Source organism: Listeria goaensis (assembly GCF_900186125.1).
GTDB classification, from domain to species: Bacteria; Bacillota; Bacilli; order Lactobacillales; family Listeriaceae; genus Listeria; species Listeria goaensis.
Window position 1 is genome coordinate 57,335 of sequence record NZ_FYBQ01000010.1, and the last position, 56,012, is coordinate 113,346.

Genomic DNA, 56,012 nt, shown 5'->3' on the forward strand with positions numbered 1-56,012 from the left:
ATTCGGGTTTGTCGGAATTCCAATTGGGTGGCTGATTGCTAGAATTCCGGGGATTAAAAATATTCATATTGATCCGGAAACGATTCAAAAACGCTTTGGTATTTTCGGTGAGCCAATGATGATGGGCCTCATTCTCGGGATTGCGATTGGACTTCTTGCTGGCTATGACGTCGGCGCTACAGCGCAACTTGGGATGTCAATGGGCGCCGTGATGTTCCTCATGCCACGGATGGTTAAAATTTTGATGGAAGGCTTAATTCCGATTTCCGAATCGGCGCGTGATTTTATGAAATCTCGTTTTAAAGGGCGCGAACTTTATATTGGGCTTGACGCGGCGCTCTCAATTGGGCACCCGGCCAACATTTCAACTGGTTTAATTCTCGTACCGATTACACTTTTCCTAGCGGTTATTATTCCGGGGAATAAGGTGTTGCCTTTTGGTGACTTGGCCACAATTCCATTTTACGTATCGTTCGTTGTAGCTAGTCGAAAAGGGAACATTTTACACTCCGTTTTAGCCGGAACAGTGGTTATCGCTCTTGCGCTTCTGATGGCGACGGACTTTGGGCCTGTGCATACGGAAATGATGAGCGGTGTATATGAGTTCCCTAAAGGAGCATCTGAGGTGAGTACGCTTGATATGGGTGGTAACTTCTTTAACTGGATTATCTTGAAATTCTCCCAAATGTGGGCGGCAATTTTCTAAGAAATATGTAACCGAGGTGACGGATTATGAGAGCAGCTGTGCTCTATCAGAACAATGAAATAAAGGCGGAAGAAATTGAAGAAGCTGTTTGTCATGCGGATGAAGTTCGCGTTAAGGTGATGGCGGCTGGGATTTGCGGTTCGGATATTCATAAGATGCAAACGAGATGGAAATATCCGCTGCCAGCTGTCATGGGACATGAGTTTTCGGGTGTGATTACGGAAGTTGGTCGTGACGTGACGAATGTTGCTGTCGGCGACCGTGTGGCGGGTATTCCGCTTGAACCATGCGGCAAATGTACGTACTGCAAATCAGGCGAGTTTTCCTTATGTGACAATTATCGCATGATTGGTTCACACTTTTACGGCGCTTTTGCGGAAAATACCGTTTTGAGGGCGGAAAATGTCATTAAAATTCATGACCTCGATTTTGAGGAGGCGGCAATGCTAGAACCGCTTGCGGTTTCGATGCACGGGGTACTAGGCATTCGGCCGAAAGTCGGCGATACGGTGTTAGTTTTTGGTGTTGGGACGATTGGGATTTTGACGGTGCAATGCTTGAATTTGACGGGTGTAAAGGACATCATTGCGGTGGACATTAGCGACAAGAAACTGGAAGATGCGCGTCAGTTCGGATGCACGCACACAATTAACCCCCTAAAGGAAGATTTGTTGGCGCGCGTTTTAGAGCTAACAAATGGTTTAGGTGTTGATATTGCGATGGAATGCGCGGGTTCGAAGGTGACGCAGGAGCAGTGTTTGCTTGTGACGAGGAAGAAGGGCAAGATTGGTTACCAAGGAATTGCTTATGCGGACGTGCTCTTGCGTGAGGAAGCGTTTGAAAATATTTTCCGGCGCGAGTTGACGCTAAAGGGTTTTTGGAATTCGTATTCGGCGCCGTTTCCAGGGAAAGAGTGGCAGAATTCGATTGAGTTTGTGCGGCAAGGGAAGATTAAATTGAAACCGCTTATCTCGCATCGCTATGCTGTTCAAAATACGGCAGCCGCCTTTGAAATGATTTTAGGTCGCAAGGAAGATTACAACAAAGTGCTGATTTTACCACAGAAGGAAGTGTTATAAATGAAAGCGGTAGTGAAAACAGAACCTGGTTATGACAAAATGGAACTCCGAGATGTGCCTGTTCCAGAGGTTTACGGCGACCGTGTCACAATTAAAGTTGCGTATACGGGGATTTGCGGATCGGATATTCATACGTTTAAAGGGGAGTACAAAAATCCGACAACGCCAGTGACGCTCGGCCACGAATTTTCAGGTGAGGTGGTTGCGGTTGGTCCTTTGGTTACGAAATTCAAAATTGGTGACCGGGTGACGAGTGAAACGACGTTCGAAACTTGTGGCGAGTGCGTTTATTGCAAAGAGCGTGATTACAATTTATGTAGCAACCGAAAAGGAATTGGAACGCAAGCTAACGGCAGTTTTGCGGAGTATGTGTTGTCGCGCGAGGAGAGCTGTCATTTGCTCGCAGATAGCATTTCATACGAGGCAGCGGCGCTAACGGAACCACTTGCTTGTTGTGTGCATGCGGCTTTGGAAAAAACGGAAGTGGGTGCGCGTGACACAGTCCTCATTTTTGGACCGGGACCGATTGGACTCCTACTTGCGCAAGTTGCGGTGGCACAAGGTGCGACAGTCATCATGGCGGGGATTACAAAAGATAAGGCGCGACTTCTTCTGGCACTTAAACTAGGCGTAGACAAGGTTGTCGATACGCTAACCGATGATTTAGAGGATATCGTTCTAAGCATGACAGACGGCTACGGTGCGGATAAAGTGTTTGACTGCTCTGGCGCGGTCCCAGCGGTTAATCAAGGCCTTCCGTTAACAAAGAAAAAAGGCGATTTCGTTCAAGTTGGCTTATTTGCTGAAAAGAAAAATGCAATTGATGAGGAAGCAATTATTCAACGTGAAATAGCTTATATTGGCAGTCGTTCACAGAAACCAAGTTCGTGGATTCTCGCGCTTGATTTACTCGCTAAAGGTCAAATTAACGCAGACGAAATGATTACAAAAGTCTATGATTTAGACGACTGGCGCGCGGGTTTTGAAGCAGTGATGGCTGGAAATGAAATCAAAGTATTAGTGAAATCAAATTAAGTAACCATAAGGAGGATGACTGTTTTGCAACCTTTTACAAAAAAAGGACAACTTTTACAAAACCAAGCTGGCGGGCTGGGGAATTGTAAGCAGTCATCCTTCTGATTATTATAGCACAGAAGGTGGATTAGGATGAAAATAACAATTGGTTGTGACCACGGCGGTCTTCGTCTGAAGGAGACCATTGTGCAGCATTTAAAAGAACGCTATGAAGTAACGGATATTGGGACGTACAGCACGGAAAGCGTCGATTTCCCGTCTTATGCAGAGGAAGTTGCGCGCAGCGTCACAAATAAAGAAGCGGATTTAGGCATTTTAGTTTGCGGGACGGGCATCGGTATGAGTATTGCGGCAAACAAAGTGCCGGGCATTCGAGCGGCGGTCGTTTCAGACTGTTTTTCGGCGCAAGCGACGCGCGAACATAACGATAGCAATGTGTTGTGTTTAGGGGAGCGGGTGCTAGGCGAGGGGCTCGCGCTTCGAATCGTGGATACTTGGCTTTCCGCCGAGTTTAGCGGCGGTCGGCATTCAAAACGGCTTGCTTTAGTCGAAAATATCGAAAGAAGTGAGGGGTTACGGTGAGGCAAATTGCGGCATCGATTATGTGTGCGGACCAATTTCATTTGGCAGATGAGCTTAGGCGCCTAGAAGCAGCGGACATTCAGCTTTTGCATTGTGATGTTATGGACGGCGTGTATGTGAACAATTTGGCACTCGGACCGGAATATTTGACGGCGCTTCGTGCGGCAACGTCCATTCCGCTTGATATTCATTTGGCGACGGTAACGCCACTTAAATATGTGGATATGTTTCAAGTTGCAAAGCCGGAATACATGTCATTCCACGTGGAGGCTGCGAGTGATGCGATGGAGGTCATTCGGAGGATTAAATCGTACAACATTAAACCTTCGATTGCGCTCAATCCCGAAACGCCCGTTGAGGCCATTTTCCCGTATTTGGATCACGTGAATATGGTTCTCATGATGACGGTAAATCCAGGCTTTGCGGGGCAGGAATTTAACAAGAACGTCCTAACTAAAATCGCTATTTTAAAAGAAAAAATAAAAGATAATCCGTATGCTCCGCTTATAGAAGTCGACGGGAATATTAACGGCCATACGGTGGGGCTCATGCGGGACGCGCTTCCAGATGTCTTTGTGCTTGGGACGTCGGCGCTTTTTCATCAAAATGATACGTATGATTATGCGACGCGGTCTTTAAAAATTTGGTCGGAAATTGATTAGGAGGGAAAAATGATGATGCAACTCACATTAGAGGGAGGTGAGCGCGCATGACGCTTCTAGCTCCGTCGCTCCTTGCGGCGAATTATATGCAGCTGGGCGAATCGATTCGCGAAGCCGAAATTGCTGGCGCGGACTATTTGCACATTGACGTCATGGACGGCCATTTTGTGCCCAATTTGACGTTTGGGATTGATATGGTGGGGGCAATTGCTGGCGTGGCGAACATTCCGCTCGATGTGCATTTGATGCTCGCGAATCCAGATTTGTATATCGAAAAATTTGCGGAAGCAGGGGCAAAAATTATTTCGGTGCATATCGAAGCTTGTCCGCATATTCATCGTGTCATTCACCAAATTAAAGAAGCGGGCTGCCAGGCGGGTGTCGTTTTAAATCCGGGTACGCCAGCCGAAAGTTTAGTGAGCGTTTTAGCGGAAGTGGATCTAGTGCTACAAATGACGGTCAATCCAGGCTTTGGCGGACAACGTTTTATTCCAGGAACGCTCCGCAATATGACTTTTTTAGACCAATATCGAAAAGAAAACGATTTAAATTACCTAATTGAGGTCGATGGTGGTATCAATCAGGAAACGGCGGATTTATGCAAGGCGGCGGGTGTCGATATTCTTGTCGCAGGCTCGTATTTCTTCCAGAGTGCGGATAAAAAAGTGACGGCAGATTTTTTGAAAAAATGAGTTTTTCTCCAAGCTGAAATCCCTTCTATCAGAAGGGATTTTTCATGTATAATGAGAAGATGAAGGGAGCGGTTAGAATGATGCATTACCAAAACTTAAACGGCGTCTCCGTTGAAACGATTTACGCGACATTTTTAGATGCTTTTTCAGATTATGCGCTTCCGATGAAGCCGAGTCTGGATGCCTTTCAGAAGATGCTTGTCGGCAAGGGATTTCATGCGGATATTTCCGTTGGCGCCTTTTGTGGCACCGACCTGGTCGGGTTTATTTTAAATGCTGAACGCGAAAACAACTTTTATAACCTCGGGACGGGTGTGAAAGTGGCATTTCGGGCGCAAAAAATCGCTTCTAAGATGCTTGACGCAAGTATTCGAACGCTAAAGGAGCGCGGTGCAGCGGCGTATGTCCTCGAGGTTTTGCAGGAAAATCGAAAGGCTTTCGCGCTTTATGAGCAAAAAGGCTTTCAAGTCGCGAGGCATTTTTTATGCTTCCGCCTAGACGCCCCACAAGTTCAGCCACAACTGTCAACTCATGTCACGACAGAAGCAGTAGACCAAGTCGCAAATTTTGAAACCACGCTTGAATTCCCGCCGTCATGGCAGAACAATCAGCACGCAATTTTAGCTTTGCGCGGTGACTTCCAGTGTTTTGCGTACCGAAAAGGGGAGGAAGTGCTTGGGTACGCCGTCATAAATCCGACCAGCCAGTCGCTTGTTCAGATGGGGGCGCAAACGAAAAAAGCCGGCGCGGCCTTACTTGCGCATATCTTGGCGCTGTTCGCTTTTGAAACGCTAAGCACGATTAATGTGGATGCTAGAAATGAGTCGCTTATCCAATTGCTTACGGAAGTTGGGTTTGTGAGAACGTTCGAGCAATACGAGATGCTTTTTAACCCTTGATAGGTTCTTATTCGCGCTCAGGCGGTAATTCCGTTATACTGAAAGAAGGGAAAATTGAACATGATTTTTTGAGAAAGTAGGGGTTTTTTATGAAGTGGGATCAACTTTTAAATGACAAAAGGCGCCGGGAATCTTCTGTGACGCGCACGAAAAGCACCGATATTCGTAGTGCTTTCGAAAATGACTATCAACGAATTGTAATGAGTGCGTCTTTTCGACGTTTGCAAGATAAAACACAAATTTTCCCGCTAGAAAAAAGCGATTTTGTGCGGACGCGGCTGACGCATTCGATGGAAGTGGCAACGATTGCGAAATCAATGGGTAACATGGCATCTCATACAATTTTAACGGAAAAATTAGATGATGCATTTACGCGTGAACACGCTGAAAATATGGCTGATATTCTATCTTGCGCTGGATTGCTTCATGACATGGGAAATCCGCCGTTTGGCCATTTTGGCGAAGAATCGATTCGTGAATGGTTTAGGGAAAACATGGCGGAGCTTGAATACGACGGTCAAGTTTTAACAGACATTTTAAACGAGCAAATGCAACAAGACTTTTATAATTTTGAAGGGAATGCGCAAGTTTTACGCGTAGTTTCAAAGTTGCATTATTTGTTTGATGAGTACGGACTCAATTTGACTCACGCCACACTGAACTCGATTATTAAATATCCGGTTTCATCTTTAAAAATAAATAAGAAACAAATTCGGAGTAAGAAATTGGGCTATTTTTATGCCGATGAAGCGATTTTTCACGAAGTGACAGAGGCTACTGGTGCGGGGAATAGTCGCCATCCGCTGACATTCTTGCTTGAAGTCGCCGACGACATCGCCTATTTAAACGCGGATTTAGAAGATGGTGTGAAAAAAGGGACCATCACGATTCCGCAAATTTTGCGCGGCTTTGAAGAGGTTCCAGAACACAATTGGGTAACGTCCGCTTGCTTTAATGAGCTAAAGAAAAAAGCCGATCGTTATGCGGGACAAGAAGACGGATTTATTGCGCAGCAGTGGCTTGCGTCTAACGTCCGCGGGCATTTAATCAACCGTTCGCTTGAGAAGTTTTATGAAAATTACGCGGCAATTATGGCGGGAACGTTTCAAGATTCACTTCTCGACGTGTCCGAGGCGTTTGAACTTGTACAAGTGTTGCAAAACCTTTCCGCTACATATATTTACACGAATCAAGGCGTTGTCGAGTCCGAAATTGCCGGCAACAAAATCATCACATCGCTACTAGACAGCTACATTCCGGCAGTGCTTTATTACGACAGCCCAATGCCTGAAAAAATTACCGCCAAGGATAAGCGTCTGCTATCGCTCATTTCAGACAACTACATCGGGTGTTATCGCAAAAACGCTACCGGGCAAGACGAAACGGTCAAACTTTACCTGCGCTTACTTCTTATCACCGACTTCATATGCGGCATGACAGACAGCTATGCGAAAGATTTATACCAAGAATTAAATGGCTTACGCTAAACAAAAAGGAGAGAACCATTTTGAAAAAACTTTTAACCACAGCTTTAATTTACTGTATTTTAGGACTAACTTCGGGCGTTTATTACCGCGAAATTACGAAATTCAATGATTTTACCGGCGATACACAACTTTCCGTCCTACATACGCACCTTTTAATGCTCGGCATGTTCACATTCATCATCGTCCTCTTACTCGAAAAAAACTTCCACATCATGCAAAGCAAAAAATTTAACATCTTCTACTACACCTACAACGCGGGGCTGCTCCTAACCGTCGGCTTAATGACGTTTCACGGAACGATGACCGTCATCGGGAAGGAAACTGGCGCCGCCGTGTCAGGCATTGCAGGATTGGGACATATTCTGCTCGCAGTCGGTCTGATTGCACTCTTCCTAGTGATGTATGAAAGATTGCGCGTGGAGAAGTAAAATTGCAGCTGAAATTAAGTAACTTCCTAAAACGGAATTTACCTAATTTCAGTTTTTTGTCTATTAAATTGTCTAAATAAAGAGAAAAGTTCATAAAATAGGCACAAAAAAGACAGCGCTTCCATGATATAATAAAACCAGAGATATAACAGTTAAGAAAGTAGTTTCAATTTATTTGTGATTATATTCACAAATAAATTTTAAAAATAATTAAAGAGAATGGAAGGAGATGTTTGGAATGATGAGAAAAATTGAGTGGCTAAGAATGAAGAAGATTATGGGAGCATTTCTTGTAGTGCTAATGAGCGTAGTAATGTTTGCTCAACCAGCAAGTGTTGATGCAGCTCTATATTTAAAGATATATAGAGTAGACGATTTGCAAAAAGTAAACGGGATATGGCAAATAAGATGCAACTCTCTAGTTCCAGTTGGATTTGACTGGACTGATAATGGTATTGGGGTTGGAGATGTAGATGAAGTATATTTAAACGGGGATAGAACACTAGACCAAATTTTAAGCAAAGGTAGTTATTTTACTTTTAACACCTCGAATCTTATAAGTGCATCATCTGCTATGAAAGGTACAGGAGGATACTACTGGACGCAATTTAATATGAAATATAGTGGGAAATTTTGGCTGAGAACATCAGGTTATTATGAGTTGTTCTATACAACACATTTAATATACTGACATATTATCTAAATCAAAAACCGCAAATCACTTAGAAAGTGTATTTGCGGTTTTTGATTTATTTACACATTCTCCCTCAAAACCTTCTCCATGCTCCTCCCCTTCGCAAGCTCGTCTACCAGTTTATCCAAATAGCGAATTTTTTGCATCAAAGGGTCTTCGATTTCCTCCACGCGAACGCCGCAAATGCTTCCTTTAATGAGCGCCACCTTTGGATTCATTTCGGGTGCTTTTTCAAAAAAAGTTTCAAAGTCAACCTGCTCCGCAATTTGTTTATCTAAAGCCGCCTGGTCGTACCCTGTTAACCAGCAAATTGTTGTGTCTAATTCTTCTTTTGTGCGATCTTTGCGTTCAATTTTCGTCACATAGAGCGGATAAACGCTCGCAAAACTCGTTGTGAAAATACGGTGTTTTGTCATTTGAAATTCCTCGCTTTCCTTTAGTCAAACGTTATTTTAAGTGTAACAGATATTCTTTTTTGGGGATACAATTCGCTATGTAATTATACATTGAAAGACGGAAGACCTATTCATATGCTGCGGTTTTCTAGCTAAAATAAAAGTAAAACTTCTTGTTCAGACTTCGTGACAAAAGAAGTTATATGCGCAATTGAAAGCGTTTTTATTTGCGTGTAAGCTAAATTTAAAGAGTTGGTGGGGGATAAAGTTGAAATTAGATAGACGTTGCATAGATATACTCGATTTACTGTTAACTCGTGATGATTATGAGAAAGTGAAGGAACTTGCACTCGTTTTTAAAACTTCTGAACGCAATATTCGCTATAGTTTGGAAAAAATTGATGCCTTTTTGGTGGAACTAAATGGGGAAAAGCTGAGCAGGCACCCTAAAAAAGGCGTTATGATTGAAAATCGCAACAAAATTAGCGGAAGTTTTAAAAAATTCAAGCAGCAAATGACACCAGAAAAATATAAATATGATGCTGAAGAAATGGAACAATTTTTATTACTCAAACTACTTTTAGAGGAAAAGCCCGTTTCCGTGCAATATTTTCAGGACATCCTATTTATTTCTAGGTCAACGGTGCTCAATCATTTGCGCGCGATTGACGGCGATGTGTTTCTAAATGACATGGCGCTTGTGCACAAAACGCGCATCGGATATCAAATTGCTGGTGATGTTGTTTTGAAGTGTACACTTTTTGCTAGAAAGCTGCTTAAATTCATGAATATGCGCGAATTTTATCAGTTTCTCGAATCAGAACAAAGTTTATCCAAAAAAGGAGAGCTCTTTTTTTATAATCTTTTTGATCTTTCTCTTTTGGAAGAAACGGTGTCGGAAGTGGATGCAATTACGCAAAATTTAAGAAGGACTGTGGATGACCAGCTCTACCTTACCATTTTGGTCATGCTTCTTAAAATGCGCGGAGTATCTAAGGATTTTCGTTATGATACGTGGGAAAATAACGGGAGTGTGTATGATAAAGGGCTGGAAACGGTTATTAACACGGTGAAGCAGTTTAAAGATGCCGGTCAGGTTGAGCATGTCATTGGATTTGCCAAGCGCCTTTGCATCAAAATGGGTGAGCTTTACCATACCGATTTTTTGACAGACAATCAGGCGTTTTTTAACCAAATTACGTCGCATATTAGTTTAATGATTAGACGAATTCGTGGTGGCATTAGCGTAGAAAATCCAATTTTTTCAGATTTTATGCGCGACAACAAAGAAATTTTTCTAGCAACTAAGCGGATTTGCGAAGAACTAGAAGATGAATTTGAGTTTTCTACAAGCGCGCAAGAAGTTTCGTTTTTAGCCATTTATTTTGCTTCTGAACTTGAACGAAGCCTTGCTGTAGAACGAAATCGTCCAACGTTATTAATTGTTTGTGCAGAAGGGATGGCTGTATCGAATATGCTTCAAGTTCAGCTAAATCAGCTGTTTGAGTTTTCGGCTATTTCGACAACCTCCCTTCGAAAATTCAACCAAAAAATGTTGGAGCAGTTCGATTATGTCATTACAACCGTTAAAATTCCCGATATCACATCGAAAAAAATGATTCGCATCCATAGTTATTTGCAAAAAGAAGATATGCAACTGTTGCAAGAGCATTTCCAAATGAAACTCGTAACAAACAGAAAACAAGCGATTGATAAGTTTAGCGAAATCATGAATATCATTAGTGAAAACACGCAAATTATCAATCTTAGCAAGCTAGAACTGGATTTGTTAGACGTATTAACTAAACAGCCTAAAAAAGAACATGTTGAACTACCTGAAATCGAGTTCAAAGAGCAGCTTATCGTCACTAAAAAGCATGTGAATACGTGGCAACAAGCCATCAGGCTCGGAACAGAAGTTTTATTCCAAAAAGGTTGTATTGAAAAACGTTATACGGAGAAAATCATCCAGCATTTAAAGGCGTTCGGTCCGTATATGGTCATTGCTCCCGGAATTGTTTTAGCGCATGCGAGTCCAAAAGACGGCGTTTTAAAAGACAGCATGGCAGTGACCGTTTTAGAAGAGGGAATTTCCTTTTTTGATCGCTACGGCGAGCCCGTTCGTTTGATTTTTACGCTTGCCTTTGAATCGAAGGAAGCAAGACGTTTAGTCGAGCAGCTGATGAAAGTAGTGCTAAACGAAGAACAAGTTAGCCGAATTCTTTCAGCCAAAAGCCACAAAGATATTTATAGTTATGTGAAATCTGCAATTTATGAATGAGAGAAGGTAGTTTTATGAAAACAGAAGAAATCGCATTTTCATTAATTTCACTTGCTGGAGATTCCTTTTCGCAGCTTGTTGAAGCATTACAATGTGCAAAAGCTGGCAAAAAAAGTGAAATGGAAGAAAAGTTAGCGGGAGCTGAACGATTGATGAATGAAGCACATAAAGTGCAAACAGAATTGATGGTAGAAGAAATCCGCGGGGATAAAACGGAATTTTCCGTCTTGCTTGTACATGCACAAGACACTCTAATGAACACGATTTTAGCTTCTACGCTAATCCGTGAAATGATTGATATGTATATCGAATTAAAAGGAAATCAGGAGGCGACACAAGATGAATTTTGATAGACTACACGTTTTATTAGTTTGTAACTTAGGAGCTTCAACAGGTGTGATGGTCACAAAAATGAAAGAAATTGCAGCGGGAAGCGAGAAGCTGAAAAATACAGACATTCGCATTGAAGCGCATCCTGCTGGCGAGCTACGCGAATATATTGAAGACTTTGATGTTGTCATGGTAGGTCCGCAAATTAAACATCAATTTAAAATGTTGAAAGAAATTGCGGATGCAGCGGGGAAACCCATTCAAGTCATTGACACGAAAGATTATGGCACAGTAAATGGCGCGAATATTTTAAAAGACGCCATCATTCTTAAAACAAGCCATTAAAATTTAGGAGGAAAAGTCATGAGTACGAATAAGACATCAATCATGGAGCGCTTTATTGCATTCATGGAAAAGTATTTTGAACCAATTGCTGCCAAAATTGAAAAACAACGACATATCCAGTCCATCAAAAATGGTATGATTGCCCTTATTTCAGTCCTTATCATTGGCTCATTTTCACTGATTATCTCCGCTATCGGAAATATGTTTCCAGAAGGCACTGCCATTAAAACGTTCTTCGTTGATAATGCCGAAATGTTAAATTTACCTTTCCAATTCACATTCGGTTTGCTATCACTTTATGCGGCCGTTACGATTTCATATAATCACGCCAAACAATTAAAAGTGCCTATTTTACATAGCATTCTAGGCGCTGTAATGACGACCATAGTTTTAAACACGAAGTTTATTGATGGAAAACTAAGCACGGAATATTTAGACTCACGCGGCTTGTTCATCGCAATTTTTGGTTCGCTTCTTGCCGTTGAAACGATTCACTTTTTTATTAAAAAGAAAGTCACGATTCGAATTAAAGGCTTACCAGACGGGATTGCTCAAACGTTTGAAGCCATCGTGCCGCTCGTTGTTATCCTCTTTTTATCCGTAGTCATTAGCATTTTAATGCAAACGGTTACAAAAGGACAAATTATTCCAGAAGCATTTACAACTATGCTTGCGCCAGCAATTAATAGCATCGACACGCCGTACGCAGTCTTTTTAATTTGCTTCTTCGAAATGCTATTTTGGTTCATCGGCTTAAACGGATATGCCATTTTAGTCGGCTTCGTTATGCCATTTATGACACAATACTTGGGCGCGAATGCGGCGGCTTATGCTGCAGGCGAACCAATTCCGCATGTTTTTGCCCCCAATTTTTGGGACTATTTCATGGGCTTCTCCGGTTCTGGGATTACCGGTGCGCTCGTGTTACTCGCGCTATTTAGTCGCTCGAAAGAACTAAAAGCCGTCGGGAAAGCTTCCGTTGTGCCAGCCGTCTTTACAATTTCTGAGCCAGTCGTGTTCGGGTTGCCAATCTGTTACAACCCATACTTATTCATTCCGTTTGTTCTCGGAACGCCGATTATTGCGGTAGGACAGTGGTTTGTCTTCCACTTAGGTTGGGTTCGCCCTCCAATTGCAAACGTAGGCGGAACGCCGATTCCACTCGCACAATATTTAGCGACGATGGACTGGCGCGCCATCATTTTAATCGTTTTCGTACTGGCCGCGGCGACCTTGATGTACTATCCGTTCTTCAAAATGTATGAAAGAAGCCTCGTCAAGCAGGAGTCGGTCGTTTCAGAACGGCAAGCTGCACACGAAGCGTTAGACCTTGATTTTTAGGAGGAAAAAAGATGTTAAAAAAATTTGATGACGACAAGGCGGTAGCAATCGCTATCAGCAACCAAATTGAGTCCCTCTTACAAGAAAAGCCAGATGCGCTTATTTGTATCGCGGGAGGCGACACGCCGCTCAAAACGATGGCGGAACTTGTGCGCCGCAATAAAAACGGCCAAATTGATTTCAGCAAGGCGTATTTTGTCGGCTTAGATGAGTGGGTTGGGCTCGGCCGTGAAACAAAAGGTAGTTGCCGCCAGACGCTCTATGATTATTTTTATGACCAATTGGAAAATATAAATCCTGACCATGTTTGCTTTTTTGACGGAAAAGCGAAAAATTTGGCGGTCGAATGCAAACGAATCGATCATTTTATTGACGAAAGAGGTGGCATTGATTTCATTTTGCTTGGAATCGGCATGAACGGCCATATTGGCTTCAATGAACCAGGCGTGCCAGTCGATGTGAACGCCCACGTGGTCGAACTTGATGACGTCACGAAAAAAGTGATGAGCAAGTATTTTGATCAAGATTTGCCGCTTACAAATGGAATTTCACTCAGCATGAAGCAAATTAAACAGGCGAAAGAGATTATTGTAGCCGCAACCGGCAGTAAAAAAGCGGAAATCGTCGAATTAACAATGAATAGCGAACCAACCGCAAATATTCCAGCTACTTTACTTAAAAACGCAACAAGTACTCAGTTTTTCGTAGATCAGGAAGCGGGCGCACGCGTTTAGACTTGCAAACTAATTTTAATCAAAAAAGAAACAGGTGGCGATAAAATTGAAACAAATTCGAGTAAACGGAAAAAAAGATGGAAGAAACATTTTAATCCCATGTGCAAACCTTGTCATGGGCGCAGGCGACTTCTTGCGAGCAGACAACATGGACGTGGCGGCGCAAATTTTAGACCGCTACTTCGAATGCGGTGGCAACATTTTTGATACCGCAAGACATTACCGTCATAGTGAAAACGCCATTGGCATCTGGATGGAAGAACGCAAAAACCGCGACCGAGTCATTATCCAAACGAAAGGCTGCCACCCAGTGCGTGGCGCGCTAGACGTGCCTCGGGTGACACCAGCTGCCATTCATGAGGACATTTCAACGAGTTTAGAGATGCTTCGAACCGACCATGTGGAACTTTTTGCGCTTCACCGCGATGATGAAACTGTCCCAGTTGGGCCGCTCATGGAGGCGCTCCACAAAGAAGTAGAAGATGGCCGCGTCTATGCGATTGGCGTTTCCAATTGGGAGCTAGCGCGAATCATTGAGGCGAACGAATATGCGCAAACGCACGGTTTGACCCCACTTAGCTTTAACAGCCCCAATTTAAGCTTGCCAAAAGTCAATCGTCCGCGCTGGGAAGACTGCGTTTCGGCAGACGACACGATGATAAAATGGCACGAGCAAACTGATTTGCCGCTCTTTTCTTGGTCAAGTCAGGCAGGTGGCTTCTTTTCAGGTAGGTTCACGAGAGATAATTTGGAAGACACCGAAATGGTCGAAGTGTATTACAGCGAAAAGAACTGGGAACGTTACAGCCGAGCGGAAAAACTGGCACAAGAAAAAGGCGTGACACCAATTCAAATTTCACTCGCCTACGTTTTGCATCAATCATTCCCAACAGCCGCAGTTATCGGCCCAGAAACGACGAGCGAGCTGAATTCTTCCATCGAAGCCGCTGATATTCACTTAACGCAACTGGAGGTCGACTGGCTTGACCTAAGGAGGGACAACCGATGAGCTTCCACGACAAGATTGCCATTCAACTTTACTCCGTTCGGAAAGAAATGGAAGCAGATTTGGAAGGAACACTGCGCCGTGTGAGCGAACTCGGCATCAAACATGTTCAGCTTGACGGCATGCGTAATAACCCGCCACTTGAAGTTGCGAGATTGCTGAAAAAGTACGACTTAAATGTTGTTGGCATGCACATTAAACACGATCGTTTCTTCGACGATTTGGACGGCATTATTTACGAAGCTTGCCTATTCGATTGTAAAATAATTTATGATAAATACATCGAAGAAGAAGACCAAAATGAAGTAGGGTACAGGAAAACAAAGCGGGCTTTGCTAGACGTGGCGTATAAACTGGCGCCGCTAGGATTCCGAGTCGGCCTCCACAACCCCGAATACGATTTTAAATCGGAAATTGATGGCCGAATGATGATGGATTTCATTACCGACCCCGAAGCGGGCGTTTCAATCTACGCAGAACCAGACACATATTGGATTTCGGCGTCTGATGTGGACCCGGTCGAATATATCAAACGCTACTCCGGGCGCGCCCCAATTGTTCACATGAAAGATTATATCCCGGGTTTTGAAATAACCGATATGGATCATAACTTAACGGAAATCGGTTCTGGCGCTGTCGATTTTAAAAGCATCATCGAATGGGGCGAACAAAACGGCGTTGAGTTTTACTGCATCGAACAAGATCGTAGCAAGCTAGACATGTTCGAAAGCTTAGCAACTAGCATCAAAGCCTTAAAAGCGATTCAGCTTTAAATAGAAACACGCGCAACCCCCTCTTTTGAATAAATACAAGTGGATATCTAAAGAGACTTTTTTTATCATTTGTGTTTAGATGAACAAGACTTGTAAACAGTCATAACATCATTAGAAAAGAGGGATTAAGATGAAAAGATTTATTAAAAAAGCTATTTTAACGACAATTATTGCTCTAGCTTTGATGCAAGTAACAGGGACACAAGTAAGGGCATCTGCAATTGGGTAGAGGAGACGGGGGATATCCTTAGTGATTTGGATAGTTATTTAGATAACTACTCTGTAGAAACAGCAGAAGAAAATGGGGTGGAAAATGCCAATAGTGAAACTATTCGAAATGATATCAATGAACTCAAAGAAGAACTTGCTAACTTAAGTGAAGAAGAACAAGAAAAGCTAGCATATTATTTCAGTGATCCAGAGGCAATGCAAGCTGCAATCGAAGATGATGCTAATGAGGATGTAATTATTGAATCAGAAGATGTGTTTGAGTCAACAAAACCTTTATTAAAAGCTGGAGTAACTAAAACTCGTAATGCTACACATAGCTATTCGATGAAATTTTTCGGCATTACTATGACTAAATATGTGGTTTCAGTTAAGTATACAACTAGTGGAGGGACGGTTAAATCTATAGTATCTTCCTCGGGCTACGTGGATAAGAATTATAACCCAACTGTTAAAACAAGCCGTATCGAAAAAAATGCTTGGATTGCAAACAATCGAGCAAAAACGACATCACGTTTTAAATATAGTTTAGTTCATAAGGAGTACGGGGTTGAGTTAGGGACTATAACAGTACATGTAGAAGGAACCTCAGGTGGTGGTAAGTATAACGGATATGCTAAGATTAGTTGAATAGTAAGTTTTTTGTAATTAAAAACACGCACTCTCCAATGGCTGGTCAGTGCGTGTTTTATTGCTGTTAACTTGAAATCTAGTGTACAGGGCTGCAGCGGGTGTAGCCTATCTATATTTTATAGTTTCGGCTTTGCGCATAGTGATTACTATAACTTAGATATTGGTCAATTAATTTTACCTTTTGATAGAAAAAAAGTTATGGCACCAATTAACATTAGTACAATGATGACAGTTGATAATACAATACTTATAATGGAAATGATTTTTGTACTCTTATTAATAGTGTTTGGATTAGTCCGCACTGCGTTTCTGCTAATTATTAATGTAGGGATTGCAATGATTAGTCCAAATGGTATAAATAAAGAAATAATAGAAAAAAACATGGTCCAAAGTTCTTTTCTTTTTTGTGTTAAAGCCATCTTGAGCCTCCAATGTATGTTATGTCTAAGCCTATTTTACTTTCTTTCAATTTCTTTGGCAAGATACAGAAGGAACTCACGTAAAGCACTTGACATGAAACCCGTCAAGTGTTACTATATTCAAGGTGCCTCACCTATAGAGGTCTTGAAATAATGAATGTTGTAGTACGCATCTACAGCAGTTTTATTTTTTCGAAAAAATGAACCACCTGGATGTGTGGAACTACTAAACCGAGAAAGGAGGAACCTATCCAATGCCTACTATTAACCAATTAGTTCGCAAACCGCGTCAATCTAAATCTAAGAAATCTGACTCTCCAGCACTTAACAAAGGGCTTAACACTTTCAAGCGTGAACTTACTAACGTGAATTCACCGCAAAAACGTGGTGTTTGTACTCGTGTTGGTACAATGACTCCAAAGAAACCTAACTCCGCGCTTCGTAAATATGCTCGTGTGCGCTTAAGTAACGGTATCGAAGTAACGGCTTATATCCCAGGTATCGGACACAACTTACAAGAGCACAGTGTTGTTCTTATTCGTGGTGGACGTGTAAAAGATTTACCAGGGGTACGTTATCATATCGTGCGTGGTGCTCTTGACACTGCTGGTGTTGAAAATAGAGGACAAAGTCGTTCTAAATACGGAACGAAAAAACCTAAAGCAAGTAAATAATTTTTTAAAATTCTATCCTTATGAAAGGAGGATATCCAATGCCTCGTAAAGGTCCTGTTGCTAAACGTGACGTGTTGCCAGATCCTATTTATAATTCGAAATTGGTAACTCGCTTAATTAATAAAATGATGGTTGATGGTAAACGTGGAAAATCCCAAGCAATTTTATACGCTGCTTTTGACATCATTAAAGAAGAAACTGGTAATGATCCGATGGAAGTTTTTGATCAAGCGATTAAAAACATCATGCCAGTTCTTGAAGTAAAAGCTCGTCGTGTCGGTGGTGCAAACTATCAAGTTCCAATCGAAGTGCGTCCAGATCGTCGTACTACTCTTGGTCTTCGTTGGTTAGTAAACTATGCACGTCTTCGTGGTGAAAGAACGATGGAACTTCGTCTTGCGCGCGAAATCATGGATGCTGCTAATAATACGGGTTCTTCTGTTAAGAAACGTGAAGATACTCATAAAATGGCAGATGCAAACAGAGCATTCGCTCATTATCGTTGGTAATATTAAGTTTTATCAGCATAAATTAAACTCGAAAAGGCTAATCGCCTAAAAAACGTTTTATGGAAGGAGAAAGAAAACATGGCAAGAGAGTTCTCCTTAGAAAAGACTCGTAATATTGGTATTATGGCGCACATTGATGCGGGTAAAACTACTACTACTGAGCGTATTCTTTTCTATACAGGGCGTATTCACAAAATTGGTGAAACGCATGAAGGTGCCTCCCAAATGGACTGGATGGAGCAAGAGCAAGAACGTGGTATCACTATCACTTCTGCTGCGACAACAGCACAATGGAATGGTTACCGCGTAAATATCATCGATACACCGGGACACGTAGACTTCACAGTTGAAGTTGAACGTTCACTTCGTGTACTTGATGGCGCTGTTGCGGTTCTAGATGCACAATCTGGTGTAGAACCACAAACAGAAACTGTTTGGCGTCAAGCTACTACTTACGGGGTTCCTCGTGTAGTATTCGTCAACAAAATGGATAAAATTGGTGCAGATTTCTTATATTCTGTAGGCACTTTACATGATCGTCTTGATGCAAATGCACATCCAATTCAATTACCAATCGGTGCTGAAGATACTTTCACTGGTATCATTGATTTAATTGAAATGAATGCACTATTTTATGAAGACGATTTAGGTAACGATCCTCATATTAAAGAAATTCCTGAAGATATGAAAGATCTTGCTGAAGAATATCATGGTAAACTAATCGAGGCAGTTGCTGAACTTGATGAAGAACTTATGATGAAATATCTTGAAGGTGAAGAAATTACGAAAGATGAGCTTAAAGCAGCGATCCGTAAAGGAACACTTGCAGTTGAGTTTTATCCAGTAGTATGTGGTACAGCATTTAAAAACAAAGGTGTTCAACCAATGCTTGATGCTGTTATCGATTACCTTCCAGCACCAACTGACGTTCCTTCTATCAAAGGTGTTTTACCTGATGGTGAAGAATCTGAACGTCATGCAAGTGATGAGGAACCATTCTCTTCTCTAGCATTTAAAGTTATGACTGACCCTTATGTAGGTCGTTTAACTTTCTTCCGCGTTTACTCTGGTACTTTGAACTCTGGTTCTTACGTACAAAACTCAACTAAAGGTAAACGTGAACGTGTAGGTCGTATCCTACAAATGCACGCCAATCACCGTGAGGAAATCGATATCGTTTACTCTGGTGACATCGCTGCAGCTGTAGGTCTTAAAGATACTACAACTGGGGACACTCTATGTGATGAAAAGAACCAAATTATCTTAGAATCTATGGAATTCCCAGAACCAGTTATCTCGGTTGCGATTGAGCCTAAATCAAAAGCTGACCAAGATAAAATGGGTCAAGCTCTTGCTAAATTAGCAGAGGAAGATCCAACTTTCCGTACTGAAACAAATACGGAAACTGGACAAACTATCATCTCCGGTATGGGTGAGCTTCACTTAGATATCCTTGTTGACCGTATGAAACGTGAATTCAAGGTTGAGGCTAACGTAGGTGCGCCTCAAGTATCTTACCGTGAAACATTCCGCACATCAGCACAAGTCGAAGGTAAATTCGTTCGTCAATCTGGTGGTCGTGGTCAATATGGTCACGTTTGGATTGAATTCGCTCCTAACGAAGAAGGTAAAGGTTTTGAATTTGAAAATGCAATTGTCGGTGGGGTTGTTCCACGTGAATACATTCCAGCTGTCCAAGCAGGTCTTGAAGGCGCACTAGATAATGGTGTACTTGCAGGCTATCCGTTAATTGATATCAAAGCAAAACTATATGATGGATCTTACCATGACGTTGACTCCAACGAAATGGCATTTAAAGTAGCTGCAAGCATGGCGCTTCGTAATGCTGCTAAAAAATGTGATCCAGTTATTTTAGAACCAATCATGTCTGTTGAAGTTGTTATCCCAGAAGAATATCTTGGTGATATCATGGGTAACATCACAAGCCGTCGTGGACGTGTAGATGGTATGGAAGCTCGCGGAAACGCTCAAGTTGTTCGTGCTTTCGTTCCACTTGCTGAAATGTTCGGTTATGCAACTGACTTACGTTCTGCAACTCAAGGTCGCGGTACTTACACAATGCAATTTGACCACTACGAAGAAGTTCCTAAATCTATTGCAGAAGACATTATCAAGAAAAACGGTGGAAATAAAGACGAAGATTAATCTCTTCTGATTTAACGCAATGAATTGCATTTTTGCTCGATTTCTTGTATAACATTAGTTAGAAGTATCTACTAAATGAATTTCATTTAGTGACTTAAATATCATTTTTTCAAACATTGAGGAGGATTTTATAAAATGGCAAAAGAAAAATTTGACCGCTCTAAACCCCATGTTAACGTTGGTACAATTGGACACGTCGATCATGGTAAAACTACTTTAACAGCAGCTATCACTACTGTTTTATCTAAAAAAGGTTTTGCACAAGCTTCTGCATATGACCAAATTGATGGTGCTCCAGAAGAACGCGAACGTGGAATCACAATCTCTACAGCACACGTAGAGTACGAAACTGAAAACCGTCACTATGCACACGTTGACTGCCCAGGACATGCTGACTATGTTAAAAACATGATCACTGGTGCTGCACAAATGGACGGTGGGATCTTAGTAGTATCTGCTGCTGATGGCCCAATGCCACAAACTCGTGAGCACATCTTACTTTCTCGTCAAGTAGGTGTTCCTTACATCGTTGTATTCTTAAACAAATGCGACATGGTTGATGATGAAGAATTATTAGAATTAGTTGAAATGGAAGTTCGTGATCTATTATCTGAATACGAATTCCCTGGTGACGATATTCCTGTAATTAAAGGTTCTGCTCTTAAAGCTCTTGAAGGTGACGCAGCTTGGGAAGAAAAAATCTACGAATTAATGGATGCAGTAGATTCTTATATCCCAACTCCAGAACGTGATAAAGCTAAACCATTCATGATGCCAGTTGAGGATGTATTCTCTATCACTGGTCGTGGTACAGTTGCAACTGGACGTGTTGAGCGTGGTGAAGTTCGTGTTGGTGATGAAATCGAAATCATCGGTATCGAAACTGAAACTTCCAAAACAACTGTTACAGGTGTAGAAATGTTCCGTAAGCTTCTTGATTATGCAGAAGCTGGCGATAACATTGGTGCATTGCTTCGTGGTGTTGCGCGTGAAGATATCCAACGTGGTCAAGTATTAGCTAAACCAGGTTCGATTACTCCACACACGAACTTCAAAGCTGAAACTTATGTTTTATCTAAAGAAGAAGGTGGACGTCATACTCCATTCTTCAATAACTACCGTCCACAATTCTATTTCCGTACAACTGACGTAACTGGTATCGTTACTTTACCAGAAGGTACTGAAATGGTTATGCCTGGCGATAACGTAGAATTAACTGTTGAACTAATCGCGCCAATCGCGATTGAAGACGGTACTAAATTCTCTATCCGTGAAGGTGGACGTACTGTAGGAGCTGGCGTTGTTTCCAGCATTCAAAAATAATTAACAATAACTTAAAACCAGCGGGACAATAGTTCCGCTGGTTTTTTTACGTCTAAAATTGGTATACTTATTATGGATGCAAGATAAAGGAGTGTAGCGAATTGGCAAATGAATTAAGTTATGTAGATGAATTAACACAACTGCTTTCCGAAAACTATGAACGGATTCGGAAAAGTAAAGTAAACTTTGTAGATAAACGAATTCGTTTTTTAATCGCAAGACTTTTTACGGGGAAAAATGAGTTAGTCGATGCAGAACGATTTTTTGCCGCGGACCGCGCGATAAAATCTGAATTAGGCTTTTTTACCGCCCTGAATGGAAATGTTCGGGCGTCGCTAGCGGGGCTTTTAGTAGCCGATGGAACCGATGATAGGTCGGATGTGTTGCGCCTCATTCAGCATTACCGCGAACTGGTTGAGGTGAAATTTGGCAGGTCAGAGTTCACCTATTTTGCGGCATATTTACTTTTGAAACAGGAGAATGCGGATAGTGTAGCGACAGCAAAACGGGCGAAGGAAATTTATACATGCCTCAAAAAATTTCATCCTTTTTTAACCGGACCAGAAGATGCAACGGCAAGTGTGATGCTAGCATCGCTTGATACCTCGCTCTCGGCGCAAGAAATTGCTGACATTGTAGAGTTTTATTTCCAAGAGTTTGCGGACTTGGATTTCCATAAAAACAATGGCTTGCAGGCGCTTGCGGCAACAGCAGCCCTACTTTATGGTAAAAAGGATCGCATATTTGTGACGCGTGTCAGAACGCTTTTAAATGAGCTGGACAAAAAAGGGATTAAAGTGAAGGAACTATACTATAATACCATTGGAATTTTAGCGTATGTAAATGACGGGGCTAAACTGGATGCGCACTTTTTCGAACTCGTTTCAGAGCTTAGCCAAGTTTCGGGATTAAAGTTTTTCGGAAAAACATTTTATACGGCACTTGCGCTTAGTCTGTATACTGAAGAAGTGACTGGAAAAATGAACCAAGCGCAAATTGAAAATTTAATGGTCAGTGTGCACGTCTTAATTGCCATTGAGCAAGCAAGTGCAGCGGCCGCAGCCGCGGCGGCTAGCGCTGCAGCAGCAAATAGTTCGAGTAATTAAATTAAACCCGTTGTCATAAGTCTAGTATACGTTTTCTACAAACAAAACCTGTTCAATACTGAACAGGTTTTGTTGTGTCCTACTTTGGGAACTAATAGGAGGTGGCGCAATCACTGAATAAAGGAGGACTTTAGATGAAAAAGCTTTTTTATGTTGCGATTCTTATTTTACTTATAGGAATTGTTCTACCATTTCGTGCGCAAGCGGCGGTAGATTATGGGTCGCAATTTTTTACAAATGTGAGCTTAGAAAATGTTTCAGGCAAAGAAAGCTCAGAATTCCGCAAAACGGATAAGGTGAAAGTGGTGTATGACTTTAAGGTGAACCAGCAAGTGCATACGGGGGATCAAATGACGATCGCGCTGCCGGAACAGCTGACTATGGTAAGTTATGCGCCGTTTCAATTGAAGGATTCAGAGGGGAATGTGGTTGCGCTAGCGGAGACGAACTCTACAACGGGAATGATAACACTAACGTTTACTAATTTTGTTGAAACGCATCAAAATATTCAAGGAAGTATGTTTTTTTGGGCGAAATTCAATGTTGAAAAAATCCAATTGGGTAGCGAGAATCAGCTGACCTTCCCAGTTCAAAACGAGGCTGTCGTGAAATCCGTTTTAGTCAAAGATACAACAAGTGGTGGCAGTAGTGAGGGGACTTCTGTCATTTACAAGCAAGGACGCATCGACACGAAGCAGCCGGACCGAATCAATTGGACGGTGACAGTTAATAATGCGCTGCTTGACATTGAGAACGGCTATGTAATCGATACGATTGGCCCGGGACATGAGCTAATCAACCCTGTACAAGTACGTTATCGCGATGAAAATAAAAAAGTAGTGGCAACATATACGCAGACAGTAAACGTGCAAAACCGAGCTTTCCGCATTGATGTCGGGTCGCTCAGCAAGCAATCGGTTGTCATCACGTATCAAACGAAGGTGAACGGCGGCCAGACAAGTTATAAAAACAATGCAACGTTATACGGCGATAACATTAAAATTTACTCCCGAAACTCAACCGTGAATGATTATAGTAACGGCGGGAAAGGCGGGGGCGAAGCAACACCGCCACCAACGTCTACCCCAGAACCAAAGCCAGAAGTAACACCAACACCTAACATGGAAGAAGCCACAACCGAACCACCAACTACTACTGTGGAGAAAAACGGTGAAAAGATTTACTACTATGAAGTAAAAAAAGGCGACACGCTAAAAAGTATCGCAACTTCCTTTAAAACGACGCCAAAACAACTAATGATGTGGAACAATTTGCCGAGCGAAAACGTTTACGTTGGGCAAAAATTAATTGTGCGCATCGAAAACCAAACCACCATTTCGCTGCCACATACAGGAGATAGCGCAGGCCTTCTCATAAGCCTATCCGGATTATTAATGCTCGGAACTGGCGGGCTTCTGCTAAGACGGAAATAACCAATTGAATATAAGAAAATCGAGCAGAAAAGGCAATTTCTGCTCGATTTTTATTCATCTGATGAAGCTGTCACCATCTAAAATGGCCTGTGACGAAGAGGCATAATGATTAATCATTTCCCAGTCCACTCATCATTCGACCGTTTCGGTGCGCCACTTGTGCTGATAACGTACTTCTTCAGGAAACTATTTGGCGCGCTTTGCCATAGTTTTAACCCGTCCGATTTTGGCGGTGCAACACCAGCAAAATAAGAGAGATTGTTTAGCGCCATCGTATCGGCCATCGCCTCTTTTTCTTGCTCAGAATAGCTGTCAAAATCGTCGCTCGTTGCGAGGTCCTCCATCGCTTTTCCGTAACCATTTAAATAAAACTGATCATAATCTTTTTGGTTGAAAGAAAGGAATTTATCGCTCGTCAGATTATTTTGTTTGGCGTATTCCTCTAAATTAACTTTCCCCGTTTGATAATTAAAAAGAGCCTTTTCTCCCGAATAAGTGATTTTTCCGTACTTATGTGGGTAGACAGAAAGCGCGTTTGTTGTAATATCTGTGAGTTTGCCGTCAGTCGCGATGTTTTGAGTATGAATGTGCCCGCTTAGTGCAAATGTGAAATTCGCTTTCTTGAACGCATTTTGGACGTCCTCTGCATAATTAATCGTATAACCTTGTTGCAGAATTTCGCTATGATTCATTAAATTGTGGTGCATCACCGGAACGATTTTTACATTATTCGCCTTCGCTAAATCAGCACACTCTTTAATCCATTCAAGCGTCCCCGTCGTTAAGCCGCCATCAGTTTGCGGTGAGCCAAGCTGCATATTGCTCTTATAATGGTTCGTATCAAGCATAAGTAGCCAGACATCTTTTGAAGCAGGCGCCAAATAACTAAGAGAAAATTTATCCTTTAAAACCGCCTCTTTTAGGCCGAAATTCTCGTAAATTTTTGCGAATTCCTCGGGTGTGATGCTGTCCGTTTTGTACTGCTTATCCGCTTTGAAACTCCGTGCCCACGGATTATTAATGTCGTGATTGCCTGGAATGACGTAAACATCGGTACCAGATTTCTCAACTTTTTCAAGCTTCTTCGCCAAGTTCTCATGGCTTTTCCGTTCCCCGTTATTCGTTAAGTCGCCACTCAAAATCAAAATATCCGCCTGGTCTTTTGACACATCAGCCAAAAAGGCATCGGTCATTTCATCGCTCACTTGAAGCGCCTTGCCATCACCAGAAGCTACATACGTTTTGAAAGCCTCGCCAAAATCGGTTAATTCAGGCGCCAAATAATGAACGTCCGTTGCGACCCGAATGGAAATATCCGTCTTATCTTTCACCGGCTTAATCGTTTCTGTTGCTTCGCCAGATGAACATGCAGAAAGGTAGGCGCATGTAAAAAGTAAAATAAAAAGAAGACTGAAACGTTTCATGCTAATTCCTCCTTTGAAAAACAATTCACAAACACATGTGTGCAGAAAAAATTAAATTTTCCGCGTTAAAATTTCGCTCGTCAAACGCTCAAGCGTCGTTTTATAGGCCCCGTCTGGCAATTTCGAAATTTCTTTTTGCGCTTTTTTCGTGTATTTTTGCGCTAAATCAAACGCTTTTTCAACACCCTCATGTTTTTCGATTAATTCGAGAAGCGCCTTCAAATCGTCATCAGTCATCGCTTCTTTTTTAGAGAGCAAAGGTTCAAACTCATTTTTTTGTCCGCGCATCGCATAAATAAGCGGGAGCGAATAAACACCTTGCAAAACATCGTTTAAAACCGGTTTCCCAAGCCCCGAGTCAGTACTCGTATAATCCAGAACATCATCAATAATTTGGAAAGCCATCCCCAAATAGTGCCCAATATTCCAAGCTTTTATCGCCATTTTTCGTGGAGCCTTACTCGCTGTCGCACCAGAATAACAGCTAAGCGCAAAAAGTTGCGCCGTTTTCCCAGAAATCCGCGATAAATACTCCTTCACCGACACATCAAGATTATAGCGCATTCGCATTTGATCCAGCTCGCCCATCAAAATCTTCTCGATATTGCGACTGCTAAACTCAATGTTTTGCAATGAATCCGAATGCTTCGACAAAATTTTAAAGCAAACCGTAAATAAATAATCTCCTGTATAAACCGCGTAATGGTTCCCGTAGCGAGAATGAATCGTAGGCTCCCCGCGTCTAAGTGGCGACTCGTCTACCACGTCATCATGAATGAGCGTAGCCATATGCAAAACTTCAAGTGCTGCCGCAACCGAAACCGCCCGTTCGCGTTCGTAATCCGGCCCAATTTCTGCCATCAAAAGTGCATATGCCGGACGAAGCAACTTACCGCCCGCATGAATCAGTGATTTTACATTTTGGTTAACACGCTTGTCGCGAATTTGAATGTTTTTTTCAATTGTAGTTAATACATCTTTTAAATCAGTTTCTAAATCTGGGTACGAAGCCCACATGGAATGAAGTTGCATCATGAAACTCCTTTTTTATTTATTAAAGCGCGTTCTTGTTTAGCATCGAAAAACGTGCGCAATGTTTGCACATTCTGAAGTAAATAGTTTGCTGCAATCCCAATTGCAATCCCCGATAAAATCCCAATAAACGAAAGTACCGGCAAATAAAGCATAACATTCCACGATCCAGCAATCCAACTGGCCACAACAAGTTGACCAACATTATGCAAAATCCCGCCAGTCGTACTCACGCCAATAATGCTGACGCGCTTTGGACCAAGCTTTTGAACCGCCCACATGCCCACGAAACTAAGTAAAGCCCCCGCCGCACTATATAAAAACGTCGAAATTGTCCCGCCTAAAAGCGTCGAAAGCACAAGACGAATACAGACAATCATAAAAGCATCTTTCGTCGATAACGTATAAAGTGAAATACACGTTATAATATTCGATAACCCCAGTTTAGCGCCAGGCGCAAAAGCAAACGGAAAAGGAATCGCTCGTTCTAGCAAGCTAATGACAACCGCTTGAGCCGCCAAAAGCGCTATATAAACAAGGCGTTTATTTTTAGTCATCAAAATTCACAATCCTTTTTTATAAAAATTAAGAAGAAATAATCATGTCGTCATCATTTGATGTCCCGTCAGTCGCTTTAACCTCAATGACCAACTTATGCGGCAAACAAACAATCGTTTCGCCTAGTTTCCCAACCGCGCCTGTGCGGACACAAACTTGATCCCCACAATTCGCCTTGCTAATCCTGATTTTTTCATCTTTAACTTCAATAGTATTGTAGTCGCCATCTTCTTGCGTAACCGTAAAAGTATCTGTTCCAGAGTGCCCCGTCAAATCAACGCGCTTATATTCTTTCCCGTCTACCGTAATAACCGCTACAAGCGTTTTATTCGCCCCGTTATTTGGCGCATTTGCTTGCACATAAGAAAAAATAGCTAGAGGCAGAAAAGAGAGCAGACTAAGCGTAATAACGATAATAACATCAAAGCGACGAATCATTTTTAAATATGGTTTCACATCTTTGCCCCCTCTAAACATTTTTTCTAACCTTATTGTAAAGGATTTCGTATAAAAAATATACCTTAAATGAAAAGAAAAGATAAGCGAAAGGACGAGCCTCTCGCTTATCTCGAAATCGTATCGTTATTTGCCTGAATCGCGATAAATAGCGCGAGGTTTACCATACCACCAGTGGCCTAGGTGTTTTTGGAACCAAGGAACAACCCAGTAGTCTAAACCAAATGTGCGTCCAGCACCGTTTAACATGGCGATAGAAGCAGGTAGCGCCCAGAATTTGTCCCAACCAAGCATAGCGCTTAATGTGAACATAGCTAGGAAACCGATACTTCCGATACTTGCTAACCAAGTAAATAGACCAACAACAAGTGCAAGACCAATGGCTAATTCCACGAAAGGAACTACTTTTTGCATAAATACCGCTACGTCTTGATTTGGCATGATAATTTTCATAATCCATTCAAACCAACCAGGCATGTGGCTGAAGATTGGAGTTGTAACGTTTTGCGCCGCTTCACCAGCTGCATCTCCAGCAGCTTGGCTCGCGCCTGATGTTGCTGCAGTTTGCAACCAAGAGAATGGCATTTTCGATGTTTCAGCAGTCAACCAAGAATCAGGACCTAAACCTTGGAATAATGGTTTTAAGTTTGTAAGGCTAACTTTGTCCCATGTGCTTTCACCATAAATTTTTGCAAGTGCTTCATCAACCCAGAACCAACCAAGATAAATACGTAGTGGTAAGCTCCAAAGTACGTTTCCGTAACGTGAAGTCCAGCCACGGAAAATGTTACGATGATCGCGAATGTGGAAGAACTCATGGACGATATACTGCCACATATAGTAACCGCTGCGAATCCCGAAGAAGTAGTACAAGTTTACCATGTGTTTCATAAAGATAGCGAACCAACCAGATAAATGCATGCTACCTAAGTGAGCAACGCCGTATTTGGCACCGATGGAAACCATAACACCGTGGTATTTACCGTGGAAAGCTTCTTTTTGTCCGCCGCTGATTTCAGCAATAATGCTTTTCGCAGCAGTCATACCTGTTTGTTCGGCTGCTTCAACGATTTGAGGAGTTGGTTTTCCTTCTTCGTCTTCGAAGTAAGCAAGGTCACCGATAACATAAGTGTTTTCGAATTTTTCAGCTTCCATGTATTGGTTAACTTTAAGTCGTCCAGCACGAGCTGTTTCCATACCGTAATCCTTCGTATCGGAGTTAGCACGAACACCCGCTGTCCAAATTAAAGTATGTGTCGGAAGTTCTTCGCCTGATTTTAAAACGATGCTCTCAGGTTTAACTTCAACAATTGCAGCTTCTTTAAGAATTTTAATGCCTTTTTTCACCATGTATTTTTCAGCTTTATCAGCATCACGGCGTTCAAGCATATTCAAAATTGTTGGAGCAGCTTCGACAACCATCAATTCAATTTCGTCTTTATCGATTTTGTTATCTTTTGCAAGACGGTCTTTCCATTCAAGTAATTCGCCGACCATTTCGATGCCGGTGAAACCAGAACCACAAACAACAAAACGAAGCATAGCTTTACGTTTTTCAACGTCTTGTTCGCGACTCGCTTTTGTTACAGTTTCTTCAATATGAGTGCGCAAGCGAACGGAATTTTCCCAAGACCATAATGTGAAGCCGTTTTCAGCAACACCCGGAGTACCGAAGTCGTTTGGTTCGCCGCCCATACCTAACACTAGATAATCGAACGGATAGCTACCATGTTCTGTTACAACGACTTTTTTGTCATGGTCAACGTTTGTCACGTTATCAGTAACAAGATTTACTTTCGTGCGATTGAATAAACGACGCAAATCATACTGAATAGCAGTTGGCTCTACACGTCCACCTGCAACCTCATGTAATTCAGTCATCATCGTATGATACGAATGACGGTCGATAAGCGTGATTTTAACATCTTTATCCTTTTTGTACTTCTTCGCTAATTTCTTAGCTGCATGTACACCTGCATACCCTGCCCCTATTAGAACGATATTTTTTTCAGGCATATGCTTTCTCAACTCCTTGTTTATTTTTTCACAAAAATAGTATTAGTTCAATAACCAAAATATAGTAATAACCTAACATAGTGTAACAGAAAACAGGGGGGATTGTCTACACAATATATAGGAATAAGTGCATAAAAAATAAAAATAGTTCTTTCTTATAAAAAAGCCAATTTTTATGGTTAAAAACTCCTCGTTTTATGTAGGTGAAAGGTCTATTTTGTTTTTTATATACAATTAAATCTGCAAAGTTGGATCAAAACATAAGTCTAACGTCATTTTTTGAAAATTTATGGAATTAAGTAATTTTAAAAAATCTAGACAAACTAAGTGCTAGATGTTATTATTTGTATGTATCGTGATATCGCTTTCGCAGTGCATCTTATATTGCTCGTGATATCACAAACATTTTAATTAAACCAAAAGGTGGGAGCAAATTATGAAATTGAAAAAAGTGGCAATGGGCCTTACAGTAGTTGCAGCGTCCAGTATGTTATTAGTAGCTTGTGGGAACGATAACAGTTCCGACAAAAAATCTAGTGAGGAACCAAAACAGTCTGAAACGAAAAAAACTGAAGCTAAAACTGATGGTACAATGACTGATGGAACTTACAAACTAGAAGAAAAAAATTATGATGATAAAGGCTGGAAAGCTTTCGCATCAATCGAAGTTAAAGATGGTAAAATCACTAAAGCTAACTACGATTATAAAAACAAAGACGGCGAATTGAAATCTGAAGACGCTGACTATGAAAAAGCAATGAAAGACAAAGTGGGTACAGGCCCTCAAGAATACTTAAAACAATTAAGCGATTCATTAGTTAAATCGCAATCTGCATCTGGTGTAGACATTGTAACAGGAGCAACTCATTCTTCTGATACATTCATCAACTATGCTAACCAATTAATTCAAGCTGCACAACGCGCTGATACTACAACAATTTCTATCAACAACGGTGCTGAACTTCAAGATGGTAAATATAACCTTGAAGAACAAAACTATGCACACGGATACCGCGCTGTCTTCGCTATGGAAGTTAAAGATGGTAAAATCGTAACTTCTGATTACAACTATGTAAACGAAGATGGACAAAAGAAAACTGACGACGCTGACTATGAAAAGAACATGAAAGCGAAATCTGGTACTGGTCCACAAGAATACATTCCAGCATTAAACAAATCTTTAGTTGACAAACAAAGCCCAGCTGAAGTAGATACAGTTTCTGGTGCTACAAGTTCTTCTAACCAATTCAGAATTTACGCTGCACAACTTGAAAATGCCGCTCAAAATGGTGACACTGATACAATTAAAGTGTATAACAAAGTTGAAGAAGAATAAGATTTAGCAATTGACTTAAAACATAGTGACACCCTTAAAGTTTATGCGAACTTTAAGGGTGTTTTAATATAGCGTTTGAACAGATTTTACGCTATAGTGTAAGAAGCAATAGAAAGTTTGAAAGGTGTTCGCGCATGAAGAAAATCGTTTTTTTAACAGGACTTATTTTTATTTTATTACTAAGTGCATGCTCTGGGGAAAAAGAACAGGTCGAGCTGCTCGATCAGCCATATTCGAAAACGGAATTTTTAATGGGAACAGTCGTTACGTTGAAAGTCTATGATAAAGGCAAAGAAGAAGCGATTGACAAGAGCTTTGAACGCATTAAAAAGCTAGCCGCTGAAATTACGACGAGTGATGCAGGCAAATCTGAAATTGATAAAGTCAATCAAAATGCAGGGATAAAACCAGTTAAAGTGACATCAGATATGTTTTATCTTGTTGAAGAAGGTATTAAATACAGCAAAGCTTCTGACGGCGATTTTGATATTACGGTAGGACCATTAACGGATTTATGGCACATCGGTTTTTCAGATGCCAAAAAACCAACAGAAGCTGAAATTCAAGCTGTCTTACCGCTAATTGACTATAAGAAAGTTGAAATGAACAAGGAAGAACAAACCATTTATTTGCCTGAAAAAGGCATGGCGCTTGATCTTGGTGGTATTGCGAAAGGCTATATTGCTGATGAGGTAAACAAGGTCATGAAAGGCGAGGGCGTAACATCTGCGATCATTGATTTAGGCGGCAATATTTTTGTGCGCGGCGACAATCCAAAAGGTGGCAACTGGACGATTGGTATTCAAAATCCGTTTGAAACTCGCGGACAAACAATTGGGAAGCTGCCTGGTTCGGATATTTCGGTCGTAACCTCCGGCATTTATGAGCGCTATTTGGAAGTTGACGGGGTGAAGTATCACCACATTTTAAGCCCGTTCACAGGTTACCCGTGCAACAATGAACTGGCAGGTGTTAGCATCGTTTCGAAAAAATCAATCGATGGTGATGGACTTTCCACCGCCGTCTTCATGAAAGGCGTCAAAGATGGTATGGCATATGTCGATTCATTTAAAGATGTGGAAGCGATTTTCGTAACGAAAGATAAGCAAGTGTATGTCACAGATGGCTTAAAAGATAAATTTGAACTTACTGATAAGGCGTTTAAAATGGCCGAGCTAGATGGAAAGGGGGAGAAATAATTGTCGTTTCGGACGTTTTTAGAACTGGTTGAAATCCGCACGAAAATTGCAAGCGTATATCCATTTATGCTTGGGACGTTATACGTGCTTTATGAGTATCAAGTGTTCAACTGGCAAAATACCATTATTTTCTTCCTCGCAATGCTGATTTTTGATTTAACAACAACGGCCATTAATAATTATATGGACTACCGCAAAGCAACAAATAATCACGACTATGATTTTCGCAAAACAAGTAATATAATTGGACAAAAGGAAATTCCGGAACTTACGGTCATCATTTTAATTTTTGCGATGTTTTTCATCGCAACAGGGCTAGGTATTTGGCTCGTTTTTAGAACCGACTTGCTCGTCCTCCTAATCGGTTTTGTATGTTTCTGCATCGGGATTTTGTACACGTTCGGTCCTGTGCCGCTATCGCGCATGCCGCTTGGCGAAATTTTTTCCGGCGTGACGATGGGGTTCGGCATTTTTTTCCTCGCCATTTATGTGAACGCGTTTGACGCAGGAATTGCCAATCTCATCTGGCAAGGCGAGTGGATCAACATTCGCTTCAACCTGCTCGAAATTATTCAAATCGCCGTCGTTTCACTACCGTGCATTTTCACAATCGGAAACATCATGCTCGCGAATAACTTGTGCGATCTCGATGAAGACATTTGCAACCATCGCTATACACTTCCTTATTATATTGGAAGAAAAATGGGGGTTCTCTTGTTCAACGTGCTTTATTACGCGTCGTTTTTAGCCGTAGTAGTAGCCGTCCTGCTTGGATACCTGCACCCAGTCATGCTGCTTTCGCTTATCGTAATCCTACCAGTTTACAACAATTTGAAAAAATTCAATCAAGAGCAGGTGAAAGCGAAAACGTTTGTTATTGGCATTAAAAATTTTGTGATGATTAACGCATCGTTAACCGTCTTGATGGCGCTTAGTGTTGGCATCGTTTATTTCACGCACTAAAGGAGAGGGCGAAAATGATAGACAAACTTATATTTGGTCGTTTTGTTCCTGGTCAATCGCTTATCCACGCGTTAGATGCGCGAACGAAATTGCTAGCAGGTTTTTATTTCATCGGCATTCTATTTTTAGCGAATAACATCCAAACTTATGCGCTTATGATTTTATTTACGCTCATGGTTATTACGATGACGGGCATTAAAATCAAAGTTTTTATAAAAGGTGTCAAGCCGCTCATTTGGCTAATTCTGTTTACAGTCATGATGCAAATGCTGTTCACGAGTGGCGGTACGATTTATTTAGATTTCGGTCCATTCGTCATTTCTTCTTTTGGTATTATAAATGGTATTTATGTATTCATTCGTTTTACGCTCATCATTATTTTATCAACAGCGATTACACTCACGACAACGCCAATGGACTTAACCGACGCAATTGCGTATCTATTACAACCTTTTAAATATGTTAAAATGCCAGTTCAAGATATCGCGCTCATGTTATCCGTTGCTCTGCGATTTATTCCAACTTTAATGGAAGAAACGGATAAAATTATGAAAGCTCAGCGCGCACGCGGAGTCGAATTTGGTGAAGGCAATTTGTTTGAGCAAATGAAAGTCGTCGTCCCCATCTTTATCCCATTATTTGTCAGCTCATTCAACCGGGCCGAAGAATTAGCAGACGCTATGGAAGTTCGCGGCTATCAAGGAGATAAAGGTAGGACGCGATTTAAAATTCTCCATTTCCATCTCAATGATTTAATCGCATTGTTTGTTCTTATTTTATTGACAGCCATGCTAATTGTATTGCGTACTTAAAATCTAAAAATCTTCACTTTTTGAAGATTTTTAGATTTTTTTTGCGAAAATTGAGTTCAAATCCAAATACGATTGTGTTTTATAGCATGATTTTAAGTATACCTTATATGTAAAACAACTTTTTAGCTATAGCGCAAAACTCCAAAAACAACAGCTTTATGAACATTCTTTGTACAATTACATAAAAATCTGAAAAATAATCTGAAAAATAGGGTATATTTACACCTATATAGGTTTAAAGTATAATGTTTTGGCGGAGTAAGGAATATAAGAATGAGGAGTGTCAAATAAAAGATGGATAAGAAAAAATTAGCAAAGACGATAGTAACGCCATGCTTAATTGCGGGTATGATAGTGGCGGGTTCACCGGCTGGAACAGCCCTAGCTTCAGATAACGAGATGATTCAAGCTAGAGGGATATCAGTTTATGAGCGTGGATCGCTAAAAATTAAAGGAACCGCAGCGAAATCAGGAATTAGCTACGATGCTAAAAATAATGCGACAGGAGTATTGTCCTTAAATTATTACGCACAGTATGGTTTTGGCGGGGGAGTTGCCGACCAAACCTACTATACGCTAAAATTACCGCAAGAATTTGAAGAAATCAGTAAAACGGATTCTTTCAAAAAAGCAGTAACGGCGAAATTCAGACAAAAAGCAACGGGAATCACAATGAAAAGTTACAAATATATGCAACAAGACTTTTCTATAGAAGATAATACTCTAATCTTTAAAAATCCGCGTTTCTCCTATATTGTAGAATCTCGTATCTTAGTAGATGTAGATATTGACCTTGGAAAAGTGATTAACGAAACGGGTATGCATATTCCAAAAGCAAATGAGACGACAAAATATCGCTTCATGGGACAAAATGTACAAAACGTAAATCTGATTAACTGGAATCTATTATTTGGTAGTGATAATGATGCCAAAACAACTTTTAACGTCATGGATTCTTTCGGTTTATAAAAAATAATTGCCCAAACTCCGCGAAAAGAGCCATATAGGCTCTTTTTTTAACTCCCTTCACCGTTTTGGCCGGCCTTAATTTGTGCGGAGCAAGCAATTACTTCGCGCCAATAGTTTATTAAAAAACAAGAAAGAAACGAACGCCTGTTTTTACAATGAAAAGAAAGTCAAACTTTTTTCAAAAAGCGGTTGATTACAAGTCTCAACACGTGTATAATAGATAAAGTGCAAATGAGTAGGCATCCGTCTGCCCTTTTGTATGAGCACCCCTAAGCTATTGGGGCGCAAGATGTGATGAAGTGGAAGGTTGCTGACACACCCGGCCGCTTTGCCATGGCGGGTACTCAGGTAATTTCCATGGAGAATGTCTATTTTAAAAGTAGGCGAGAAGGAGGGAAAATAATGGCAAAACAAAAAATTCGTATTCGTTTAAAAGCTTATGATCACCGTATCTTGGATCAATCAGCTGAAAAAATTGTGGAAACTGCGAAACGTTCTGGTGCTTCTGTATCTGGTCCGATTCCACTTCCAACAGAGAAATCTGTATACACAGTTTTACGTGCGGTTCACAAATACAAAGATTCGCGCGAACAATTCGAAATGCGTACGCATAAACGTTTAATCGACATCGTTAATCCAACACCACAAACTGTGGATAGCTTGATGCGTTTAGACTTGCCAAGCGGTGTAGATATCGAAATTAAACTCTAATAAACTCTTGGGCATGTTTTGTCCGAAAAAAATTAACTATTAACAGGAGGTGTGACTCATGACCAAAGGAATCTTAGGTAGAAAAGTAGGGATGACTCAAGTTTTCACTGAAAATGGAGAATTAATTCCAGTAACAGTAATTGAAGCGGCTAACAACGTAGTACTTCAAAAGAAAACTGTTGAAACTGACGGCTACGAAGCAGTACAAATCGGCTTCGAAGACAAACGTGAAGTTTTATCAAACAAACCCGAAAAAGGTCATGTAGCAAAAGCCAATACTACTCCTAAGCGCTTCATTCGCGAATTCCGCGATGTTAACTTAGACGAGTATGAGATTGGTTCTGAAGTAAAAGTAGACGTATTCGCAGAAGGTGACATCATCGACGCGACCGGCGTATCGAAAGGTAAAGGGTTCCAAGGTGTAATTAAACGCCACGGACAATCTCGCGGGCCTATGGCTCACGGTTCTCGTTACCACCGTCGCCCTGGTTCAATGGGTCCTGTAGCGCCTAACCGTGTTTTCAAAAATAAACTTCTTCCAGGTCGTATGGGTGGAGATCAAATCACTATCCAAAACTTGGAAATCGTTAAAGTAGACGTAGAAAAGAACTTACTTTTAGTTAAAGGTAACGTTCCTGGTGCGAAAAAATCATTAGTTCAAATTAAAACTGCTATTAAAGCAAAATAATTTATTTGGAAAGGAGGACTAACGAATGCCAAAACTAAGCTTACTTAAACAAGATGGTTCTAAAGCTGGCGAAATTACATTGAATGATGCTGTCTTCGGTATCGAACCGAATGAAAAAGTAGTTGTTGATGTGATTTTGAGCCAACGAGCTTCCTTACGTCAAGGAACTCATAAAGTAAAAAATCGTTCTGAAGTACGTGGTGGTGGACGTAAACCATGGCGTCAAAAAGGTACTGGTCGTGCTCGTCAAGGTTCGATTCGTTCCCCGCAATGGCGTGGAGGCGGTGTCGTATTCGGCCCAACACCTCGTTCATATGCATACAAATTACCAAAGAAAGTTCGCCGTTTAGCGATTAAATCAATCCTATCTTCTAAAGTGAAAGACGAAAACGTTCTTGTACTTGAAAACTTAGCGTTTGATGCGCCTAAAACAAAAGATTTTGCAGCTTTCCTTAAAAATATCTCTGTAGATTCTAAAGCTCTAATTGTAGTTGCTGGAGAAAGCGAAAACGTAGAATTATCTGCCCGCAATATCCAAGGCATTACAGTTATCCCAGCTGAAAGTATCTCAGTACTAGAAGTTGCTAGTCATGATAAATTAATCATTACTAAAGCAGCTGTCGAAAAAGTAGAGGAGGTGCTTGCGTAATGGATGCACGCGACATCATTAAGCGCCCAGTCGTAACGGAGGAATCTACAAGTATTCTTGATGACAAGAAATATACTTTTGAAGTAGACACTCGCGCGACAAAATCTCAAATTAAACATGCGATTGAAGAAATTTTTGAAGTTGACGTTGTAAAAGTAAACGTTATGAACTACAAAGGTAAAAAGAAACGCATGGGTCGTTACGTTGGCTACACAAACAAACGTCGTAAAGCGATTGTTACATTGAGTGCTGACAGTAAAGAAATTCAACTTTTTGAAGTTTAAAACGAACGTTTAGAATAAAAAAATCTAACGAGGAGGGAAAAAAATGGCGATTAAAAAGTACAAACCTACCACAAACGGCCGCCGTCATATGACAAGTTCTGATTTTGCTGAGATTACAACGAGTACTCCAGAAAAATCTTTACTACGTCCTATGAAAAAGAAGGCTGGTCGTAACAACCAAGGTAAGTTAACTGTTCGTCATCACGGTGGTGGACATAAACGTCAATACCGTGTGATCGATTTCAAACGTAATAAAGATGGCGTTCCAGGTCGTGTAGCAACAATCGAATACGATCCTAACCGCTCAGCAAATATTGCGTTAATCAACTACGCTGATGGAGAAAAACGCTACATCATCGCAGCAAAAGGTCTTGAAGTAGGCCAAACAATTTACTCTGGAGCAGAAGCAGACATTAAAGTCGGTAACGCTTTAGAACTTAAAGATATTCCAGTGGGTACAGTTATCCATAATATCGAATTAAAACCTGGTAAAGGTGGACAATTAGTTCGCTCTGCCGGCACAAGTGCACAAGTACTTGGTAAAGAAGGGAAATATGTTCTTATTCGCCTTAACTCTGGTGAAGTTCGCATGATTCTTGCTACTTGCCGTGCTACTATCGGTCAAGTTGGGAACGAACAACACGAACTTATCAACATCGGTAAGGCTGGACGTAGCCGCTGGTTAGGCAAACGCCCAACGGTTCGTGGTTCCGTTATGAACCCTAACGATCACCCACACGGTGGTGGTGAAGGTAAAGCGCCAATCGGACGTAAATCTCCAATGTCACCATGGGGTAAACCAACTCTTGGTTACAAAACACGTAAGAAAAACAATAACTCCGATAAATTTATCGTACGTCGTCGTAAAGGTAAATAATTTCTGGGTTAATATGATTAAATTAAAGTTAGCGGGACAGCACGGAGAAATGCTCCGAGCTGCCTGACTATACGAAGGGAGGTTCCGTCATGGGTCGTAGTTTGAAAAAAGGACCTTTTGTCGATGATCACTTGATGAAGAAAGTGGAAGCTGCTAATGAAAGCGACAAAAAACAAGTTATCAAAACTTGGTCTCGTCGTTCCACAATCTTCCCAGTATTTGTAGGTCAAACAATCGCTGTATATGATGGACGTAAACACGTTCCTGTTTATATCCAAGAAGATATGGTAGGACATAAATTAGGTGAATTTGCACCAACTCGTACTTACCGTGGCCACGCGGCAGACGATAAGAAAACTAGACGATAATTCGAGAGGAGGCTATCTAAATGGCAAATGAAGTTACAAGCGCAAAAGCCGTTGCCAAAACGGTACGTATTGCTCCTCGTAAAGCGAGAATCGTTATTGATTTAATCCGAGGTAAGCAAGTAGGCGAAGCAATCGCAATTTTGAAGTTTACTCCAAAAGCGGCTTCACCAATCATTGAAAAAGTATTAAAATCTGCTATGGCAAATGCTGAGCACAATTATGATTTAGACGTGAATAGTTTAGTTGTATCTGAAGCTTTCGTAGACGAAGGTCCAACTCTTAAACGTTTCCGTCCACGTGCACAAGGTCGTGCAAGTGCAATTAATAAACGTACTAGCCACATCACAGTTGTGGTATCTGAAGTGAAGGAGGGATAACGTTGGGTCAAAAAGTACATCCAATAGGTATGCGTATCGGTGTCATTCGTGACTGGGATTCTAAATGGTACGCTGAAAAAGAATATGCGGACTTCTTACATGAAGACTTACGCATTCGTGATTTTATCGCAAAACGTCTTGCTGATGCTTCTGTTTCACGTGTTGAAATCGAACGTGCAGCTAATCGTGTAAACATTACAATTCACACTGCAAAACCTGGTATGGTAATTGGTAAAGGTGGTTCTGAAGTTGAAGCACTTCGTAAATCACTTAACGAATTAACAGGCAAACGCGTACACATCAATATCGTTGAAATTAAACGTGCTGATTTAGACGCTAAACTTGTTGCAGAAAATATTGCTAGACAACTTGAAGGTCGTGTTTCCTTCCGTCGTGCACAAAAACAAGCAATTCAACGTACTATGCGCGCTGGTGCTAAAGGAATTAAGACTCAAGTATCTGGTCGTCTTGGCGGAGCTGATATCGCTCGTGCTGAACATTATAGCGAAGGAACAGTACCTCTTCATACATTGCGTGCAGACATTGACTACGCATGGGAAGAAGCTGACACAACTTACGGTAAACTAGGCGTTAAAGTTTGGATTTATCGCGGTGAAGTCCTTCCTACGAAGAAAAACAATGTGGAAGGAGGAAAATAATAATGTTAGTTCCAAAACGTGTTAAATATCGTCGTGAGTTTCGTGGTAACATGCGCGGACGTGCAAAAGGCGGAACTGAAGTAGCATTTGGTGAATACGGTCTTCAAGCGGTTGAAGCTTCTTGGATTACTAACCGTCAAATCGAAGCTGCTCGTATCGCTATGACTCGTTATATGAAACGTGGCGGTAAAGTTTGGATTAAAATTTTCCCTCATAAATCTTACACTTCTAAACCAATCGGGGTTCGGATGGGTAAAGGTAAAGGTGCTCCGGAAGGCTGGGTAAGCCCAGTTAAACGCGGCAAAATTATGTTCGAAATCGCAGGTGTACCTGAAGAAGTTGCGCGTGAAGCGTTACGTCTTGCGTCACACAAACTGCCGGTCAAAACTAAGATCGTAAAACGTGAAGAAATTGGTGGTGAAGCAAATGAAAGCTAATGATATCCGTGAACTATCCACTACCGAAATTAAAGATCAAGAAAAAGCGCTAAAAGAAGAGCTTTTCAACCTGCGCTTTCAATTAGCTACAGGACAATTGGAAAATACTGCACGTATTAGAGAAGTACGTAAATCTATCGCGCGCATGAAAACAATTGTTAAAGAAAGAGAACTTGCTTAAAAAGAAAATCGTAAGGAGGTTTTAATGCATGACTGACCGTAATCAACGTAAAATTTATACAGGTCGCGTAGTATCCGACAAAATGGATAAGACAATCACTGTAGTAGTTGAAACATACAAAAAGCATGGTTTGTATGGTAAACGCGTTAAGTATTCGAAAAAGTTCAAAGCGCATGATGAAAATAACACTGCTAAAGCTGGCGATATCGTTCGTATCATGGAAACTCGTCCTCTATCCGCAACTAAACGTTTCCGTTTAATTGATGTAGTAGAAGAAGCAGTAATTATCTAACGTTTATTATAAAAATAAGAAATTATTTCTTACCCGTTATTCTGGAAGGAGGGTGTCCTAATGATTCAACAAGAAAGTCGTATGAAAGTGGCTGATAACTCTGGCGCGCGTGAAGTGCTAACTATTAAAGTGCTAGGTGGATCAGGACGCAAAACTGCTAACATTGGCGATGTTGTCGTGTGTACCGTTAAACAAGCAACACCAGGCGGCGTTGTCAAAAAAGGTGAAGTTGTTAAAGCAGTAATCGTTCGTACTAAGAGTGGAGCACGTCGTCAAGATGGTTCTTACATCAAATTTGATGAAAATGCATGTGTCATTATCCGTGATGATAAAAGTCCTCGTGGAACACGTATTTTTGGACCTGTTGCTCGCGAACTTCGTGAAAACAACTTTATGAAGATCGTTTCTTTAGCTCCAGAAGTTCTTTAAAAAACAAGTTTCAAACCAAGGAGGTGCTAAGACTTATGCATGTCAAAAAAGGTGATAAAGTACAAGTTATTACTGGTAAAGATAAAGGCAAATCCGGCAAAATCCTTGCTGCATTTCCGAAAAAAGATCGTGTAATTGTTGAAGGAATTAACATGGTGAAAAAACATACGAAACCTTCCAACATCAATCCACAAGGTGGAATCTTGAATGTTGAGGCACCAATTCACGTATCAAACGTAATGCTTATCGACCCTAAAACTGGTGAACCTACTCGTGTAGGCTATGAAGTAAAAGGCGATAAAAAAGTACGTGTAGCTAAAAAATCCGGTGAAGTAATCGATAAATAAGTATTTGAGGAAGGAGGCAACATTACATGAATCGCCTTAAAGATCGCTATCTTAAGGAAATTGTTCCTGCTATGATGAGCAAGTTTAACTATTCTTCCGTTATGGAAGTACCAAAAATTGAAAAAATCGTAATCAACACTGGTGTTGGTGACGCAGTAGCAAACGCTAAAGTTTTAGACAGTGCTGTTGAAGAATTAGCTTTAATCACTGGTCAAAAACCTGTAATCACAAAAGCAAAAAACTCTATCGCTGGTTTCCGTCTTCGTGAAGGAATGCCAATCGGTGCTAAAGTAACGCTTCGTGGTGAGCGTATGTATGATTTCTTAGACAAATTAATTACTGTTTCACTTCCACGTGTACGTGACTTCCGTGGTGTTTCGAAAAAAGCTTTCGACGGCCGTGGGAACTATACGCTGGGTGTGAGAGAACAATTAATTTTCCCTGAAATTGATTATGATCAAGTATCTAAAGTTCGAGGTATGGATGTAGTTATTGTTACAACTGCCAAAACTGATGAAGAATCCCGTGAGTTATTAACTCTAGCTGGAATGCCGTTTCAAAAATAATCAATAATTAAAAGTAGGGAGGCGAAAACGTGGCTAAAAAGTCAATGATCGCTAAGCAAAAACGCGAACCAAAATTCGCAGTTCAAGCGTATACTCGTTGCGAACGTTGTGGACGTCCACATTCCGTTATTCGCAAATTCAAATTATGCCGTATTTGTTTCCGTGAACTTGCCTATAAAGGTCAAATTCCCGGCGTAAAAAAAGCAAGCTGGTAAGTTAAAGTTTAAGGAAGGAGGGTAATTACACATGGTGATGACAGATCCAATTGCAGATTTTCTAACTCGTATCCGTAATGCGAACATGGTAAAGCATGATAAATTAGAATTACCTGCGTCTAAAATCAAGAAAGAAATCGCTGAAATCCTGAAACGTGAAGGTTTTGTACGCGATGTTGAGTATATCGAAGACGACAAACAAGGCACTATCCGTGTTTTCTTAAAATATAGTCCGTCTGGCGAACGTGTAATCACTGGTTTGAAACGTATCAGTAAACCAGGTCTGCGTGTATACGCTAAATCAAATGAGGTGCCTAAAGTACTTAACGGTCTTGGTATCGCAATCGTATCAACTTCGCAAGGTGTTTTAACTGACAAAGAAGCTCGCGCTAAACAAGTCGGTGGAGAAGTTCTAGCATACGTTTGGTAAGAAATATATAACACAAGGAGGTGCGATAAATGTCCCGTATCGGTAAAAAGCCTATTACAATTCCTGCTGGTGTAACTGTTACACTTGACGGAGCTAAGGCTACAGTTAAAGGTCCTAAAGGTGAACTCGTTAAAGAGTTTAACCCAGACATTAAAATTGATATTGAAGGAAGCGAAATTAACATTTCCCGTCCAACTGATAATAAAACTCATCGTGCTCTTCATGGTACGACTCGTGCAATCTTAAATAACATGGTTGTCGGAGTATCTGAAGGCTACGAAAAAACTTTAGAATTAATCGGTGTCGGTTACCGTGCACAAAAACAAGGTTCTAAACTTGTTCTTAACGTAGGTTACTCTCATCCAGTAGAATTCGAAGCGCCAAAAGGTGTAGAAATTGATGTTCCTGCTAATACGAAAATTATCGTTAAAGGCTTCAATAAAGAACACGTTGGTGAACTAGCTGCGAATATTCGCGCTGTACGTCCGCCTGAGCCATACAAAGGCAAAGGTATTCGTTACGAAGGCGAATATGTACGCCGTAAAGAAGGTAAAACTGGTAAATAATGCCGCATAGGCTATTAGAGAAGAGGTGAGTCGTGTGATTACCAAAATCGACAAAAATAAAGTTCGTAAAAAGAGACATGCTCGTGTTCGTTCTAAAATTACTGGAACTGAAAGTCGTCCACGTTTAAACGTTTTTCGTTCTAATAAAAATATTTACGCTCAATTAATTGATGATGTAAATGGCGTGACACTTGTAAGTGCATCGAATTTAGATAAAGATTTCGCATCAAGCGAATCAAAAGTTGACGCTGCTAGCAAAGTTGGCGAATTAGTCGCAAAACGTGCTTCTGAAAAAGGAATTTCTGCTGTTGTATTTGACCGCGGAGGTTACTTATATCATGGTCGCGTAAAAGCTCTTGCTGAAGCTGCTCGTGAAAACGGATTACAATTCTAATAAGAAGGAGGGAAACCTTGCATGGCTGAAATTATTGATGGAAACAAATTAGATTTAGAAGAACGCGTTGTTACAATCAACCGTGTTGCTAAAGTAGTTAAAGGTGGTCGTCGTTTCCGCTTCACAGCACTTGTTGTTGTTGGTGATAAAAACGGTCACGTGGGCTTCGGTACTGGTAAAGCACAAGAAGTTCCAGACGCTATTCGTAAAGCTGTTGAAGATGCGAAGAAAAACATGGTATTCGTACCAACTGTTGACACAACAATTCCGCATACAGTTGTAGGTCACTTCGGTGGGGGAGAAATCCTTCTTAAACCTGCGAGCGCCGGTTCTGGTGTAACTGCTGGTGGTCCTGTTCGTGCCGTACTTGAGCTTGCTGGTGTTGCAGATGTATCTTCCAAATCACTTGGATCAAATACACCTATCAACATGGTGCGCGCTACAATCGACGGTATCAAACAACTTAAAAAAGCTGAAGAAGTTGCAAAACTTCGTGGCAAAACTGTAGAAGAATTGCTAGGATAAGGAGGGAATTATCATTATGGCTAAATTAGAAATCACTCTAAAACGTAGCTTAATCGGTCGTCCCGAACCACAACGTAAAACTGTTCAAGCATTAGGTCTTGGTAAAACAAATTCCGTTGTCGTTAAAGAAGATAATCCTGCAATTCGTGGGATGGTTAACAAAGTTAGTCATCTTCTGGACGTTAAAGAAGTTTAAGCGAAATTTTCAAATGTAATAAACTAGAATTAGGAGGAGGTGCTTGACATGAAACTACACGAACTTAAGCCTGCTGAAGGTTCTCGCAAAGAGCGTAATCGTGTTGGTCGTGGTACAGGCTCTGGTAACGGTAAAACTTCCGGTCGCGGACATAAAGGGCAAAAAGCTCGTTCCGGCGGCGGTGTACGTTTAGGTTTTGAAGGTGGACAACTTCCATTATTCCGCCGTATACCAAAACGTGGATTTACGAACATCAACCGTAAAGAATTCGCAGTTGTGAATTTAGATGTTTTAAATCGCTTTGAAGAAGGTACAGAAGTAACACCTGAATTATTAATTGAAACTGGTATTGTGCGTAATGCAAAATCTGGTATTAAAATCCTTTCAAATGGATCTATTGAGAAAAAACTTACAGTGAAAGCAAATAAATTTTCCACAGCTGCTAAGGAAGCAATCGAAGCCGCTGGTGGGAAAACTGAGGTGATCTAATGTTTTCAACGTTAGTCAACTTCTTTAGAGTAGCTGATATCCGTAAAAAAATTCTTTTCACAATTGCGATGTTAATTATTTTCCGTATTGGAACATTTGTGCCCGTGCCTGGGGTGAATGCTGCTGCATTGCAACAAACGATGGAAGGCGGGATTTTTGGCTTTCTAAACACATTTAATGGTGGAGCATTAAAAAACTTCTCCGTTTTAGCAATGGGTGTTATGCCGTACATCACGGCGTCCATCATTGTTCAACTATTACAAATGGATGTTGTTCCTAAACTTACGGAATGGGCGAAGCAAGGGGAAATGGGTCGTAAAAAACTCAACCAACTTACTCGTTATTTAACAATCATTTTAGGTTTAGTAGAAGCGTTTGGTATGGCATATGGCTTTAACAGACTTTCAGGATCTACTTTGATTTTTAATGCGTCAATTCCACAGTACATTCTAATTGCGATTGTACTAATGACAGGTACAATGTTCCTTATGTGGTTAGGGGAACAAATTACAGTTAAAGGTGTCGGTAATGGGGTTTCCATTATTATCTTTGCTGGTATCGTTGCACGTATTCCTGATGGTGTTCGTCAAGTTTACGTACAACAAATCGAAGGAGCTGGAGATCAGCTTTTCCTACACATTTTAGTTCTTGCTGGAATCGCACTAGCTGCACTTCTAATCGTAGTAGTAGTTATTTACTTCCAACAAGCTTTACGTAAAATCCCGATTCAATATTCAAAACGTGTTGCAGGTAACAAGCAAGCTGGTGCTCAGGCAACTCATTTGCCACTTAAACTTAACTCTGCTGGGGTTATTCCGGTAATCTTCGCGAGTGCGTTTATTATCACACCACAAACCATTCTTACTTTCTTTGATAGTAGTAATGAAGTTGTTGCTGTGCTCAAAAATGTGTTTGATTATACGAAACCTATCGGCATGATTTTATATGTAGCACTAATTATCGCATTCACTTATTTCTATGCTTTCATTCAAGTTAACCCTGAAAAAGTGGCTGACAATTTGAAGAAGCAAGGTGGATATATCCCTAGTAAACGCCCAGGTAGAGAAACACAAGCATATCTTACTTCGGTACTTTACCGTCTAACATTTGTTGGTGCACTTTTCCTAGCGGCAGTTGCTGTAATTCCAACTATCGGTACGACCGCTTTTGGTCTTCCTCAAACGCTCGCTATCGGTGGTACAAGTCTTCTAATCGTAATCGGTGTAGCACTAGATACAACGAAACAACTCGAAGGTCAACTTGTGAAACGGAATTATCGTGGGTTCATCAAATAACACGCAGGCACTTGCTTAGGATTACCTAGCAGGGCCCCTGCGCGTAGCCGAGGAGCGAAACAGTTGAAATTAGTATTAATGGGACTACCAGGAGCTGGAAAAGGTACTCAAGCTGAGAAAATTGTTGAAAAATATAATATCCCTCATATATCTACAGGGGATATGTTCCGCGCAGCGATGAAAAATGAAACAGATTTAGGACTAAAAGCTAAGTCTTACATGGATAAAGGTGATTTAGTTCCCGATGAAGTGACAAATGGTATTGTTCGTGAACGTTTAGCTCAAGATGATGCAAGAAACGGGTTTCTATTAGATGGCTTTCCACGCACAGTGGCACAAGCTGAAGAGCTGGAAAACATATTGAAAGATTTAGGAACAGAACTTGATGCTGTCATTAACATTAATGTTGATAAAGAAATTTTGATGAAACGCCTAACGGGCCGCTGGATTTGTAAAACTTGTGGTCGCACGTATCATGAAATTTATAATCCACCCAAAGTTGCAGGTAAATGTGACGTGGATGGAACAGAACTTTATCAACGTGAAGATGACAAAAAAGAAACTGTTGAAAATCGTTTGAATGTCAATATGAAACAAACAGAACCTCTTCTTAATTTCTATAAAGAAACAGGTAAGCTTCACAACGTAAACGGTGAACAAGATATCAATGATGTTTTTGCGGATGTGGACAAGATTCTTGCTGCTTTCTAAGTGCGGAAAGTGCTTGCCCTGCTAACAAATTAATACGTGCAAATTCAATTGGATTGTAGTATAATGGATAATTGGCAGTGGAATAAAAGCATCATAGCAAATCATGATGAACGAGAGAACCATTTGAAGATCATCCGAAAGATTATATCGAGCTTTAACTTTGAGTAATGTTTGCTCAAAATCTCGGCATTACGGATTCACTCTGTGGGTTGTCTAAAAACACCGAAAACGTTGCAAATATGCGACGAGTTTTGGCTTGTTTACCGTTTTTTCATGTAATCAAGTTTTACACTGATAAAATTTAGTAACCAAGTGGTCTAGTAACCGAGAAGGAGGTAGCGAACATATGGCTAAAGAAGATGTAATCGAAGTGGAAGGCGTTGTTCAAGAAACTTTACCAAATGCGATGTTCAATGTAGAACTCGAAAATGGTCATAAAGTGCTTGCCACTGTTTCTGGTAAAATTCGTATGCACTACATCCGTATTTTACCTGGGGACAAAGTGACAGTTGAGCTTTCCCCGTATGATTTAACTCGTGGAAGAATCACTTATCGTTTTAAATAATTTGCACTCCGAAATTGAATTTATATACCGGTCTGGTTCGCCAGCTTAGTACGTATCGGTTTATAGAGACACTTTCTCTAATAAACAAGGAGGTATATGGAATATGAAAGTAAGACCATCCGTTAAACCTATGTGCGAAAAATGTAAAGTTATTCGTCGTAAAGGTAAAGTAATGGTGATTTGTGAAAACCCTAAACATAAGCAAAAACAAGGATAATATAAGGAGGTGCTTGACTAAATGGCACGTATTGCAGGTGTGGACGTTCCACGTGAAAAACGTATTGTTATTTCCCTGACTTACATTTACGGTATTGGTAAACAAACTGCTATTCAAGTTTTGAAAGAAGCAGGCGTTTCTGAAGATACTCGTACTCGTGATTTAACAGAAGAAGAATTAGGTAAAATCCGTGAAATCGTTGACCGTATTAAAGTAGAAGGTGATCTTCGTCGTGAAGTGAACTTGAACATTAAACGTCTGATTGAAATCGGTTCTTACCGTGGTATGCGTCACCGTCGTGGACTTCCCGTTCGTGGACAAAATACTAAAAATAATGCTCGTACTCGTAAAGGTCCTTCTAAGACTGTTGCAGGTAAGAAGAAATAATAAGTTAGTAAAGGAGGTAGTAAGTGAATGGCACGTAAAACAAATACTCGTAAACGTCGTGTGAAAAAGAATATCGAAAGCGGTATTGCACATATTCGTTCTACATTTAATAATACGATTGTAATGATTACTGACACGCATGGAAATGCTTTAGCTTGGTCTAGCGCTGGTGCTTTAGGATTTAAAGGTTCTCGTAAATCTACTCCTTTTGCAGCTCAAATGGCAGCTGAAAGTGCAGCTAAATCAGCTCAAGAACATGGTTTGAAAACTTTAGAAGTAACTGTTAAAGGTCCAGGTGCTGGTCGTGAAGCAGCTATTCGTGCTCTTCAAGCAGCAGGTCTTGAAGTTACTGCAATTAAAGATGTAACTCCAGTTCCCCACAATGGTTGTCGTCCTCCAAAACGTCGTCGTGTATAAGTAGTCGTATTTCTTATGCCACTCTATACTTCGATTGTTAAACTTGTAAAGAGGTTCGACTAGATTTAGGAAATAAGACGTTTTGAAGGAGGGTAAATTTGAATGATCGAAATTGAAAAGCCAAAAATCGAGACGATTGAGATCAGCGATGATGCCAAGTATGGAAAGTTTGTTGTAGAACCACTTGAGCGTGGATATGGTACAACTTTGGGTAACTCCTTACGTCGTATTCTATTATCTTCACTACCAGGTGCTGCAGTCACTTCAATTCAAATTGATGGTGCATTGCATGAGTTTTCTGTTATTGAAGGTGTAGTTGAAGATGTGACAACAATGATTTTAAATATCAAGAAACTTGCACTTAAAGTTTACTCTGATGAAGAAAAAACATTGGAAATTGATATGCAAGGACCAGGTGTTGTAACTGCTGGAGATATTAATTATGACAGTGATGTTGAAATTTTAAATCCAGATTTGCATATTGCTACATTAAGTGATAATGCGAAATTCCATGTGCGCTTGAATGCCACTCGTGGTCGTGGTTATACGCCAGCTGACCAAAACAAACGTGAAAGTATGCCTATTGGTGTTCTTCCAATAGACTCTATTTTCTCTCCAGTAATTCGTGTGAATTATCAAGTTGAAAATACACGTGTAGGTCAATCGACAAATTATGATAAGCTAACTTTTGATGTTTTAACTGATGGAAGCATTAGCCCAGAAGAAGCTGTATCTCTTGGTGCAAAAATCCTTTCTGAGCATTTGAGCATCTTTGTTAACTTAACAGACGAAGCCCAAAAAGCGGAAATTATGATTGAAAAAGAAGAAAGCCATAAAGAGAAAGTGCTTGAAATGACAATTGAAGAATTAGATCTTTCTGTTCGTTCTTATAACTGTCTAAAACGCGCTGGAATCAATACTGTACAAGAATTAGCTGACAAATCAGAAGATGATATGATGAAAGTTCGTAACTTGGGTCGTAAATCTCTTGAGGAAGTTAAAGTTAAGCTTGCTGACCTTGGCTTAGGTCTAAGAAACGAAAACTGATAGAAAAGTAAGGAGGGAATTCCATGGGTTACAGAAAATTAGGCCGTACGAGCTCACAACGTAAAGCGTTACTACGTGATCTTGCAACGGATTTAATCGTACATGAACGTATCGAAACAACTGAAGCTCGCGCTAAAGAGATTCGTAAAGTTGTTGAAAAACTTATTACTTCCGGTAAAAAAGGTGACTTGCACGCTCGTCGTCAAGCTGCTGCTTTTGTTCGCCATGAAGTTGCTGACGTTAAACAAGTTGACGTAACAAACAAAAAAGGCGAAACTGTGAAGAAAAACCAAGCGGTATACGCGCTTCAAAAACTATTTGATGATGTAGCACCTCGTTATGCTGATCGTCAAGGTGGTTACACTCGTATTTACAAAAAAGGACCTCGTCGTGGTGACGGTGCTCCAATGGTAATTATCGAGTTAGTTTAATAGAAAATGTATGAAAGCAAGTAGAGTGTCATGATAAGCAGGGAAACCTGACTTGTCTAGCTCTGTGCGCCTTCTTCTGTTTAAAACGGGGAGGGCGCAGGCTTTTTTTATTTCTGTCCAGACTCAAAGTCATTTACTTTGAGTTTTTTTGTGTTCAAAAACTAAATTGTTTCCAAGAAAAGCATGATTTTAAAACAAGCTTTGCGTGTTATGGCGCTTTATACTATAATAAATAAGGTGTAGCCTGTATGAAAGAGGTGCGAATAATGGCGGAAGATTTTGTGAAGATAGATCACGTTTTTTATAAATATGATGATGAGTCGAGCTATGCAGTGCATGATGTGACTTTTTCTGTCGAAAAAGGTGAATGGTTGGCGCTAGTAGGTCATAATGGTTCAGGGAAATCGACTCTTGCTAGACTTTTGAACGGCTTGCTTTTCCCAGAAAAAGGGTTAATTAAAATCGGGCACTATGTTTTGTCAGAAAAGACGATTTGGGATATCCGCAGACAAGTCGGTATGGTTTTCCAAAATCCTGATAATCAATTTGTGGGCGCGACTGTGCAGGATGACGTCGCGTTTGGATTAGAGAACCACGGCGTACCTCATGATGATATGGTGGAGCGTGTGAGCGAGGCGCTACGTGAAGTTGGCATGCAAGAATACAAGGAGCACGAACCGGCTCGTTTGTCTGGTGGTCAGAAGCAACGGGTAGCCATTGCTGGTGTGTTGGCGCTCAAACCGGATGTCATTATTTTGGATGAAGCGACGTCCATGTTAGACCCGCGTGGGAGAGCTGAAGTGATGGAGACTATTCGCAGGCTTAGGGAAAAGGAAGATATTACGGTTATTTCGATTACGCATGACTTGGATGAGGTGCTTTATGCTGACCGGGTCATCGTGATGAATGAAGGAGAACGTTTCAGAGAAGGCACTCCAAAAGAAATTTTTAAAAATGCGGAAGAAATGAAACAAATTGGTTTAGGTGTACCCTTTATTGTTGAACTGGAAGGACAGCTAGAACAGCAAGGGGTACCAATTGGCGAGCCAGTTTTATCGGAAGGAGAGCTGTTAAATTTATTATGGGAATCAAACTCGAGCAAGTAGGATACTGTTATCAAAAAAATAGCCCTTTTGAGAAACGTGCGCTCACTGATGTGAATGTGACATTTGAAACTGGCAGTTATACGGCCGTCATTGGCCACACTGGATCGGGGAAATCGACGCTCGTACAACATTTGAATGCCTTGCTTTTACCTACTGAGGGGAAAATAACGCTGTTTGATCGTGAAATGATTGCCGGTGTGAAGCAAAAAAAATTACGCGATATCCGGCGCCGTGTGGGCATCGTGTTTCAGTTTCCAGAAGCCCAATTGTTTGAAGAAACGGTGTTAAAAGACATTATGTTTGGGCCGCTTAATTTTGGGGCGACAAAAGAAGAGGCGGAAAAACGTGCGCGCGAAGTCATTCAAGATGTAGGTTTAACAGACGCGATTTTGGAACGATCTCCATTTGAACTTTCGGGCGGTCAAAAACGGCGTGTCGCCATTGCTGGTGTGCTGGCGATGGAACCGGAAGTCCTCGTGCTAGATGAGCCGACTGCTGGTCTTGATCCGCATGGGCGGCAGGAAATTATGGAAATGTTTTATGAACTGCATCAAAATAAAAAATTGACGACCATCTTGGTTACACATAGCATGGAAGATGCGGCGCGTTACGCTGAAAAGATTGTGCTTATGAAAGACGGCACGGTGAATCAAGTCGGGGATCCCCGTACGATTTTTACGGAGTCGGAAAAGCTTCTCAATTTAGGGCTTTTAGTACCAGAAGTGGTTCGGTTTCAGCGGAATTTTGAGCGCAAATTTAATGTAACGCTATCCAAAACATGTTTAAATATGGAGGAATTGTTGCAGGAGATTGTGCCGTTTTTAGCTAAGGATGCGTCGCCGTTATGATGGATAAAATGATTTTAGGGCGGTACATTCCGAGCGATTCGTGGTTACATAAAATAGATCCGCGCGCTAAGATTACGGCTGTCATGGCATTTATTGTCATTGTTTTTTTGGCGAATAATTGGCTGACCTACGCGGTCTTGTTTGTATATGTTTTAGCATTAGTTTTGACCTCGAAAATTCCTTTTCTCTTCTTTCTAAAAGGCTTGCAACCAATCATGTGGCTGATTCTTTTAACATTATTACTTCAAGTTTTTTTCACACAAGGGGGAGAAACGTTATTTGCGCTTGGACCAATTAAAGTGACAACACTAGGGCTTATGAACGGGGTTAAAATGTTTTGTCGCTTCGTGCTAATTGTGTTCATGACAACGCTTCTCACGCTTACCACAAGTCCGATTGAACTTACAGATGGTCTTGAGAAAATTTTGGCGCCGTTCCGAATTGTGCGCCTTCCGGTTCATGAATTGGCTCTTATGCTTAGCATTTCGCTGCGCTTCATTCCAACTTTGATGGACGAAACGGAGAAGATAATGAAGGCTCAAAAAGCGCGTGGCGTTGAGTTTACAAGTGGCAAAATTAGCGACCGCATTCGAGCAATTGTTCCGCTGCTTATCCCGCTATTTATCAGCGCGTTTAAACGTGCTGAAGATTTGGCGATTGCGATGGAAGCGCGCGGCTACCGCGGTGGACACGGGCGAACGAGATTCCGCTTGCTGAAATGGCGTTTTGCAGATACAGGTTTACTCATTTCGCTTATCATTTTGACGGGTATTTTAGTATTACTTAGAAATTAGGAGGCGTTTTTGTGACGCGATATAAAGCGGTTATTGCCTATGATGGCAGTGACTTTTCTGGCTATCAAGTGCAGCCGAATGGACGCACAGTGCAAGAAGAAATTGAAAAAGCGCTGAAAAAAATGCATAAAGGTAATTTTGGGCGGATTGTTGCGTCAGGCCGAACGGATACTGGTGTTCACGCAACAGGACAGGTCATTCATTTTGATTCGCCGCTTCAAATCGAGCCGGAAAAGTTCCGGATTGCCTTGCAAACAGGAACACCGCGCGACATTAGCTTTCTATCCGTAGAAAAGGTTTCGGACGATTTTCACGCGCGCTTCGACGTAACTGGCAAGGAATATCGCTACGTTATCGATCGTTCCAAAATCTTTAATCCGTTTAAAAGGGATTTTGCGCTACATTTCCCGTATGCACTAGACCTTGAAAAAATGGGCTCAGTCGCAAAGCTCCTAATTGGAGAACACGACTTCACGAGCTTTTGTTCGGCGAGGGCGGAACAAGAAAGCAAAGTGCGGACGATTTACCATATCGAAATTGTCGAAGTCGATGAAACGACACTCATGATTTCGTATCAGGGAAGCGGCTTTTTATATAATATGGTGCGGATTTTAACCGGCGTTCTATTAGATGCTGGGCAGGGGAAGCTTAGTGAAGCAGATATTCTGCGTGCTTTTAATGCCAAAAGTCGTGAAGCTTTAAGAAGTAAAACAGCGCCTCCAGAAGGCTTATATTTGCATACTGTTTTTTATGATTGATTGTTATATTCAAATAAAACATGATATACTTATAAAAGATATGACAAATTATAAAGGATGTATGGCATGAATGATACAAAGTACGAATTGATTGCAAGTGATATAAGGCGAAAAATCCAAGAAGGTGCCTATGAAGTAAACGAACAACTTCCTTTTGAGAAGGATTTATGTAAAGCATACAATGCGAGTAGAATTACGATTAGAAAAGCAATGGACATGCTCGTAAATGAAGGCCTCATCTATAAACGTAGAGGGTCAGGAAGCTATGTGAAAGGCGCTGAAATGAGCGCGCAGCTCCAAGCGACGACTTTAGAAAATTTTTCAGGGAAAGACATTACAACAGAGGTAATTGATTTCACGGTAATAAAATCACCCGATGATATTGCAGAAAAGCTTAAAATCTCCTCGTTTGATTTTGTTTATGATATACGAAGGTTGCATAAAAAGAATAATTCTCCCTTTGCGATTGAACAAAGTTACATGCCGATTCAGCTCATTCAAGGAATACGTTTGGACGTACTGACAACATCCATTTATAATTTTGTTAAAGATGAAATTGGTCTTGTTCCAAAAAGCGTGCATCGTCAGCTAAATGCCTGTCATCCTTCGAAAAATGATGAGAAGTTGCTTGAGGTTGACTGGAATTTTCCGCTGCTTGAGATGGAACAAATTGTGTATTTAGACAATGGAAAGCCTTGTGAATACTCTGTTTCTAAAATTAAAACGGGAGAATACAAATTCCAAACCGTGAATATTATTTAAAGAAAGCCAGATAGGTTTTCTTTTTTTGTTCCCTGATATGTTATAACTTATATAAATAAGTATTGACTTATATAGAAAAAACGTTATACTAATAATTAAGAAAACGTTTTCTAAACTAACATACAAGGGGTCTTTAACAATGAAAATAGCACTGTTTTGTAGTGGTGGCATGTCCACAAGTTTAGTAGGGTCGAAAATGCAGAAAGCTTATGATGCGCAAGGTGTTAAAAATGTGACTGTAGAGGCGTATGATTTTGCGATGATTGATGAAATTGGTCATGAAGTAGATGTCATCATCATTGCGCCACAAATTGCTTGGGCGTTTGAACAAGTCAAAGCTGCACATCCAGATAAAAAAGTTGTTGATTTAACAATGGCAGAGTTTGGGGCGATGGACGGAGTTTCTATTATTAAACGGCTTGAAAACGAAGGAGTGAATCCTGAATGACTAGCGGGAAATTTTCGAAATTTCAAACAGCGTTCACTCGAATTGTTGGAAAAATCGCAGCGAATAAGTTGCTTTTAACACTACGTGATACATTCATTTTAGTAGCTGCAGTAACCATGATCGCTGGTTTTGCGATAATGATTAGTTCCGTATTTCTTGATCCAAACGGGCTGATTTTTGGACAGCAAGGTTTACATTTAGGGAAGTTAATTAGCGGTTCATGGGATGCATGGGCAAGTTCAAACTTCGCTGAAACGCTAGTCTACATACAATCGCTTATCAATTTATTTTCTCAAGGGGCATTATCTGTATTCTCCTTGCTCATTGTAGTCGTGTTCTCCTATACTTTCTCTAAGAAATTTTTCCCGAAAAATAAAGAACACATGACATCGGTTTTATATGCGATGGCCGCATTTTTCATCTGCTTACCGTGGAACTATGATTATGTAGTAGGAAATAAACATGTAGAAATTACGGGAATGCTGAATTCCAATTTTTTAGGAACACAAGGTGTTTTTTCAGCACTATTAATTAGTGGCTTAGCCGTTTGGATTTATAACATAGTACTCGAAAGAAATATAGTTATTAAAATGCCAGATTCTGTACCACCAGCAGTTGCGAGAAGCTTTGAATCGCTTATCCCGGGAATCATTACACTAGCCGTTTTTGTTGCAGGAACAGGGCTTAGCGTGGGATTGGCAGGTGTTTCACTTCCAGAATTATTGCTGCAAATCTTGCAAAAACCAGCCATGGCCATCTCAGGCACAGCTATCTTTGCGCTTGTCGTCCAAATCACTTGGCCGCTCTTGCAATGGTTTGGGATTCACCCGACATCGATTTGGGGCCCGGTATTTGGTGTAACTTGGAACGTGGCTGATACAGAAAACATGATGGGAACCGCCAAACATTTATATTCAACCATGTTCATGAACTTTTCGACGATTGCAGCCGGAACGTTCGCGCTTGCTCCGGTTATTGCATTACTTATCTTCTCTAAAGTAAACTCGGATAAAAAGGTGGCTAAAATTGCGTTAATGCCCGCTGTCTTTAATATTAGTGAGCCAATCACATTTGGTTTGCCAATTGTTCTAAACCCAATCATGTTTGTGCCGTTTGTTATCGTGCAACCCATTTGTTTTTATCTTGCCGTATTCTTTACGGAAATTGGTTTTATCGATGTTATCACAAATAATGTTCCGTGGACGGTGCCGCCGCTCATTTCAGGGCTTCTTTTCACCGGGACGATAAACGGTGCCATTGTACAGCTTGTCAATTTGGTTGTTGCGACATTTATTTATCTGCCGTTTATTAAAATCGCCAATCAAATGAATCAAAAGCGTTTAGGGGATGTTTAAATGGATGAAAAAAGACTAGAAGAAGCTATGCAACTAATTTTCATCGCTGGCAATGCTAAAACGCAAGCCATGAAAGCAATTTTAAAAGCAGAAGAAGGCGACGCAGTAGAAGCAGAAGCTATGCTGCAACAAGCAAAAAAGGAATTGCACGGCGCGCATGCGATTCAAACGAATTGGCTTACAAGCGAAATGAATGATACGGAAGTTGAAAAAAGCATTTTGCTTATCCATTCGCAAGATCATTTTATGGCAGCGACAACGACAATTGATATGGCAGAACGATTTTGTGTGCTTTACAAAAAATTGGAGGTAAATTGAATGAGTTTCCAACTTGCTAAAGTTTTTAAAAACCGAATGATCTTACAACGTGACGAGCCACTGCGGTTTTTCGGGAAAGCTAAGCCAGGCGTAGTTGTGACAGTTCAAATTGGAGAGGAAGTTTGGTCGAGTGAGGCAGACCAAACCT

The 56,012-nt window shown here is 40.9% G+C and carries 74 protein-coding genes (2 of these 74 running past the window's edge); 67 read left to right on the plus strand and 7 right to left on the minus strand.

Going from position 1 to position 56,012, the window contains the following annotated elements:
- From CFT42_RS11320 to CFT42_RS11365, 10 genes are all read left to right on the plus strand, one after another.
- On the plus strand, positions 1-706 hold the 3' portion of the coding sequence (locus CFT42_RS11320; RefSeq protein ID WP_088810670.1) for a PTS galactitol transporter subunit IIC. It extends 566 nt beyond the left edge of the window; the window shows 706 of its 1,272 coding nt (coding positions 567-1,272); its start codon lies off the left edge, out of view; its stop codon occupies positions 704-706.
- A 26-nt stretch (positions 707-732) separates the two neighbouring features.
- Positions 733-1,785 (plus strand): galactitol-1-phosphate 5-dehydrogenase, encoded by a 1,053-nt coding sequence (locus CFT42_RS11325; RefSeq protein WP_088816174.1) that lies wholly within the window; start codon positions 733-735, stop codon positions 1,783-1,785.
- A complete protein-coding gene (locus CFT42_RS11330; RefSeq protein ID WP_088810672.1) occupies positions 1,786-2,820 on the plus strand; it encodes a zinc-binding dehydrogenase in 1,035 nt (344 codons plus the stop codon).
- Positions 2,821-2,952: 132 nt separating this feature from the next.
- Positions 2,953-3,402, plus strand: coding sequence for a ribose 5-phosphate isomerase B (gene rpiB, locus CFT42_RS11335; RefSeq protein ID WP_088810673.1), 450 nt, complete (start codon positions 2,953-2,955; stop codon positions 3,400-3,402).
- Entirely contained in the window at positions 3,399-4,064 is a 666-nt protein-coding gene (locus CFT42_RS11340; RefSeq protein WP_088816175.1) for a ribulose-phosphate 3-epimerase, read from the plus strand. Before rpiB ends, CFT42_RS11340 begins: the two co-directional genes overlap by 4 nt.
- A gap of 47 nt (positions 4,065-4,111) precedes the next feature.
- A complete protein-coding gene (gene rpe / locus CFT42_RS11345) occupies positions 4,112-4,756 on the plus strand; it encodes a ribulose-phosphate 3-epimerase (RefSeq protein WP_088816176.1) in 645 nt (214 codons plus the stop codon).
- A gap of 44 nt (positions 4,757-4,800) precedes the next feature.
- Positions 4,801-5,655: a GNAT family N-acetyltransferase gene (locus tag CFT42_RS11350; RefSeq protein ID WP_244169968.1), complete on the plus strand. Its 855-nt coding sequence runs from the start codon at positions 4,801-4,803 to the stop codon at positions 5,653-5,655.
- An 89-nt stretch (positions 5,656-5,744) separates the two neighbouring features.
- Positions 5,745-7,142, plus strand: a complete 1,398-nt coding sequence (locus CFT42_RS11355) for a deoxyguanosinetriphosphate triphosphohydrolase (protein WP_088810677.1) — start codon at positions 5,745-5,747, stop codon at positions 7,140-7,142.
- Positions 7,143-7,162: 20 nt separating this feature from the next.
- Positions 7,163-7,570, plus strand: a complete 408-nt coding sequence (locus CFT42_RS11360) for a DUF2871 domain-containing protein (RefSeq protein ID WP_088810678.1) — start codon at positions 7,163-7,165, stop codon at positions 7,568-7,570.
- A gap of 238 nt (positions 7,571-7,808) precedes the next feature.
- A complete protein-coding gene (locus CFT42_RS11365; protein WP_208611160.1) occupies positions 7,809-8,261 on the plus strand; it encodes a lytic exoenzyme target recognition domain-containing protein in 453 nt (150 codons plus the stop codon).
- 62 nt (positions 8,262-8,323) lie between these two features.
- Here the strand turns inward: CFT42_RS11365 and CFT42_RS11370 are convergent, their stop codons facing one another.
- A complete protein-coding gene (locus tag CFT42_RS11370; RefSeq protein ID WP_088810682.1) occupies positions 8,324-8,680 on the minus strand; it encodes a DUF2200 domain-containing protein in 357 nt (118 codons plus the stop codon).
- Between the two features lie 247 nt (positions 8,681-8,927).
- Between CFT42_RS11370 and CFT42_RS11375 the strand changes: the two genes are divergently transcribed.
- The 8 genes from CFT42_RS11375 to CFT42_RS11410 all read left to right on the plus strand — a co-directional run bounded on the left by CFT42_RS11375 (position 8,928) and on the right by CFT42_RS11410 (position 16,327).
- Complete coding sequence (locus tag CFT42_RS11375; RefSeq protein ID WP_088816177.1) at positions 8,928-10,940, plus strand: BglG family transcription antiterminator; 2,013 nt, start codon at positions 8,928-8,930, stop codon at positions 10,938-10,940.
- 14 nt (positions 10,941-10,954) lie between these two features.
- Positions 10,955-11,290 (plus strand): PTS sugar transporter subunit IIA, encoded by a 336-nt coding sequence (locus CFT42_RS11380; RefSeq protein ID WP_088810684.1) that lies wholly within the window; start codon positions 10,955-10,957, stop codon positions 11,288-11,290.
- Positions 11,280-11,615 (plus strand): PTS sugar transporter subunit IIB, encoded by a 336-nt coding sequence (locus CFT42_RS11385; protein ID WP_088810685.1) that lies wholly within the window; start codon positions 11,280-11,282, stop codon positions 11,613-11,615. Before CFT42_RS11380 ends, CFT42_RS11385 begins: the two co-directional genes overlap by 11 nt.
- A gap of 18 nt (positions 11,616-11,633) precedes the next feature.
- The gene (locus CFT42_RS11390; RefSeq protein WP_088810686.1) at positions 11,634-12,956 is read left to right on the plus strand and encodes a PTS sugar transporter subunit IIC; all 1,323 of its coding nucleotides are present in this window, start codon (positions 11,634-11,636) and stop codon (positions 12,954-12,956) included.
- Positions 12,957-12,967: 11 nt separating this feature from the next.
- Positions 12,968-13,690: a glucosamine-6-phosphate deaminase gene (locus tag CFT42_RS11395; RefSeq protein WP_088816178.1), complete on the plus strand. Its 723-nt coding sequence runs from the start codon at positions 12,968-12,970 to the stop codon at positions 13,688-13,690.
- 46 nt (positions 13,691-13,736) lie between these two features.
- Positions 13,737-14,699, plus strand: a complete 963-nt coding sequence (locus CFT42_RS11400; protein ID WP_088816179.1) for an aldo/keto reductase — start codon at positions 13,737-13,739, stop codon at positions 14,697-14,699.
- Positions 14,696-15,469, plus strand: a complete 774-nt coding sequence (locus CFT42_RS11405; RefSeq protein ID WP_088816180.1) for a sugar phosphate isomerase/epimerase family protein — start codon at positions 14,696-14,698, stop codon at positions 15,467-15,469. Before CFT42_RS11400 ends, CFT42_RS11405 begins: the two co-directional genes overlap by 4 nt.
- A gap of 255 nt (positions 15,470-15,724) precedes the next feature.
- Positions 15,725-16,327 (plus strand): hypothetical protein, encoded by a 603-nt coding sequence (locus CFT42_RS11410; RefSeq protein WP_088816181.1) that lies wholly within the window; start codon positions 15,725-15,727, stop codon positions 16,325-16,327.
- 167 nt (positions 16,328-16,494) lie between these two features.
- Here CFT42_RS11410 and CFT42_RS11415 read toward each other — a convergent pair whose 3' ends face one another.
- Positions 16,495-16,749 (minus strand): hypothetical protein, encoded by a 255-nt coding sequence (locus CFT42_RS11415; protein ID WP_088816182.1) that lies wholly within the window; start codon positions 16,747-16,749, stop codon positions 16,495-16,497.
- A gap of 254 nt (positions 16,750-17,003) precedes the next feature.
- On the opposite strand from CFT42_RS11415, the gene rpsL reads away from it, so the two are divergent.
- The 6 genes from rpsL to CFT42_RS11445 all read left to right on the plus strand — a co-directional run bounded on the left by rpsL (position 17,004) and on the right by CFT42_RS11445 (position 23,960).
- On the plus strand, positions 17,004-17,423 hold the full coding sequence (gene rpsL / locus CFT42_RS11420) for a 30S ribosomal protein S12 (RefSeq protein WP_007474870.1): 420 nt from the start codon (positions 17,004-17,006) through the stop codon (positions 17,421-17,423).
- 38 nt (positions 17,424-17,461) lie between these two features.
- Positions 17,462-17,932 (plus strand): 30S ribosomal protein S7, encoded by a 471-nt coding sequence (gene rpsG, locus CFT42_RS11425; RefSeq protein ID WP_088810692.1) that lies wholly within the window; start codon positions 17,462-17,464, stop codon positions 17,930-17,932.
- A gap of 78 nt (positions 17,933-18,010) precedes the next feature.
- Positions 18,011-20,098 carry an elongation factor G gene (gene fusA / locus CFT42_RS11430; protein WP_088810693.1) on the plus strand — a complete coding sequence of 696 codons (2,088 nt, stop codon included), beginning with the start codon at positions 18,011-18,013 and terminating at the stop codon, positions 20,096-20,098.
- 135 nt (positions 20,099-20,233) lie between these two features.
- Positions 20,234-21,421, plus strand: coding sequence for an elongation factor Tu (gene tuf / locus CFT42_RS11435; protein ID WP_088810694.1), 1,188 nt, complete (start codon positions 20,234-20,236; stop codon positions 21,419-21,421).
- Positions 21,422-21,522: 101 nt separating this feature from the next.
- Positions 21,523-22,527, plus strand: coding sequence for a DUF4003 family protein (locus tag CFT42_RS11440; protein ID WP_088810695.1), 1,005 nt, complete (start codon positions 21,523-21,525; stop codon positions 22,525-22,527).
- Between the two features lie 134 nt (positions 22,528-22,661).
- Entirely contained in the window at positions 22,662-23,960 is a 1,299-nt protein-coding gene (locus CFT42_RS11445) for a LysM peptidoglycan-binding domain-containing protein (RefSeq protein WP_088816183.1), read from the plus strand.
- A gap of 113 nt (positions 23,961-24,073) precedes the next feature.
- Here CFT42_RS11445 and CFT42_RS11450 read toward each other — a convergent pair whose 3' ends face one another.
- The 5 genes from CFT42_RS11450 to CFT42_RS11470 form a co-directional block, all read right to left on the minus strand.
- Positions 24,074-25,384 carry a metallophosphoesterase gene (locus CFT42_RS11450; RefSeq protein WP_088816184.1) on the minus strand — a complete coding sequence of 437 codons (1,311 nt, stop codon included), beginning with the start codon at positions 25,382-25,384 and terminating at the stop codon, positions 24,074-24,076.
- A 51-nt stretch (positions 25,385-25,435) separates the two neighbouring features.
- On the minus strand, positions 25,436-26,416 hold the full coding sequence (locus CFT42_RS11455) for a polyprenyl synthetase family protein (RefSeq protein ID WP_088810698.1): 981 nt from the start codon (positions 26,414-26,416) through the stop codon (positions 25,436-25,438).
- Positions 26,416-26,973, minus strand: a complete 558-nt coding sequence (gene eetB, locus CFT42_RS11460; protein WP_088810699.1) for a flavinylation system FAD exporter subunit EetB — start codon at positions 26,971-26,973, stop codon at positions 26,416-26,418. Before eetB ends, CFT42_RS11455 begins: the two co-directional genes overlap by 1 nt.
- Positions 26,974-27,001: 28 nt before the next feature.
- Positions 27,002-27,430, minus strand: coding sequence for a NusG domain II-containing protein (locus CFT42_RS11465; protein WP_088816185.1), 429 nt, complete (start codon positions 27,428-27,430; stop codon positions 27,002-27,004).
- Positions 27,431-27,556: 126 nt separating this feature from the next.
- Positions 27,557-29,446: an FAD-dependent oxidoreductase gene (locus tag CFT42_RS11470; RefSeq protein WP_088810701.1), complete on the minus strand. Its 1,890-nt coding sequence runs from the start codon at positions 29,444-29,446 to the stop codon at positions 27,557-27,559.
- Between the two features lie 436 nt (positions 29,447-29,882).
- Between CFT42_RS11470 and pplA the strand changes: the two genes are divergently transcribed.
- The 43 genes from pplA to CFT42_RS11690 all read left to right on the plus strand — a co-directional run.
- Complete coding sequence (gene pplA, locus CFT42_RS11475; protein WP_088810702.1) at positions 29,883-30,782, plus strand: extracellular electron transfer flavoprotein PplA; 900 nt, start codon at positions 29,883-29,885, stop codon at positions 30,780-30,782.
- A 134-nt stretch (positions 30,783-30,916) separates the two neighbouring features.
- The gene (locus CFT42_RS11480) at positions 30,917-31,981 is read left to right on the plus strand and encodes an FAD:protein FMN transferase (protein ID WP_088810703.1); all 1,065 of its coding nucleotides are present in this window, start codon (positions 30,917-30,919) and stop codon (positions 31,979-31,981) included.
- On the plus strand, positions 31,982-32,944 hold the full coding sequence (gene menA / locus CFT42_RS11485; RefSeq protein WP_088816186.1) for a 1,4-dihydroxy-2-naphthoate polyprenyltransferase: 963 nt from the start codon (positions 31,982-31,984) through the stop codon (positions 32,942-32,944).
- A 14-nt stretch (positions 32,945-32,958) separates the two neighbouring features.
- Entirely contained in the window at positions 32,959-33,756 is a 798-nt protein-coding gene (fmnA, locus tag CFT42_RS11490; RefSeq protein WP_088816187.1) for an FAD export ECF transporter transmembrane subunit FmnA, read from the plus strand.
- 294 nt (positions 33,757-34,050) lie between these two features.
- Positions 34,051-34,725 carry a hypothetical protein gene (locus CFT42_RS11495; protein ID WP_088816188.1) on the plus strand — a complete coding sequence of 225 codons (675 nt, stop codon included), beginning with the start codon at positions 34,051-34,053 and terminating at the stop codon, positions 34,723-34,725.
- Positions 34,726-35,127: 402 nt separating this feature from the next.
- Entirely contained in the window at positions 35,128-35,436 is a 309-nt protein-coding gene (gene rpsJ, locus CFT42_RS11505) for a 30S ribosomal protein S10 (protein ID WP_007474836.1), read from the plus strand.
- Between the two features lie 58 nt (positions 35,437-35,494).
- The gene (gene rplC, locus CFT42_RS11510) at positions 35,495-36,124 is read left to right on the plus strand and encodes a 50S ribosomal protein L3 (RefSeq protein WP_088810707.1); all 630 of its coding nucleotides are present in this window, start codon (positions 35,495-35,497) and stop codon (positions 36,122-36,124) included.
- Positions 36,125-36,149: 25 nt separating this feature from the next.
- Positions 36,150-36,773: a 50S ribosomal protein L4 gene (gene rplD / locus CFT42_RS11515; RefSeq protein WP_088810708.1), complete on the plus strand. Its 624-nt coding sequence runs from the start codon at positions 36,150-36,152 to the stop codon at positions 36,771-36,773.
- Complete coding sequence (rplW, locus tag CFT42_RS11520; RefSeq protein ID WP_007474831.1) at positions 36,773-37,057, plus strand: 50S ribosomal protein L23; 285 nt, start codon at positions 36,773-36,775, stop codon at positions 37,055-37,057. The genes rplD and rplW overlap by 1 nt, the downstream gene beginning before the upstream one ends.
- A 43-nt stretch (positions 37,058-37,100) precedes the next feature.
- The gene (gene rplB, locus CFT42_RS11525) at positions 37,101-37,934 is read left to right on the plus strand and encodes a 50S ribosomal protein L2 (RefSeq protein ID WP_007474829.1); all 834 of its coding nucleotides are present in this window, start codon (positions 37,101-37,103) and stop codon (positions 37,932-37,934) included.
- 89 nt (positions 37,935-38,023) lie between these two features.
- Positions 38,024-38,302: a 30S ribosomal protein S19 gene (gene rpsS / locus CFT42_RS11530; RefSeq protein WP_007474827.1), complete on the plus strand. Its 279-nt coding sequence runs from the start codon at positions 38,024-38,026 to the stop codon at positions 38,300-38,302.
- 20 nt (positions 38,303-38,322) lie between these two features.
- Positions 38,323-38,679 carry a 50S ribosomal protein L22 gene (gene rplV / locus CFT42_RS11535; RefSeq protein WP_007474825.1) on the plus strand — a complete coding sequence of 119 codons (357 nt, stop codon included), beginning with the start codon at positions 38,323-38,325 and terminating at the stop codon, positions 38,677-38,679.
- Between the two features lie 2 nt (positions 38,680-38,681).
- Positions 38,682-39,338: a 30S ribosomal protein S3 gene (gene rpsC / locus CFT42_RS11540; RefSeq protein WP_007474823.1), complete on the plus strand. Its 657-nt coding sequence runs from the start codon at positions 38,682-38,684 to the stop codon at positions 39,336-39,338.
- 2 nt (positions 39,339-39,340) lie between these two features.
- Positions 39,341-39,775: a 50S ribosomal protein L16 gene (rplP, locus tag CFT42_RS11545; RefSeq protein ID WP_007474821.1), complete on the plus strand. Its 435-nt coding sequence runs from the start codon at positions 39,341-39,343 to the stop codon at positions 39,773-39,775.
- Entirely contained in the window at positions 39,765-39,956 is a 192-nt protein-coding gene (rpmC, locus tag CFT42_RS11550) for a 50S ribosomal protein L29 (RefSeq protein ID WP_007474820.1), read from the plus strand. Before rplP ends, rpmC begins: the two co-directional genes overlap by 11 nt.
- A 28-nt stretch (positions 39,957-39,984) precedes the next feature.
- The gene (gene rpsQ / locus CFT42_RS11555) at positions 39,985-40,248 is read left to right on the plus strand and encodes a 30S ribosomal protein S17 (RefSeq protein WP_088810709.1); all 264 of its coding nucleotides are present in this window, start codon (positions 39,985-39,987) and stop codon (positions 40,246-40,248) included.
- A gap of 60 nt (positions 40,249-40,308) precedes the next feature.
- The gene (rplN, locus tag CFT42_RS11560; RefSeq protein ID WP_003723686.1) at positions 40,309-40,677 is read left to right on the plus strand and encodes a 50S ribosomal protein L14; all 369 of its coding nucleotides are present in this window, start codon (positions 40,309-40,311) and stop codon (positions 40,675-40,677) included.
- A 35-nt stretch (positions 40,678-40,712) separates the two neighbouring features.
- Entirely contained in the window at positions 40,713-41,024 is a 312-nt protein-coding gene (gene rplX, locus CFT42_RS11565; protein WP_007474807.1) for a 50S ribosomal protein L24, read from the plus strand.
- 26 nt (positions 41,025-41,050) lie between these two features.
- Positions 41,051-41,590 (plus strand): 50S ribosomal protein L5, encoded by a 540-nt coding sequence (gene rplE, locus CFT42_RS11570; RefSeq protein WP_007542993.1) that lies wholly within the window; start codon positions 41,051-41,053, stop codon positions 41,588-41,590.
- A gap of 29 nt (positions 41,591-41,619) precedes the next feature.
- Entirely contained in the window at positions 41,620-41,805 is a 186-nt protein-coding gene (locus tag CFT42_RS11575; RefSeq protein ID WP_007474803.1) for a type Z 30S ribosomal protein S14, read from the plus strand.
- A 31-nt stretch (positions 41,806-41,836) separates the two neighbouring features.
- Positions 41,837-42,235, plus strand: coding sequence for a 30S ribosomal protein S8 (rpsH, locus tag CFT42_RS11580; protein WP_007474801.1), 399 nt, complete (start codon positions 41,837-41,839; stop codon positions 42,233-42,235).
- A 29-nt stretch (positions 42,236-42,264) separates the two neighbouring features.
- Positions 42,265-42,801, plus strand: coding sequence for a 50S ribosomal protein L6 (gene rplF / locus CFT42_RS11585; protein ID WP_088810710.1), 537 nt, complete (start codon positions 42,265-42,267; stop codon positions 42,799-42,801).
- Positions 42,802-42,835: 34 nt separating this feature from the next.
- The gene (gene rplR / locus CFT42_RS11590) at positions 42,836-43,195 is read left to right on the plus strand and encodes a 50S ribosomal protein L18 (protein ID WP_088810711.1); all 360 of its coding nucleotides are present in this window, start codon (positions 42,836-42,838) and stop codon (positions 43,193-43,195) included.
- 21 nt (positions 43,196-43,216) lie between these two features.
- The gene (gene rpsE / locus CFT42_RS11595) at positions 43,217-43,720 is read left to right on the plus strand and encodes a 30S ribosomal protein S5 (protein WP_007474795.1); all 504 of its coding nucleotides are present in this window, start codon (positions 43,217-43,219) and stop codon (positions 43,718-43,720) included.
- Positions 43,721-43,736: 16 nt separating this feature from the next.
- On the plus strand, positions 43,737-43,916 hold the full coding sequence (rpmD, locus tag CFT42_RS11600; RefSeq protein WP_088810712.1) for a 50S ribosomal protein L30: 180 nt from the start codon (positions 43,737-43,739) through the stop codon (positions 43,914-43,916).
- Positions 43,917-43,964: 48 nt separating this feature from the next.
- Positions 43,965-44,405 carry a 50S ribosomal protein L15 gene (rplO, locus tag CFT42_RS11605; protein WP_088810713.1) on the plus strand — a complete coding sequence of 147 codons (441 nt, stop codon included), beginning with the start codon at positions 43,965-43,967 and terminating at the stop codon, positions 44,403-44,405.
- Positions 44,405-45,700 (plus strand): preprotein translocase subunit SecY, encoded by a 1,296-nt coding sequence (secY, locus tag CFT42_RS11610; RefSeq protein WP_088810714.1) that lies wholly within the window; start codon positions 44,405-44,407, stop codon positions 45,698-45,700. Before rplO ends, secY begins: the two co-directional genes overlap by 1 nt.
- Positions 45,701-45,763: 63 nt before the next feature.
- Positions 45,764-46,411, plus strand: a complete 648-nt coding sequence (locus CFT42_RS11615) for an adenylate kinase (protein ID WP_088810715.1) — start codon at positions 45,764-45,766, stop codon at positions 46,409-46,411.
- A gap of 346 nt (positions 46,412-46,757) precedes the next feature.
- Positions 46,758-46,976: a translation initiation factor IF-1 gene (infA, locus tag CFT42_RS11620; protein WP_003720929.1), complete on the plus strand. Its 219-nt coding sequence runs from the start codon at positions 46,758-46,760 to the stop codon at positions 46,974-46,976.
- A gap of 103 nt (positions 46,977-47,079) precedes the next feature.
- Entirely contained in the window at positions 47,080-47,193 is a 114-nt protein-coding gene (gene rpmJ, locus CFT42_RS11625; protein ID WP_003720928.1) for a 50S ribosomal protein L36, read from the plus strand.
- 21 nt (positions 47,194-47,214) lie between these two features.
- On the plus strand, positions 47,215-47,580 hold the full coding sequence (gene rpsM, locus CFT42_RS11630; protein ID WP_007474664.1) for a 30S ribosomal protein S13: 366 nt from the start codon (positions 47,215-47,217) through the stop codon (positions 47,578-47,580).
- 27 nt (positions 47,581-47,607) lie between these two features.
- A complete protein-coding gene (gene rpsK / locus CFT42_RS11635; protein ID WP_007474662.1) occupies positions 47,608-47,997 on the plus strand; it encodes a 30S ribosomal protein S11 in 390 nt (129 codons plus the stop codon).
- 102 nt (positions 47,998-48,099) lie between these two features.
- A complete protein-coding gene (locus CFT42_RS11640; RefSeq protein WP_007474660.1) occupies positions 48,100-49,044 on the plus strand; it encodes a DNA-directed RNA polymerase subunit alpha in 945 nt (314 codons plus the stop codon).
- Between the two features lie 23 nt (positions 49,045-49,067).
- A complete protein-coding gene (gene rplQ / locus CFT42_RS11645; RefSeq protein WP_088810716.1) occupies positions 49,068-49,475 on the plus strand; it encodes a 50S ribosomal protein L17 in 408 nt (135 codons plus the stop codon).
- A 266-nt stretch (positions 49,476-49,741) separates the two neighbouring features.
- On the plus strand, positions 49,742-50,581 hold the full coding sequence (locus CFT42_RS11650) for an energy-coupling factor ABC transporter ATP-binding protein (protein WP_088816189.1): 840 nt from the start codon (positions 49,742-49,744) through the stop codon (positions 50,579-50,581).
- Positions 50,557-51,429: an energy-coupling factor ABC transporter ATP-binding protein gene (locus tag CFT42_RS11655; protein ID WP_088816190.1), complete on the plus strand. Its 873-nt coding sequence runs from the start codon at positions 50,557-50,559 to the stop codon at positions 51,427-51,429. Before CFT42_RS11650 ends, CFT42_RS11655 begins: the two co-directional genes overlap by 25 nt.
- Positions 51,426-52,223: an energy-coupling factor transporter transmembrane component T family protein gene (locus CFT42_RS11660; RefSeq protein ID WP_088810719.1), complete on the plus strand. Its 798-nt coding sequence runs from the start codon at positions 51,426-51,428 to the stop codon at positions 52,221-52,223. The genes CFT42_RS11655 and CFT42_RS11660 overlap by 4 nt, the downstream gene beginning before the upstream one ends.
- Positions 52,224-52,234: 11 nt before the next feature.
- Positions 52,235-52,981, plus strand: a complete 747-nt coding sequence (gene truA / locus CFT42_RS11665) for a tRNA pseudouridine(38-40) synthase TruA (RefSeq protein ID WP_088816191.1) — start codon at positions 52,235-52,237, stop codon at positions 52,979-52,981.
- Between the two features lie 66 nt (positions 52,982-53,047).
- On the plus strand, positions 53,048-53,743 hold the full coding sequence (locus CFT42_RS11670; protein ID WP_159458169.1) for a GntR family transcriptional regulator: 696 nt from the start codon (positions 53,048-53,050) through the stop codon (positions 53,741-53,743).
- Between the two features lie 139 nt (positions 53,744-53,882).
- Positions 53,883-54,191, plus strand: a complete 309-nt coding sequence (locus CFT42_RS11675; RefSeq protein ID WP_088810722.1) for a PTS sugar transporter subunit IIB — start codon at positions 53,883-53,885, stop codon at positions 54,189-54,191.
- The gene (locus tag CFT42_RS11680) at positions 54,188-55,546 is read left to right on the plus strand and encodes a PTS sugar transporter subunit IIC (RefSeq protein ID WP_088810723.1); all 1,359 of its coding nucleotides are present in this window, start codon (positions 54,188-54,190) and stop codon (positions 55,544-55,546) included. Before CFT42_RS11675 ends, CFT42_RS11680 begins: the two co-directional genes overlap by 4 nt.
- Positions 55,547-55,864, plus strand: coding sequence for a PTS lactose/cellobiose transporter subunit IIA (locus CFT42_RS11685; protein ID WP_088810724.1), 318 nt, complete (start codon positions 55,547-55,549; stop codon positions 55,862-55,864).
- Positions 55,865-56,012, plus strand: partial view of a sialate O-acetylesterase gene (locus CFT42_RS11690; RefSeq protein WP_088810725.1) — the beginning only. The gene runs 1,265 nt beyond the window's last position; the window shows 148 of its 1,413 coding nt (coding positions 1-148); its start codon is at positions 55,865-55,867; its stop codon lies off the right edge, out of view.

Coding starts and splice junctions, on each gene's coding strand:
- CFT42_RS11325 (WP_088816174.1), top strand. CDS start 733: ATGAGAGCAGCTGTGCTCTATCAGAACAATGAAATAAAGGCGGAAGAA.
- CFT42_RS11330 (WP_088810672.1), top strand. CDS start 1,786: ATGAAAGCGGTAGTGAAAACAGAACCTGGTTATGACAAAATGGAACTC.
- rpiB (WP_088810673.1), top strand. CDS start 2,953: ATGAAAATAACAATTGGTTGTGACCACGGCGGTCTTCGTCTGAAGGAG.
- rpe (WP_088816176.1), top strand. CDS start 4,112: ATGACGCTTCTAGCTCCGTCGCTCCTTGCGGCGAATTATATGCAGCTG.
- CFT42_RS11350 (WP_244169968.1), top strand. CDS start 4,801: ATGTATAATGAGAAGATGAAGGGAGCGGTTAGAATGATGCATTACCAA.
- CFT42_RS11355 (WP_088810677.1), top strand. CDS start 5,745: ATGAAGTGGGATCAACTTTTAAATGACAAAAGGCGCCGGGAATCTTCT.
- CFT42_RS11365 (WP_208611160.1), top strand. CDS start 7,809: ATGATGAGAAAAATTGAGTGGCTAAGAATGAAGAAGATTATGGGAGCA.
- CFT42_RS11370 (WP_088810682.1), bottom strand. CDS start 8,680: ATGACAAAACACCGTATTTTCACAACGAGTTTTGCGAGCGTTTATCCG.
- CFT42_RS11380 (WP_088810684.1), top strand. CDS start 10,955: ATGAAAACAGAAGAAATCGCATTTTCATTAATTTCACTTGCTGGAGAT.
- CFT42_RS11385 (WP_088810685.1), top strand. CDS start 11,280: ATGAATTTTGATAGACTACACGTTTTATTAGTTTGTAACTTAGGAGCT.
- CFT42_RS11390 (WP_088810686.1), top strand. CDS start 11,634: ATGAGTACGAATAAGACATCAATCATGGAGCGCTTTATTGCATTCATG.
- CFT42_RS11395 (WP_088816178.1), top strand. CDS start 12,968: ATGTTAAAAAAATTTGATGACGACAAGGCGGTAGCAATCGCTATCAGC.
- CFT42_RS11405 (WP_088816180.1), top strand. CDS start 14,696: ATGAGCTTCCACGACAAGATTGCCATTCAACTTTACTCCGTTCGGAAA.
- CFT42_RS11415 (WP_088816182.1), bottom strand. CDS start 16,749: ATGGCTTTAACACAAAAAAGAAAAGAACTTTGGACCATGTTTTTTTCT.
- rpsL (WP_007474870.1), top strand. CDS start 17,004: ATGCCTACTATTAACCAATTAGTTCGCAAACCGCGTCAATCTAAATCT.
- rpsG (WP_088810692.1), top strand. CDS start 17,462: ATGCCTCGTAAAGGTCCTGTTGCTAAACGTGACGTGTTGCCAGATCCT.
- fusA (WP_088810693.1), top strand. CDS start 18,011: ATGGCAAGAGAGTTCTCCTTAGAAAAGACTCGTAATATTGGTATTATG.
- tuf (WP_088810694.1), top strand. CDS start 20,234: ATGGCAAAAGAAAAATTTGACCGCTCTAAACCCCATGTTAACGTTGGT.
- CFT42_RS11445 (WP_088816183.1), top strand. CDS start 22,662: ATGAAAAAGCTTTTTTATGTTGCGATTCTTATTTTACTTATAGGAATT.
- CFT42_RS11450 (WP_088816184.1), bottom strand. CDS start 25,384: ATGAAACGTTTCAGTCTTCTTTTTATTTTACTTTTTACATGCGCCTAC.
- CFT42_RS11455 (WP_088810698.1), bottom strand. CDS start 26,416: ATGCAACTTCATTCCATGTGGGCTTCGTACCCAGATTTAGAAACTGAT.
- eetB (WP_088810699.1), bottom strand. CDS start 26,973: ATGACTAAAAATAAACGCCTTGTTTATATAGCGCTTTTGGCGGCTCAA.
- CFT42_RS11470 (WP_088810701.1), bottom strand. CDS start 29,446: ATGCCTGAAAAAAATATCGTTCTAATAGGGGCAGGGTATGCAGGTGTA.
- pplA (WP_088810702.1), top strand. CDS start 29,883: ATGAAATTGAAAAAAGTGGCAATGGGCCTTACAGTAGTTGCAGCGTCC.
- CFT42_RS11480 (WP_088810703.1), top strand. CDS start 30,917: ATGAAGAAAATCGTTTTTTTAACAGGACTTATTTTTATTTTATTACTA.
- fmnA (WP_088816187.1), top strand. CDS start 32,959: ATGATAGACAAACTTATATTTGGTCGTTTTGTTCCTGGTCAATCGCTT.
- CFT42_RS11495 (WP_088816188.1), top strand. CDS start 34,051: ATGGATAAGAAAAAATTAGCAAAGACGATAGTAACGCCATGCTTAATT.
- rpsJ (WP_007474836.1), top strand. CDS start 35,128: ATGGCAAAACAAAAAATTCGTATTCGTTTAAAAGCTTATGATCACCGT.
- rplC (WP_088810707.1), top strand. CDS start 35,495: ATGACCAAAGGAATCTTAGGTAGAAAAGTAGGGATGACTCAAGTTTTC.
- rplD (WP_088810708.1), top strand. CDS start 36,150: ATGCCAAAACTAAGCTTACTTAAACAAGATGGTTCTAAAGCTGGCGAA.
- rplW (WP_007474831.1), top strand. CDS start 36,773: ATGGATGCACGCGACATCATTAAGCGCCCAGTCGTAACGGAGGAATCT.
- rplB (WP_007474829.1), top strand. CDS start 37,101: ATGGCGATTAAAAAGTACAAACCTACCACAAACGGCCGCCGTCATATG.
- rpsS (WP_007474827.1), top strand. CDS start 38,024: ATGGGTCGTAGTTTGAAAAAAGGACCTTTTGTCGATGATCACTTGATG.
- rplV (WP_007474825.1), top strand. CDS start 38,323: ATGGCAAATGAAGTTACAAGCGCAAAAGCCGTTGCCAAAACGGTACGT.
- rplP (WP_007474821.1), top strand. CDS start 39,341: ATGTTAGTTCCAAAACGTGTTAAATATCGTCGTGAGTTTCGTGGTAAC.
- rpmC (WP_007474820.1), top strand. CDS start 39,765: ATGAAAGCTAATGATATCCGTGAACTATCCACTACCGAAATTAAAGAT.
- rpsQ (WP_088810709.1), top strand. CDS start 39,985: ATGACTGACCGTAATCAACGTAAAATTTATACAGGTCGCGTAGTATCC.
- rplN (WP_003723686.1), top strand. CDS start 40,309: ATGATTCAACAAGAAAGTCGTATGAAAGTGGCTGATAACTCTGGCGCG.
- rplX (WP_007474807.1), top strand. CDS start 40,713: ATGCATGTCAAAAAAGGTGATAAAGTACAAGTTATTACTGGTAAAGAT.
- rplE (WP_007542993.1), top strand. CDS start 41,051: ATGAATCGCCTTAAAGATCGCTATCTTAAGGAAATTGTTCCTGCTATG.
- rpsH (WP_007474801.1), top strand. CDS start 41,837: ATGGTGATGACAGATCCAATTGCAGATTTTCTAACTCGTATCCGTAAT.
- rplF (WP_088810710.1), top strand. CDS start 42,265: ATGTCCCGTATCGGTAAAAAGCCTATTACAATTCCTGCTGGTGTAACT.
- rpsE (WP_007474795.1), top strand. CDS start 43,217: ATGGCTGAAATTATTGATGGAAACAAATTAGATTTAGAAGAACGCGTT.
- rpmD (WP_088810712.1), top strand. CDS start 43,737: ATGGCTAAATTAGAAATCACTCTAAAACGTAGCTTAATCGGTCGTCCC.
- rplO (WP_088810713.1), top strand. CDS start 43,965: ATGAAACTACACGAACTTAAGCCTGCTGAAGGTTCTCGCAAAGAGCGT.
- secY (WP_088810714.1), top strand. CDS start 44,405: ATGTTTTCAACGTTAGTCAACTTCTTTAGAGTAGCTGATATCCGTAAA.
- infA (WP_003720929.1), top strand. CDS start 46,758: ATGGCTAAAGAAGATGTAATCGAAGTGGAAGGCGTTGTTCAAGAAACT.
- rpmJ (WP_003720928.1), top strand. CDS start 47,080: ATGAAAGTAAGACCATCCGTTAAACCTATGTGCGAAAAATGTAAAGTT.
- rpsM (WP_007474664.1), top strand. CDS start 47,215: ATGGCACGTATTGCAGGTGTGGACGTTCCACGTGAAAAACGTATTGTT.
- rpsK (WP_007474662.1), top strand. CDS start 47,608: ATGGCACGTAAAACAAATACTCGTAAACGTCGTGTGAAAAAGAATATC.
- CFT42_RS11640 (WP_007474660.1), top strand. CDS start 48,100: ATGATCGAAATTGAAAAGCCAAAAATCGAGACGATTGAGATCAGCGAT.
- rplQ (WP_088810716.1), top strand. CDS start 49,068: ATGGGTTACAGAAAATTAGGCCGTACGAGCTCACAACGTAAAGCGTTA.
- CFT42_RS11650 (WP_088816189.1), top strand. CDS start 49,742: ATGGCGGAAGATTTTGTGAAGATAGATCACGTTTTTTATAAATATGAT.
- CFT42_RS11655 (WP_088816190.1), top strand. CDS start 50,557: ATGGGAATCAAACTCGAGCAAGTAGGATACTGTTATCAAAAAAATAGC.
- CFT42_RS11660 (WP_088810719.1), top strand. CDS start 51,426: ATGATGGATAAAATGATTTTAGGGCGGTACATTCCGAGCGATTCGTGG.
- CFT42_RS11670 (WP_159458169.1), top strand. CDS start 53,048: ATGAATGATACAAAGTACGAATTGATTGCAAGTGATATAAGGCGAAAA.
- CFT42_RS11675 (WP_088810722.1), top strand. CDS start 53,883: ATGAAAATAGCACTGTTTTGTAGTGGTGGCATGTCCACAAGTTTAGTA.
- CFT42_RS11680 (WP_088810723.1), top strand. CDS start 54,188: ATGACTAGCGGGAAATTTTCGAAATTTCAAACAGCGTTCACTCGAATT.
- CFT42_RS11685 (WP_088810724.1), top strand. CDS start 55,547: ATGGATGAAAAAAGACTAGAAGAAGCTATGCAACTAATTTTCATCGCT.